We start from the raw sequence: 57,671 nt of genomic DNA, 5'->3' as shown, positions 1-57,671 counted from the left end.
TCCCTGTTGCCTGGGGATGGAGCACCCTCCCCAGGCCCATGGTTCCGGAGCCCTTCCCCTGCCGGCGACGCCACTGGAAGAGGGAGGCGGCTGTCTCTGCCAGAACTGTCCGGCTCGGTTCAGCGGAGAGGAGCTCCTGGTTGAGCCGAGCCAGAAGCTGGAACCTTCGCCGCCCCCTTGGCTGCTGACAGTCCGGCTCCCCCCTCCCGCCAAGCCCCCCCAGGCCTGGAGAGCGCGCCAGCCCGATCCCAACATCCCCACCACGCCCCTCTACACCATCCTCTGCATCCTGCTGGCCTGAGACCGCTCCCCGGGAGCATCCTGGGAGAACTCTGCAGCCGACCAGGGGTCTGGACCGCCTTCACCCTTGATCAAGAGCCCTTCCCCTGCCTGCCTGGACCCAGCAACGCCTCCGTCGCGACTGCCAACGCCCTCATGACAACCACCATGAGGAGACCAACCTCCATCCCTGCAGGAGAAGATCCTGCAGTCATCTTTCAGGAGAACAACCATGCACCATCCTACTCGCCTGGCCCTCTGCGGCCTGCTGATTCTCTTCATTGTCCTGCCCCCTGCCACCGGCCTGGCAGGCTTCAGCCTCTTTTCCCGCCATAAAGCCGTCAGCCCCAGCCAGGACCAGGTCCGGATCCCGCTGGAACGCATCAACGACGACAAGGCCCACTACTACAAGTATCAGCAGGCTGGGACCGCTATCCGGTTTTTTGTCGTCCGGAGCCGGGACGGGGTGATCCGGGCAGCCTTTGATGCCTGCGACGTCTGCTTTCCCGCGGCCAAGGGCTACACCAAGGAGGGTGACTTCATGACCTGCGTCAACTGCGGCCAGAAGTTCCATACCAGCCGGATCAACGTCGAGCGGGGCGGCTGCAATCCGGCCCCGCTGAGGCGGCGACTGGAGGGAGCTGAACTGGTCATCGACTCCCGGGATATCGCTGCCGGTAACCGTTTTTTCAGGAGCAGGCGATGAACCTCCTGACCATACCCCTGCGCAATATCCGGAGAAGGCCCCTCAAGACCGGGCTGCTGCTGCTGGTCTTTTCCCTGGGGGTGATGTCCATCGTGACCCTCTCCCAGGTCTCCCGGGTGGTGGGCCATAACCTGGAACAGCAGCTCAACTCCTTTGGGGCCAACATCATGGTGAGCCCGCACAGGGAGAAGCTCAGCGTCAGCTACGGCGGTTTCCACCTGGGCGAGATGCTCCTTGAGCCGGAATACCTCCAGGAAGCGGCCACCAAAGTGGCCATCGAGAGCATCGGCCTCCGGGAACGCATCAGCACCGTGGCCCCCAAGCTGGTGACCATGGTCCGGCTCAAGGAGCAGGCCGTGGCCCTGGTGGGGGTCCGCTGGGACCAGGAACTGCGGTTGAAGAGCTACTGGGGTACGACCTCGGGGCGATTCCCCCGGGAGAGAGACGAACTGCTGGTGGGAGCCAGGGCGGCTACCGCCCTGGGTCTGAGCCAGGGCGACAGGCTTGCCGTCCTGGGCCGGGAGCTGGTCATTGGCGGCATCCTCAGCGAAACCGGCAGCGATGACGACTCGGTGCTGCTCATGGATCTGGGCCTGCTCCAGGAACTCATGGAGCGTCCAGGAGCTGCCAGCTTCGTCGAGGTGGCCGCCCTCTGCTCGGGCTGCCCCATCGAAGATATCGTGGCCCAGCTCCGGGAGAGTCTGCCCGCTGCCGAGGTCACGGCCCTCCAGCAGGTGGTCAACCAGCGGATGGCCTCGGTCCGCTTTGTCCAGCGGCTGGCATTGAGCATCAGTGTGATCATCCTGGTCACGGCCTCGGCCATGATCGGCCTCTCCATGCTCTCGGCGGTCAACGAACGACGCTGCGACATCGGCATCCTCCGTTCCCTGGGCTACGCCAGGTCCCGGATCTTCCTGATCTTCTGCCTGGAGGCCGCCCTCCTGGGGGCCATGGCCGGTTGCGGTGGCTACCTGACCGGCCTCCTGGCCGCAGACAGGGCCCTGGGCCTGCTCAGCCTGGCCGAGGGGCTCACACCCCAATTCGACCCGGGCCAGCTGGTCCTGAGCAGCCTGGCCTTTACCGCCATTGCCGTCATCGCCGCCCTCTACCCCGCCTGGCAGGGGGCCCGGATCGAACCGGCAGCCGCCCTGACCCAGTTCTAGGAGAAGACCATGCTTTCAGCCCAGAATATCAGTAAACACTACAGCTGCAACGGGACCAGGGTTTCGGTCCTCCAACAGATCGACTTCCGCCTGGCAGAGGGCGAGTTTGTCGCCATCATCGGCCGCTCCGGATCCGGCAAGACCACTCTGCTCAACATCCTCTCCACCCTGATCCGACCGGACAGCGGTCAGATCCACTATCACGATAAGGAGCTGACCAGCCTGGCAGAAAAGGAGCGCAACCGGCTCAGAAAAACCGACTTTGCGGTGATCTTCCAGTTCCACCACCTGCTGCCCTACCTGACGGTTCTGGAAAACACCCTCCTCCCCCTGATGGGCGGACTCAGCCCGATCAGCAGGGCTGAGCGGGAACGGGCCAGGCAGTGTCTGCAGCGGGTGGGTCTGACCGGCCTGGCAGACCGGCTGCCAGGCCGGCTCTCCGGCGGAGAACAGCAGCGGGTGGCCATTGCCAGGGCCCTGGTCACCGACTCCAGGATCCTCTTTGCCGACGAGCCCACCGGCAGCCTGGACACCGCCACCGGCAGCCGGATCATGGCGCTTCTGGCTGAGCTCCACCAGGAGGGGCTCTCCATCGTCATGGTCACCCATGAGCCGGCCTACGCGGCCCTGGCCCAGCGGACGGTTGAGCTGGAGGATGGGGTCAGACTGAACTGAGCGGTGCCCCTGGCTGGGCCCGGGCCTTCTCCAGGGCCAGGCGCAGGGGGCAGGAGGGAGTGAGGGCTTCACCGGCACGGTACCTGGCCAAAAGCTCCACCGAGCGCCGGGCCAGCAGCCGCCGCACCTCGCGGCGACGCCCCTTGACCCGGGGGATGACCATCTGATCGTAGCCCGTGGTCTGATGGCGGAGCCAGGCTATCACCGCCGCCCGGACCCGCTCCTCCAGGGGGATACGGCTGGTTCGGGCCACGGTGCCCGATCCCACCGGGGTGGCCAGACTGGTCACCGCCTGCGCCAGCAGCCGGGCCTGCTGCTCATAGGCAGGGGCAAAGGCCAGGAACTCCAGGCAGGCCTGGTAAAACTCCCGGACATAGGCCTGGTGCTGCCGCTCCCTCCGGGCCTGATCCGTGGCCTTGCGTCGCCGGTGCTCCGGGGTGGCCCGCTTCGCCTCCAGGGCCTCCCTGGCGGTGCGGATATGGGCAGCCGGCGCCCAGATGCCCCGGGAGATCGTACGTCTGCCCTTCTGCACCTGGACCTGCCAGCAGGGGCCCAGCTGCTTGACCCGGCGGGTCAGGGGACCATCGCCGGCAGGCAGGAACTCCCAGCCCTCGGGCGGGACGAGCAGCTCACCATCCTCGCCAAAGAGGGTGCCGATCTTGGGTCCCGGGCTCACGATTCGAGAACTCAGGGCAGCCACGGCATCACTCCAAACCAGAGCAGGGGCAGGAATATCCCCGGGATCAGGTTACCCACCCGGATGGTGGTGATCTTGAGCAGATTCAGGCCAATGGCCAGGATGAGCAGGCCGCCCACCGAGGTCATCTGCTCGATGGTCTCCGGGATGAGCAGGTTCTTCATCAGGACCGCGGTCATGGTGATCAGCCCCTGGTAGCAAAACACCGCCAGGCTGGAGAAGATCACCCCCAGCCCCATGGCCGAGGCAAAGATCACCGAGGTCACCCCATCCAGGACAGACTTGGCAAACAGGGTCTGGTGGTTGCCGGTGAGGCCGCTCTCCAGGGAACCGACAATGGCCATGGAGCCCACACAGAAGACCAGGCTGGCGGTGACAAAGCCCCGGGCAAAGGAGCTGGTATCGCTGGATCTGGCCGCAACCCGGCGCTCCAGAAAGGCGCCCAGCCGCTCCAGGTGATCTTCAATCCGGAGAAACTCTCCGCAGAGTCCGCCCAAAATCACCGACAGGATCACGACCATCAGGCTGTCCGAGACCAGGGCGCTCTTGATGCCGATCAGGGCCACGGCCAGGCCCACGCTGGACATCACGATTTCTTTATAACGGTCGGCGATCCCCTTGCTGAAGAGCAGCCCCAGGAGGCTGCCGGCGATGATGGCCAGGGCGTTTACAATGGTTCCAAGCATGTTTTTTGGTTGTTGGTGCTGATTGACGGTTCACGGTGGAGATCCAAGGCTGAGCCCTCCATACAGGGAGCTCAGCCAACCAGGGCAGCGCTCTATATACTACAAAAATGAACTTTGACCAGACTCTTCTCCCGGAAAGGTTCGCCCTCCGGAGAGATTCCAGGTATAGAAACGGGATACCGTCAGGGCCCGGGCAGGAGCATCTCGCCGTCCAGGGCCACCATCCCCTTCACCCACAGAGATTGCAACGAGTAGAGACCATGGCAGCACACTCCGACACCCAGTGGTTAAAGATCACCATCCAGACCCCCACCGTTCTCAGCGAGGCAGCCGCAGACCTGATGGCTGCCCTCAGTGGTTCCGGGGTGGAACAGAGCCCGGAACAGGCAGAGGCCTGCCTGATCAGCGGTTTTTTCCCCCTGAGCGGCGATAGCTCCGCCAGCGAAGAGCAGCAGGCCATCTGCAGGAAGGTCGCCACGGCCATGGAGGAACTCTTTGGACTCTATGAGCAGGAGATGGAACCCATGGAGACCGCCCTGCTGGCCGATGAAGACTGGGCCACCAGCTGGCAGCAGTACTTTGCCGCCTTTGAGATCATCCCCGGGCTGGTGATCAAACCCTCCTGGGAGGAGTACCAGCCCAGCGGGGACACCCGGGTGATCGAGATGGATCCGGGCATGGCCTTTGGCACCGGTCAGCATGCCTCCACCCACATGGCCCTCCAACTGCTGGCCCGGGACATGGCAGACGGCAGGTCTGCGGTCCTGGACGTGGGTACCGGCACCGGTATCCTGGCCATGGCCGGGGCCCTGTTCGGCGCAGAGCGGGTGGTGGCCATCGACAACGATCCCGAGGCAGTGAGCGTGGCCCGGGAAAATGTGGCCAACAACCAGCTGGAGCAGCAGGTCCAGGTCAGCCAGACCCCCCTGGAAGAGATCCAGGGCAGCTACCAGCTGATCTGCGCCAACATCATCCACGATGTCCTGGTGGAGATGGCCCCAGAGTTCAGCCGGCTCGCCTGCCCGGGCACGGCCCTGGTCCTGGCCGGCATCCTCAAGGGGGAACAGGAGGCAAACATCGCCGCAGTCTACCGCAGCCACGGCTTTTCCCTGACAGAGACCCTCCATCAGGAGGAGTGGGCCGGCATGCTGCTCCACCGGGAGTAAGGCCCGGCCAATGAGCCGACCACTGGCCAGCCGCCGACAGCGCCGCCTGACTCTGCTCTCTGCCGGCTCCATCCTCTTGGGCCTGCTGGCGGCCGGGGCGACCGTGCCCTTCCTGTTCGAGTCCACCACCATGCTCTACAAGTTCGGCTGGGACAGGGGCCTGCTTCGTCTGGGCAAGGTGGTCGCCCTCTGGGCCACCTTGCTGCTGCCGGCCCAGCTGATGATGGTGGCCCGCTGGCAATGGCTGGATCGACTCCTGGGCGGCCGGTTCCTGCGCCAGGGCCACCGGCTGGGAGCGGGCCTGATCCTGCTCCTGGTGCTGGCCCATCCCCTGCTGATCCTGCTGCCTGAAGGCCTCGACAACCTGCCCCTGGGCTGGAAGTTCTGGCCCGAGCTGGTGGGCGCAGCCCTGCTTGCCCTCTTGATCCTCCAGAGCCTGGCCGCCCTGCTCCCCCACTCCGGGCCCCACGCCGTCACCATCCCCTATCACATCCGGCAGCGGACCCATCGCCTGGTCGGCCTCTTCCTCCCCCTGCTGCTGCTCATCCATATCCGCTTTGTCAGCGACACCTTCAGACAGCCGCTGCCCGCAACCCTGCTTCTGATCGTGGGCCTCGCTTTCCTGCTGCTCACGGCCCTGAGCCTCGCCCGGCCGCTGCGCGCCTCCCGGGGCTGGCAGGTCAGCGCTGTCCAGCGGCTCAACCCGACCATCCACAGCCTGCTCCTGGAGCCTGTCGGCGCCACAGCCTTTGACTATCTTCCCGGTCAGTATGCCTTTCTCCGGGTAAGGGCACCGGGGATCAGCCGGGAACCACATCCCTTCAGCCTCAGCTCCACTCCCACCCGGACAGAGGCGCTGCGTTTCACCATTCGCAGTTGCGGTGACTGGACCGATGCCATCCAGCGACTGCCGGCTGGGGCCCGGGTCGAGATCAGCGGACCCTACGGCGAGTTCAGCCACCTCCAGGCCCCCGGGGCTGCAGCCCTCTTCCTCATTGCCGGCGGCATCGGCATCACCCCGATGATCAGCATGCTCACCTTCATGGCCGACCAGGGGGAGCAACGACCCGTTCAGCTGCTCTGGTCCTGCCGCAGCCGGGAGGAGCTGGTCTTTGCTGCAGAACTGGCCCAATTGGCCGGCCAGCTCAAGGAGCTCCGGCTCCACTACCATCTGAGTGGCGGTCCCGGGGCAAGAGGCCGCCTGGGCAGGGCAGAGCTGGCCCCCATGGTGAGCTCCCTGCCCTGCCCGGGCGCAGCCTTTCTCTGCGGCCCGGGCGCCATGGTCCGGGAGCTGAGAGGAATTCTCCTGGAACTGGGCTATGCCCGCCGGGATATCCATGACGAGCTCTTTTCCCTCTGAAGGCTGCCTTGATGGCGCCTTTCTCAAACAGGGGCAGCTTGTTTTTCCCCAAGCAGTAGCTATATTCTGCTCTAGCCGCACCCCCGCAACGTGGCACCGTCCAGGTCTGTGGGGACTGAACATTCACCCTGTCGTCAGAGGGCTACCATGCAGATATTCCGCCACCTCATCATCCTCTTTTCCCTGGTCCTGGCGCCCGCCGCTCCGCTCTGTGCGGCAACGGATCACTGGGAGACAGATCCGGATCATTCCGGCTTTTATTTCACCGTCCGTCACATCTACTCCGGAATCAGGGGCCACTTCCAGGACTTTCAGGGCAGGGTCCGCTTTGATCCCGCTGCCCCGGAAAAGTCCAGCTTCCGCTTTGAAATCCCGGTCAAATCCATCAGCACGGCCAATCCCAAACGGGACAAGCACCTGCTCTCTCCTGATTTTTTTGACGAAAAAACATATCCCCGGATCACCTTCCAGAGCAGCGGCGTCCATCCGGGGGAAGGCGACCTCTACCTGGTCAAAGGGATCCTGACCATCAAGAAGATCAGCCGGGAGATCGTCCTGCCCCTTGATTACCTGGGGAGCAAGGCGCATCCGGCCATGAAGGGAGCCCGGGTTGCCGGCTTTCGCGGCAAGCTCAGCCTCAACCGCCTGGAGTACACCGTGGGCAGCGGTACCTTTGCCCAGATGGGGCTGGTGGGAGAAAGTGTGGCAGTGGATATCGAGCTGGAACTGCTCCAGCGTTAAACACCCAGGCCACGAGAGACCAGCCCCTACACCAGGGGACCGCACGCCCCGGGCCGGGTCTGCGCAACCGGCAGGAGTGGGGAGGAGTGGCTACTCTGCTGCCAGCAGGGACGGCCAATCCAGCTCGGGAAAGGTGGTGTGGAGCATGTGGTCGTCGGCCACCAGCGAGATCTCGGGAGCTGCAAAGCTCTGCCGGACCAGGGGCAGCACCAACTCCGGCGGGGTCACCACGTCATCCTGGCCGATGATCACCAGGGTAGGGACCTGGATGGGGCTTGGCGGGGGCTGATAGGCCTCAAAGTTCAGGGCCGGAGCCAGCAGGATCAGGCGGGAGCAGGCGCCCGGATTGCGCTGGGCATGGATGGTGGCCATCAGGCCGCCGAAGCTGGAGCCCACCAGCAGGGCCTGGTCATCCGGACCGCAGAGCCGGGCCAGCTGCTCCAGCCGCTCCTCCAGACTGCCGCTGAAATCCGGGATACGCATCTCCGGAAAGTGGCGGCTAAACCAGCGTCCCTTGGTGCCCTGGCTGGATGAGTCAAGACCGTGTAAAAAAAAACATGGCCGCATTATCTGCGTCATAGCTGTTCTCTCCTCTGCTGGACGACCCTGAAGACAGGCCCAGCTTCCCCTGCACCGCCGGCCTCGCCCAGCGCGCTGCTGCCCGGTGACAAGAATGTTGGACAAAAAACGTAAAATAGAGTATATAACCCCTGCTGATGGGTCGGAGGATCGACCCATCTTTTTTTTTGGAAGATTCTACCACGGGCTGCAACCGTCCCCGGACCCGGTTGCCGCCCCTTCATCATCCCCCTGGATAAACGGTTGTAACGTGAGCAGTCAATTTCAAAACGAGATCGAAAAACGCAGGACCTTTGGCATCATCAGTCACCCTGATGCAGGTAAAACCACCCTCACGGAAAAGCTGCTGCTTTTCGGCGGGGCCATCAAGATGGCCGGGGCGGTCAAGTCCAGAAAGACCTCCAACCATGCGCTCAGCGACTGGATGGCCATTGAAAAGGACCGTGGTATCTCGGTCACCACCTCGGTGATGAAATTCAACTATCGCGACTTTGAGATCAACCTGCTCGACACCCCCGGTCACCAGGATTTTTCCGAAGATACCTACCGGGTGCTCACCGCCGTGGACTCCGCCCTGATGGTGATCGACAGTGCCAAGGGGGTCGAGACCCAGACCACCAAGCTGATGGAAGTCTGCCGGATGCGCAACACCCCGATCATCACCTTTATCAACAAGCTGGACCGGGACGGCATGGATCCGCTGGAGATCCTCTCGGATATCGAGGAAAAACTGCAGATTGAATGCGCGCCCCTGTCCTGGCCCATCGGCATGGGCAAGGGCTTCAAGGGAGTATACAACCTCTTTCGCAAGGAACTCAACCTCTTTGTCCCCAGCCAGGATACCCGGCCCGAGGATAATATCACGGTCAGCGACGTCAACGACCCGAGGCTGGACGAGCTCCTGGGCGTGGATGCGGACAAGCTCAGGGAAGATATCGAACTCCTGGAGGGTGCTGCCAACCCCTTTGAGTATGAGGAGTACCTCAAGGCCAGCCAGACGCCGGTCTTCTTCGGCAGCGCCATCAACAACTTCGGGGTGCGCGAACTGCTGGATGCCTTTGTGGAACTCTCGCCCTCCCCAGGTCCCCGCGCCACCGTCAGTCGGATGGTTGCGCCGGAAGAGACCGCCTTTTCCGGCTTCACCTTTAAGATCCAGGCCAACATGGATCCGGCCCATCGGGACCGGATCGCCTTTTTCCGGATATGTTCCGGCAAGTATACCCGGGGGATGAAGGTCCGCCACCATCGGCTGGGTAAGGAGATCAGCCTCTCCAATGCCACGGTCTTCATGGCCCAGAACCGGGAAAATGTCGAAGAAGCCTATCCCGGCGACATCATCGGCATCCATAACCACGGCACCATCAAGATCGGCGACACCTTCACCGACAAGGAGGAGTTGAAGTTTACCGGGATTCCCAACTTTGCCCCTGAACACTTCCGCCGGGTCATCCTCAGAAACCCGCTGAAGATCAAACAGCTGCAGAAGGGTCTGGTACAGATGGCCGAGGAGGGTGCGGTCCAGATGTTTCGGCCCCTGATCGGCAACGACTACATCCTGGGGGCCGTGGGCGTGCTCCAATTCGAGGTCACCATGACCCGGCTCAAGGCGGAGTACGGGGTGGACGCCGAATACCACCCCATGAACTTCACCCTGGCCCGCTGGGTGGCCAGCGACAACAAACAGCAGCTGCGGGAGTTTGAGAAGAAGAACCAGGCCAACCTGGCCTTTGACGCCGAGGGCCACCTCTCCTACCTGGCCGACGGGATGTGGCGACTCTCCCATACCCAGGAACTCTTTCCTGAGGTTGTCTTTCACAAGACCAGGGAATCGGTATAATAAACGGCAGGCACCGACGCTGAAGACAAGGGGCAGACACCATGACACCCAGCTATACGGAAATCACCACCCAGGCACTCCGCAGCTGCTACGAGCAGGACCCCCAACTCCTGATCGTGGACCTGCGCGATCAGGAAAAATACCAGCAGGGTCATATCCAGGGGGCGGTCTCCTTTCCCTTCCCCCCCACCCTCTGGAGCAGGCTCTTTAAGAGCCGTTCCCTGGCCAGGCTCCTGGGCAGGGATCACAGTCGGGCCATCGCCTTTTACTGAGACGGCCCTTCGTGAGTACGAAGCAGCTTCACCGCCCGGGTGGCGGTCCGACTCGGTTATACCCGCATCCATCGTTATGCCCCGGGAGTGGGGGAGTGGCAGGCCCACGGCCTGCCGGTGAGCCGCAGTTGAACCTGCCCGGCCTGCCCCCGGTTCCCGACTCAACGCCTTCTCCTCTCTTCCGGGCCCAGCCATGCTGCTGATTCATCCGCCGGTGGCCAAGCCCGGTGAACCGCCAGCCGGCATTCCCCGGCTGGCGGCCTGCCTCCGGGCCCATGGCCTGCCCTGCACCCTGCTGGATGCCAGCCTGGAGGGGCTGCTCTATCTGCTGGAGGGCAAGCGCAAGCCGACAGACACCTGGTCCATCCGGGCCGAGCGTAACCTTAAGCGCAACCTGGCCGCCATCCGCACCCCGGAGCTCTACACCAACCAGGACCGCTACCAAGGGCTGGTGCGCGAGCTCAACCGGGTGGTGGAACAGTCTGCCCGGGCCCATGGCGAGACGGAGCTCCAGCTCAGCCTGGGCAACTATCAGGAGCTCGGCTGCTCGCCCCTGAAGAGTGGAGAGCTCCTGGCTGCCGCCCGCAACCATCGGGGCAACCTCTACTTCCCCTACTTTCAACAACGGCTCCGCCAGCTCTGCGACCGGCACCACTTCTCCCGGGTGGGTTTCTCCCTCAACTACCTCAGCCAGGCCAATACCACCTTTGCCATGATCGGCTTTCTCCGCAGCCACTACCCGGAGCTGAGCATCATCCTGGGCGGCGGCCTGATCACCTCCTGGATGAGCCATCCCAACTGGGAGGATCCCTTTAGCCGGCTGGTGGACCACTGCATCGCCGGCCCGGGCGAGCAGCCGCTGTTGGCGCTGTTCGGCCGGCAACTCAGCTGCTCAGCTCCGCCCGACTACAGCGACCTGCCCCTGGAGCACTACCTCTCGCCGGGCCTGACCCTGCCCTATGCCGCCTCCTCTGGATGCTACTGGAACAGATGTTCCTTCTGTCCCGAAGAGGCCGAGGGCAACCCCTATTGCCCCACCGACCTGACCACCATCCGGCGCGACCTGGCCCACTGCTGCCAAACCCTCAGACCAAGCCTGCTCCACTTCCTGGACAACGCCCTCTCCCCTGCCCTGATGCGCAGCCTGATTACTCGGCCACCCGGGGTGCCCTGGTACGGCTTTGCCCGGGTCGACCACAACCTGGCTGACCCGGCCTTCTGCCGGCAGCTGAAGGCCGCCGGCTGCGTGATGCTCAAGCTGGGCCTGGAGTCGGGCAACCAGCAGGTCCTGGATGCCATGGGCAAGGGCATCTCCCTGGAGCTGATCTCCGCCACCCTGAGGGCCCTGGAGCAGGCCGGGATCGCCAGCTATGTCTACCTGCTCTTCGGGACCCCCTCCGAGACCCTGAGCCAGGCCAGGGACACCCTTGAGTTTACCGCCAAGCATCACAGCGCCATCACCTTCCTCAACCTGGCCATCTTCAACATGCCCCTGCTGGGCAGGGATGCCGATCGGGTAGAGTCCAGCCAGTGGTCCGAGGACGACCTCTCCCTCTACCGGGACTTTACCCATCCCCTGGGCTGGTCGCGGAAAAAGATCCGCACCTTCCTGGACAGGGAGTTCAAACGTCATCCCCTGATTGCCCCCATCCTCCACCGGGACCCTCCCCTGTTCACCTCCAACCACGCCCCCTTCTTCAGCCAGGGTTTCTCCCTGCCTTGAGGCCGGCGCACCCGGAGTCCCTCCTCCCTGGCCAACCCGAAGACACCACACCGTGGTCCCTGTCAAGCGACAACAACTCCTCTTTTTTCCGAGATTTCACAGGAAAGATGCTTATCTTTAGAGAAAGTATCTTTCTCCATTTCATCATCTACAGGAGGAGACGACTATGGCAATTATTACGATTTCCAAGGGTTCGTATAGTCATGGCCAGGAAGTTGCTGAGGCCCTGGCCGACAGATTGGGATATGAATGTGTTTCCAGGGATATCCTGGTGGAGGCCTCCGAGGAGTTCAACATCCCGGAGATCAAGCTGGCCAAAGCCCTCTACGACGCGCCCTCGGTGCTGGAACGGTTTACCCACGGCCGGGAACGCTATATCAGTTACTTTCAATCCGCCTTCCTCAACCATATCAGCAGGGACAACGTGGTCTACCACGGCCTGGCCGGCCATTTCTTTATCCAGGACATCCCCCAGGTGCTCAAGGTCCGGATCATCGCGGACATAGAAGATCGGCTGAAGGAAGAGGCCAGGCACCAGGACTGCACCAGGGAGGAGGCCCGCTACCGGCTGAAGCGGGATGATGAGGAACGGCGACGCTGGAGCCTGCAGAATTACGGGATGGACATCTGGGACAGCTCGCTCTACGATCTGGTGATCAAGATCGGCCGCCTGAGCATAGACGATGCCGTGGACTTCCTGGCCCAGACCGTTGAGAAGCAGGCCTTTCAATCCAGCCCGGAATCCATCCAGGCCCTCAAAGAGCGTGCCCTGCTGGCCAATGTCTTTGCCCGCCTGGCCCTAGGCTCACCCCGGGCCACGGTCCGACTGGTGGAGCCTGCGGTCATTGCCCTGGGCAACCTGGAAGGAGTCTTGAAAACAGACGAGGCGGAACGCAATAAACTCGTGGCAGAACTCCAGGGGGAGTACGATCTCAAAGAGGTCGTTTTCGACAAACCCACCAAGATGGTCCGGGAGTATGTCAATGTCTTTCACAACCTTGATCTCTCCTAGCTGGCGGGGATAGAACCGGGGCAGCCTGGAGATCCGCAGAGGGAACCCAGACTGGAGAACGCCCATAATCGTTCCCGGGGCCGTATCGGCCCGGATCGATTATGGGCTGATCTTTTTCTTGAGATCAACAATGGGAGTCCCGTCCAGGATATCCAGCCCTGCCACCTCAAGCTCGTTGCCGCGGACCGCAAGGACCTTAAGCTCTGAGATGGCTATGGGGTTGGGCCGCACCGGACTGCGGGTGGCAAAGACGCCGCACAGCCCCCGGCTGCGATCGCCCCTGGGATAGACCCGGAGAATATCGCGTTGGGCCCTGTCCAGCCAGAACAGGACCACGATGGTCTGGCCGGCGACGATCCCCTCCAGGCCAGCTGCAAACTCCGGGTAGATCTCCAGGGTACCCACCCGCTCTGATTCAGAGTAATTCTTGGGCGCCTCTTCCCGGCTGAGGATATCCCCATGAAGCCGACCGATAATCTGCAGCTGTGGTTGTTCCATCTTTCCCCTCCCCCGGGCTCCCCGCTCACCTGCGTTCCCCGTTAGCCCTTGTTGGCCCTTGTTGGCCCTTGTTAGCCATTGCCCGGCTCGATACTTATCGTGGTTTTCGTGGGTTGCGATCCTTGGAGATCACCAACAGATAATCCGTGGCTGCCAGCTGATACCCTCCGTCCGGGTTGGAGATGAAATCTCCGCCCCGCCCCTTTTGTATGCCAAAGACAATGGTATTGTGCTCGCTCTTCATGGAGATAAAGGCGTCCAGAAAGTTGGCATTGACCAGTTGCTCGGGCACGGGCATGGAGTAGAGTTCATTGCCGTAGCGACTGCTGAGCAACTCTGAGATGATCCGGCTGATGCCGTGGTCAGAGGCGGCGCTGGCGATCAGATGACTGTTGAGTTCACTGCCTACGATAATCTCATTGGCATTGGCCCGTCGACAGTGCTGCTCATTGGTCTTGTCCACCAACTCCACCACACTGTACACCTGGGGGTTGAGACTCTCCACCGTCAGGGTGGTCAGGACCACCTTGGCGTCCCGGGCCGTGGCCTCCATGGCATCGTCTCCCAGGATAATCACCGTGGCCGCCTCCTGCAGATTCGCCCTGGTCAGGCTCTCCTCATGGACCACCCCCCGGACAAAGACCAGGTTGGCATCATCCACCGGTTTCTCCTCGATATCCGCGATCAGGACAATGGGGCTCTCGGCGGTCTGCGGGTCGGAGCGCAGCTCCTTGAGGATGGCCCTGGCCCGATAGTTCCACTCACAGATAATTATATGATCACGTACCCTTGAAGCTTCCATCCCTCTGTTTTCCCTGATGCGCATTGTTATTAACATGGAGGCCAGACTGGCGCTGAGGATGCCAAGCAGACCGATCCCAAAAAACATGATAATGACCGCCAGCACTCTGCCCTCGGCGGTGGAGGGCGAGATATCCCCATAGCCCACGGTGGTCAGGGTGACGATACTCCACCAGAGTCCACTGGCAAAGGAGACCCCCGGCTCAAAGGAGGCGATCAGGTAGCCGCTCCCCAGGACAATGACCAAAATCACCCCAAGGAGTTTGATCACATTTTCCCGCTGAAGAAAACGATAGAGACGATACAGCCTGTTAGCCATGCATGACCCCTGTTAAGGAAAAAAAACAAACAGCTTTGCCCAAGCCAGAAGGAGTGCTCCCCCAGCCTGGCTTACCATGGCTCGCCGCTACCGTAAAGGGCCTCTTTCACCGCAAGGGCAAGGTGCTCCATGGTATAGGGTTTCTTGACAAAACGATCTGCGCCCAGGTCCAGGGCAGCCCTGACATCCCTGCTTTCGGAAAAACCGCTGGCAATGATGGCCTTCTGACCGGGATAGAGCCGACAGATCTCCCTGTAGGTCTGGTAGCCGTTCATCCCCGGGGGCATCAGCATATCGAGAATCACCAGATCCACGGGCTGCTGGCGGATATGGGCGACCGCCTCCTCACCGGAGGCCACCGAGACAACCCGGTAGCCCTGATGCTCAAGGATCTTGGCAGCCAGGTCCCTGACCATCGCGTCATCATCCACCACCAGCAGCTGCTCACCGTGACCCAGCAAGAGCTCCTGTTGTTGTCGGCCCTGCTCCGGGCTCACGGCTCTCTTGCTGCTGAGCGGAAAAAAAAGTTGAAAACAGCTTCCCTGGTCCCCGCTCTCCACCAGGATGGTGCCCCCATGGTCCTCCACCGTGTTCCAGACCACGGTCAGGCCCAGGCCGGTGCCGCTCCTGCCCAGGACCTTCTTGGAATAGAAGGGTTCAAAGATGCGCTCCATGGCATCGCCACCGATCCCCGGCCCGGTATCTTCGACCCTCAGGAGGAGATACTCCCCCTGAGCCAGCTCCGGACAGGAGCTGCTGCTGGTGCCAATATAGCGATTAGAGGTGGTGATGGTGATGGTCCCGGAGCCCTCTATGGCCTCGGCCCCGTTGTTGACCAGGTTCATCAGACACTTCTTGATGTGCACCGGGGAACAGAGCAGGATCGACTCTTTGGCGCCAAGGTCATGTTGACAGCAGACCTGGGGAAAGTCCCTGCTCAGTTGCTGAAACTCCGGAGAGGCAAGGTACTCCCGCACCAAGGTATTCAGGGAGTGGGGTTCACGGACACTGGCCGCCCCCCGGGCCAGGGTCAGGAGATCGGCCACCACGGCCCCGGCCCGTTCTCCTGCCTCCTGGATGGCCTCCAGGGGGGAGCGCAGTTCGCTGTCGGCCGCCAGCTTCCAGAGCAGCAGTTGCGGATAGCCCACGATCCCGGCCAGGATATTGTTAAGGTCATGGGCCACACCGCCGGCCATCAGGCCGATGGACTCCAGTCGCTGGGTCTGTTGAATCCTGGCCTCCATTTTTTTCTGTTCCGTGACATCGAGAATCGAGGTCACCCGCAACTCATCATGGGCCGAGGCGATGCCCAGAGACTGCAGCCGCAGGGGAAAGAGGCTCCCGTCCCGATGCCTGCCGCTCCCCTCCAGCAGCCCCCCCTCTTCCTGAAGACTCTGTCGACCGGCTGCCCGAAATTCGCGGGGAAAGAGGCGCTCTGCCAGGGGCTGGTCCCGGAGGTCTGTAACGGTGTAGCCAAACTGCTTCTCAAAGGTGGCATTACAGTCGATGATCCGATCATGCCGATGGAGGACGATCCCCTCAACCGCCACCTCAGAGAGTCGTTTATACCGTTGCTCGCTCTTTTTCAGGGCAGCCTCGGTCTTTCGGTGTTCGTTGATCTCTCCGGAGAGCCGCTGATTGGCCTGTTCCAGCTCCCCGGTCCGCTCGGAGACCAGTTGCTCCAGGTTTTCCTGATAGCGGAGTAGCTGTTCCTCTGCCTGCTGCCGGTTGGCCGACTCCGCTGCCAGCCGGCTGCTCATCAGGTTAAAGGCCCGGGACAGCTCCTCAAATTCTCGGGACGAAGAGCGCGGGACGGTGTAGGCGTAGTTGCCCGAGGCGATCTCCTGGGTCCCTCGGAGCAGATTTTTCAGGGGTTGGGTCAGTCTCCGGGAACCGTAGAGGGCGATCAGGCCAGAGAGCAGGATCATGATCCCGGAGATCAGGATCGACTCCCGGATGCGCTGGGCCGCCTCCTCGTGGATAGTGGCCAGGGATATCCGGGTGATCACCAGGTGAGTCACCTTACCCAGGGCGGTGATGGGGCAGACGAACTCCACGGTCTCGCTCCCCTGATCGCCGAGGTAGCGGGAGGCCGGCAGGTTCCCACGGATGGTGGTGCGATAAAATTCCGTGCCCAGGGGAAAGAATCGCCTGCCGGATTCGGTACTCAGCCAGACCCTGCCGTCCACATCGACGATGGTAATGGAGAGCAGATCACTCTCCCTGATCAGTTGGCGGGCAATATCGCGGATGGTGACATAGTCATAGGCAAAAACATAGGGCGCTGCCAGCTGGGTGAAGGTGGCGGTCAGATCGACCCCGTGCTTCTGAATCTCCTGGCCCACGGCCCGGGTAATCCGGCTATAGGAAGAGAGGGTAAAGGCCCCGCTGATCAGGAGCACGAAGAGCAGAAAGCAGAGCAGAATCTTGGCGCGGATACCTATTCCAGACAACAGCAAAGCCCTCCGGCAAGAGGTGTGCTAGCTGAGGAAAAACTGCTCATTCCCCCCCCATTTTCATGTCCATGAGGCGGATCACCTCCCGGACATTGTCATAGTCACTGTCCTGGCCCGGGACAAAGCCCTTGGTGGTCAGCCCGGCAAAGAGGTCTGGGGACTGCTCGGTCTGGCCGGGCTGGCTCAGGGAGAGCATGGCCTCTTGGATGAGGCGAAACTGCTCATCGGGCAGGTCCCTGCGGGCAATCCAGGGGCCCCGGTAGATGGGTTCGGACTGCCAGAGGGTCCTGATCTCACTCAAATCGATATCCACCTTATCCGCTGCGGTCAGGGAGGTGGCACCGCCATCGACATGCCCCTGATAGACGGCCAACAGGGAATTGGCATGACGCTTCAGGTAGTGCACCGAGGAGAAGTCTGCCTGACTGAGGCCTGATTTTTTGAGTTGCGCCATGGGAAAGAGGTAACCGGAGGTGGACTTGGGATCGGTAAAGGCAAAACGTTGACCCTTCAACTCCTTGAGGTGATGAATGCCGGAATCTTTACGGGTCACAATCACACTGTGGTAAAAGGGTTGCCGATTCTTACTCAGGGTGCGGCAGATCAGACGAACCCCTCCCCTGGCCTGGGCCGTCACATAGGCAAAGGGCCCCACATAGCCGATATCGGCCTCACCGCTGGTGATCTTATCGATCACATCGTCATAACTGTTGCTGCCCACCCAATCAAAAATCAGGCCGGTCTTCTCTTCCAGGGCCTTGAAGAGCCGCCCATAGGCCTGTTCATTCCCCAGGTTGGAACGATGGGGGATGATGGCCACCTTGAGGTGTGGTCCCGGCACCGCTGCCCCCAGAGCAGCCGGAGGCAGACTCGCGGAAAAGAGGAGCAGCCCTACCAGCAGCAACGCCAACAGGCCTCCTCTCCACCACCGTGGGGACGGATAAGAGCCGGATCGGGAAAAAAATGATTGCATCTTGCCTCCTGATATAGTCTTCCTTGCACATGGATCTCTCCTTTGGCTGCCCTCTCAGCCATAACCTTCCGACGAGAGCTGTTCGCATTGTAGCGACAGGAACTGGGGCTTGTCAAAGAAAGATCAACCATCGGAACAGTTCGCGCACCATAGAGCCCGGGGAGGGGCCTGAGCGCGGTCGCCCTTTAGGGGAGCTTAGCCGCTGCAAGCGGCGAACCCCGGATCACAGCCACGACCTCAAGCCTTCCACGCTCCCGGCCGAAGCGGACAGGGACCGCAGGCTGGGCTGCCATTGCTGAGAAGAAGATATGAAGAACAAACTGGACAACCTGGTCTACTCCACTGCCGGCGGCCGAATCTGCCCCGGCTGCAACCAGCCCGTGGCCCGGTGTTGCTGCCAAGCGAACCGGGAACAGGCCCAGGCCAAGAGCCGCCAGAGCGATGGAGTGGTCCGGCTGAGCCGCCAGACCAAGGGGCGCAAGGGCAGCGGGGTCACCCTGATCAGCGGCATCCCCCTGGCCGCTGCCGAGTTGAAACCGCTGGCCAAGAAGCTGAAAAAACAGTGCGGCTCAGGAGGCACCATCAAGGATGGGGTCATTGAAATCCAGGGAGACCACCGTCAGCTCCTCCTGGAAGCCCTGGGCAAGCTGGGCTACCGGGTCAAACTGGCCGGTGGCTGAGCGCCCATCGGAGCTGCCGCTGCCAACCATCACTATCCCCTCTTGTCGAGATCACCTTAACCTTCCCGTCTCCATGTCCAACCACGCTGTCATTGTCCTTGATTTCGAGACCACCGGTCTTTCCCCCCGTCATGGCGACCGGGCCATTGAGATCGGGGCGGTCCGACTGGAAAACGGCGAGATCGTCGACCGCTTCCAGAGCCTGATGAACCCGGGATTTGCCATCAGTTCCTTTATCTCCTCCTACACCGGGATCAGCAATGCCCAGCTGGCAAGCGCTCCGCCCTGCGCAGAGGTGATGGCCCGCTTTGGCCGATTCATCGCAGACCTGCCCCTGGTGGCCCATAACGCCAACTTTGACCGCAAGTTTCTGGTAGCGGAACTGGAGCGGCTCGGCACCACCCCGACCAACCCCATGGCCTGCTCCATGCTGACAGCCCGCCGGATCTTTCCCCAGGCGCCCAACCATAAGCTGGGCACCCTGGTCCACTACTGCGACATCGCCACCGACGGCACCTTCCACCGGGCCCTGGCCGATGCCGAGATGACCGGCCACCTCTGGCTGCGGATACTGGACGAGATCAGGAGCCGCTACAAGATTGCCGAGCTCAACTTTTCCCTGATGCAGCAGCTGGCCACCGTTGCCAAGGCCAAGATCCCCGCCTTCCTGGACAAGGTTGCCCGCAGGCAGCAGCCCGGCCCGGACCAGCTGGGGCCCCCGGCCTAGTCGTCCGACCCGGCCGAGGCCGCCTCTGGCGGCTGCGGCTGCGGCTGCTTGAGGTGGGCCTGGACCAGCTTGATCTCCCCATAGCTGTAGTCGCCCCCCAGCTGCTCCCTGACCCGGCCAAAGCCCTGCTCTCCAACCGCCTCAAGGGCGGCCTGAATCGCCTCAAGGCGCTCCGCGCCGACCAGTCGCCCTACGTCCAGGCGACCCTGCTCGACAAAGAAGGCCAGGTGGCCCTCGATGGTTGATGGGACCAGGGAACGCTGCTCGGCGATCTCTGCCACGCTCAAGCCCTGCTCAAACAACTCCAGGGAGATCTCCCTGGTCCGGCCCTTGGCCGGCTTCCCGGTCTGCTCACCCTTCTTTGCCGGCTTCACCCCCCCGCCTCCGGCCCCTGCCTCTACCAGAGACTGCTCCAGGGACTGCTGCACCGGCACCGGCAGGACCACCTCATCGACCCCATGCTCCCGGCGATACTCCCGCACCATCTCGATCAGCTCCCGGCCATAGCGCTGGGCCAGCCGCTCACCGATGCCCTTGACCTCCTTGAGCCCGGCAAGGCTGATGGGCAGGTGGACAGCGAGCTGGACCAGGGTCTTGAGGTGGAGCACCTGGTAGGGGGCTCGCCCCTCTTCCCGGGCCTTGTCGGTGCGCCACTGCTGCAGGTCGGCAAAGAGCTGGGGATGGGCCACATCGTCCACGGTGTAGAGCGGGGCCTTCTCTTTCCTGGTCTTCTTCCGGGCAGCGGCCTGGATTTCAGCCCGGGAGATGCTGCGCAGATATTGCTCCGGCGAGAAGCCCTGGCCACAGCTGCTCACCGCGGCCAGCTTCACCACACCCTCTCCCTCCAGGCGCTGCAGGGCCTGCTCCAGCCGTTTGCTGAGCTCCCGGTTGTCACTCTCCACCCGAACGCGCCCCAGGGGGGTCAGCAGCCGACTGGCCAGCTTGTCCTGGAAGTAGGCCGAGGCCTTGCTGAGCCGTTCCAGGATCAGCGGATCCCTGGCGGGCGGGAGGCTCTCCTGAAACAATCCCTGGAGCTGGCGAAGAAAGTTGGCCCCCACGGTGCAGAGCTCTTCCCGGACAGGGGCGGCAAAACCGTCGGGATCCTCCAGCCCACTGATCTGGAGTTGCTGCCCATGGCGGGAGAGGAGCCCCAGCCACTGCCCCAGGGCCAGGCCCAGCTGCTGAAAGTCAAAACAGGCCAGCAGCAGCCGCTGCTGGTAGCCCACCTTCTCCGCCTCAAGATAGCTGCGTCCCAGCCCCGCGGCCTGGGCCTGCTCCAGGAAATGACGGACCGCGGAGTCGGTCTCCATGGTGGTGGCTGCCAGCGGTGAGCTGAGGGTGATCCCCTCCAGGCTGCGGCAGCGACTCAGGGCCACATAGATCTGACCATGGGTAAAGGCGGCCCTGGCATCGATGATGGCCCGGTCAAAGGTCAGCCCCTGACTCTTGTGGATGGTGATGGCCCAGGCCAGTTTCAGGGGATACTGGGCAAAGGAGCCGATCTTCTTTTCCCGGATCTCACCGGCCTCCTGGTCCAGGGTGTACTGGATGTTCTCCCAGGTGGCGGGCTTGACCGCGATGGGCTGCTCATCGTCCGGACAGCGGACCATAATGGAGTCATTATCGATGCGGATAACGGTGCCGATCTTGCCGTTGAAGAATCGCTTCTCTGCTGAAGGGTCGTTACGGATAAACATGACCTGGGCATCGCGCTTCAACTCCAAGAGCGGCGCCGTGGGCTGGGCCTGCTCGGGAAACTCCCCCTCGATCTCGGCGGCAAAGCGGTGACTGGAGTGGGGCAGGCCCCGCAGCTGCTCTGCGTTCAGGGCATCGGCCTGACGATTATGGGTGCAGAGGGTGATGGCCCCCTGGCTGTCAGGGGCCGCCTGTTCGCCCAGGTAGCGACGATTGAGCCGTTCCAGCCCCTGGGCATCGATGCTGTTGTCGCGAATACCGTTGAGCAGCTCGATAAAGACCGGATCAGACTGGCGATAGATATGCTGCAGCTCGATGGTCACCAGCCGGGTCTGGGCCAGGGCCTTGCTGGCAAAGAAGTAGGGACTCGGATACCACTGGGCCAAGAGGGGCCGCTCACTCTCCTTGACCACCGGAGAGAGCTGGTGCAGATCACCGATCAGGAGCAGCTGCACCCCGCCAAATGGGGCATTGCTGCGCCGATAGCGCTGGAGAACCGCGTCCACGGCATCGAGCATATCGGCCCGGACCATGCTGATCTCATCGATGATCAGCAGATCCAGGCTCTTGATGATGTTCTGTTTTTCCTTACTGAACCGCTTGCGCCGGTTGTCGGCATGGGCCTCGCTGCCGGGAACAAAGGGTCCAAAGGGCAACTGAAAGAAGGAGTGGAGGGTGACCCCGCCGGCATTGATGGCCGCCACCCCGGTTGGGGCGGTGACGATCAAGCGCTTGGCCGGATTCCTGGTCAGCTGCTGGAGGAAGGTGGTCTTGCCGGTACCGGCCTTGCCGGTCAAAAAGATCGAGCAGTCGGTCTCTGCGATGAATTCGGCTGCCAACTGCAGCTCCGGATTGGTCTGTTCCATGCGATGCGCCCCTCTATCGTGGCCTGTTTCGTGGCCGACTTCGTGGCCTGTTCGAGCTGTTCTTCACTGACCCTTGTTCACTCAAGGCCCTGCAATCGCCGGGAGCCCCGCCCTGGTCGATCTGCCCCATCCTACCGGATCAGATCCCTGGGGGCAATGACTCATCTCCGGCCCCAAAAACTCACTTAGCCACAGACAGCGCTGAGCGCCAAGGCTCGGGCACGATCTCCGCCACGGTCGCAGCCCGGGGAGGGGCGAAGCAGGCAGAAGCGCAACAACCACACATTTAACGCCATAACCACTTTTTTGAGCGGAAAAAAAAACACTTTGATGCTAGGTTCACAGGGGGCGCCGTGCCGAACCAGCCTTGAGGGTGAAACTCAGCACCAGAGAACAGGCGTCCCAAGAGAGACCAACACCATCAACCATCGTTGTATCAGGTAGTTGCAGAGACACCTGCCAGTGACCCACCATCCATGCAGAGGAAAGACAGATCATGGGATCAGTAGTAACACAATTCTATCGTCAGGTAAGCGAGACGTTTGCCTATTGCTTTAACGTGGAATCAACAGCCCCCTTAAGCGCAGAGCAGAGCCAGCAGCTTCGCCTCATCCTGGCCGATGGTTTCCTGGCCGACACCGTCTCTTCCCAGCCTGTCCTCAAGGGCCCACGGGTGGTTGAGGTCGGCCCCAGGCTCAACTTTGCCACAGCCTGGTCCTCCAACCTGGTCTCCATCTGTCGGGCGGTTCATCTCAGCGGCATCACCCGGGTGGAACGCTCCCGGCGCTACCTGGTCCCCGATGATCAGGATCTCCAGGCCTTCATCGACGCCCACCACGACCGGATGACCGAATGTTCATACCCTGAGCCGCTCTCCACCTTTGAGACCGGGATCAGCCCGGAACCGGTCTATGAGATCGACCTCAAGTCCAAGGGCGCCGACGGCCTGTTGGAGATCCCGGGGATCTCCATGGACGAGTGGGACCGCAACTTCTACTACGACTACTTTGTCACCAAGCATGATCGCAACCCCACCATCGTTGAGATCATGGACCTCAACAATGCCAACTCCGAGCATTCCCGCCATGGTTTTTTCCGGGGCGAGCAGATCATCGACAGCACGCGCGAGGACAAGACCCTCTTTGGGATGGTAATGGACACCCTGGAGGCCAACCCCAAGGGCAGCATCATCGCTTTCAAGGATAACTCCAGCGTGATCCAGGGCCACGAGATCCGGACCCTCCATCCCGAAAGCCCGGGCGCGCCCTCCCCGCTGAAGGAGCAGAACGTCCGCTACCATCCCCTGCTCACCGCCGAGACCCACAACTTTCCCACCGGCGTGGCCCCCTTCCCGGGTGCCGAGACCGGCACCGGCGGCCGGATCCGTGACGTCCAGGGTACCGGCAAGGGCGGCTTTGTCATGGCCGGCACCGCCGGTTACTGCGTGGCCAATCTCCGGATCCCGGGCTACGAACTCTCCTGGGAAGCCGACTACCCCTGTCCCGACAACCTGGCATCGGCCCTGGAGATCGAGATCGAGGCCAGTAACGGGGCCTCGGACTATGGCAACAAGTTTGGCGAGCCCCTGATCCAGGGCTTCACCCGCTCCTTTGACCTCCGCCTGGATGACGGCTCCCGCTGGGGCTTTCTCAAGCCCATCATGTTCACCGGCGGCATCGGCCAGATCGATGACCGCCACACCGAAAAAGACGCGGAAAAGAAGGGGATGTGCATCGTCCAGGTGGGCGGCCCGGCCTACCGGGTCGGCTTCGGCGGCGGCGCCGCCTCCTCCATGATGCAGGGCGAGAATGTCTCGGACCTGGACTTTGATGCGGTCCAACGCGGTGATGCCGAGATGGAGCAGAAGATGAACCGGGTCATCCGGGCCTGCAACGAGATGGGCGACCGTACCCTGATCGACGTGATCCATGACCAGGGTGCCGGCGGCCCGGCCAACGTGCTCAAGGAGTTGGTGGAACACTCCGGCGGCTGGGTGGAGATCCGCAACATCAGGGTGGGCGACCCCACCATGTCGGTGCTGGAGATCTATGTGGCCGAGTACCAGGAGCGCAACGGCTTCCTGATCAGCCCGGAAAACATCGAGCAGTTCAAACAGATCTGTGCCCGGGAAAAGGTGGGCTGCGAGGTCCTGGGCGAGGTCACCGGCGACCTCCGCTTCGTGGTCCGTGACCGGGAGGACAACTCCACCCCGGTGGACATCGAGCTCAACGAGCTCCTGGGCAACATCCCCCAGAAACAGTTCCATGACAGCCGCAGCCAGCCCGCGCTCACCCCCCTTAAACTGCCGACTGAGCTGGGCGTCCGGGAGGCCCTCCACCAGGTGCTGCGCCTGGTCTCGGTGGGCTCCAAGCGCTTCCTGACCAACAAGGTGGACCGGGCGGTGACCGGCCTGATCGCCCGCCAGCAGTGCTGCGGCCCCCTGCAGCTGCCCCTGAGCAACGTGGCGGTGGTGGCCCAGAGCCACTTCGGCCTGAGCGGGATTGCCTCGGCCATCGGCGAGCAGCCCCTGAAGATGCTGATCGATCCGGCGGCCGGGGCCCGGATGGCGGTGGGCGAGGTCCTGACCAACCTGGTCTGGGCCCGGATCGATGACCCCGAGCAGATCAAATGTTCAGCCAACTGGATGTGGGCCCCCAAGCTGGAAGGTGAAGGCGCGGCCCTCTTCGATGCGGTCAAGGCCATGGCCGATGCCATGATCGCCGTGGGCATGGCCGTGGACGGGGGCAAGGACAGCCTCTCCATGGCCACCATGGTGGAGGGCGAGATCGTCAAGTCCCCCAGGGAGCTGGTGATCTCTGCCTATGCGGCCATGTCCGATATCCGCCGGGTGGTGACCCCGGACATCAAGGCCCCGGGCAGCAGCCTGGTCCTGGTGGACCTGGCCGGCGGCCGGACCCGGCTGGGCGGCAGCGCCCTGGCCCAGACCCTGAGCGCCCTCGGCAACCAGTCCCCGGACCTGGAAGATCCCCAGCTGCTCAAACGGGCCTTTGCCGCGATCCAGACCGGGATCGACCAGGGCCTGATCCTGGCCGGTCACGACCGCAGCGACGGCGGCCTGATCACCACCCTGCTGGAGATGGCCTTTGGCGGCAACTGCGGCCTGGAGATCGAGCTCAAGAGCAGCGCCACCCCACTGGAGGCCCTGTTCAACGAGGAGCTGGGCCTGGTGCTGGAGTGTGCAGCCGAGCGGTATGAGGAGCTGAGCACCCTGCTGGCCCGGCATCAGGTGGACCACCTGCTCCTGGGGAGCACCACCACGGCCAAGGAGATCACCATCCGCCATAACAGCCAGCCCGTGCTCCAGGAAGAGATGCAGCTCCTGCGCAGCTGGTGGGAAGAGACCAGCTACCAGCTGGAACGACTCCAGACCGAGCCTGCCTGCGCCGACGAGGAGAAGGCGGTCTGCTACGACCGCCAGGGGCCACAGTACCAGCTGCCCTTCAGCCCCACGCCGAGCCCTGCGGCAATCCTGGCCGCTGCCGACAAGCCCAGGGTGGCGATCTTAAGAGACGAGGGCTCCAACTCGGATCGGGAGATGAGCTCCGCCTTCTATGCCGCCGGTTTTGAACCCTGGGATATCTGCATGCAGGACCTCCTGGAGGGGCGGGTCAGCCTGGACGGGTTCCGCGGCCTGGCCGCGGTGGGCGGCTTCTCCTATGCCGATGTGCCGGAGAGCGCCAAGGGCTGGGCAGCGACCATCCTCTTTAACCCGAAGATGCGGGCCCAGTTCCAGCGTTTCTATGCGCGTGAAGACACCTTTACCCTGGGGGTCTGCAACGGCTGCCAGCTCTTTGGCCTCCTGGGCTGGGTGCCCTGGCAGGGCCTTGCCCCGGAAGAGCAGCCCCGCTTTGTCCACAACCGCTCCGGCCGCTTCGAGTCCCGCTGGTCCACGGTCCGGGTCAAGCCCGGCCCGGCCATCATGCTCCAGGGCATGGAGGAGCTGGTCTTCGGTATCCATGTGGATCACGGCGAAGGCTGCCTCCACTTTCCCGACCCGGCCGTCCAGACCCGGGTGGAGACAGAGGGGCTGGTGCCCCTGGTCTACGTGGATGACGAGGGCGTCCCCAGCGAGCGCTACCCCTTCAACCCCAACGGCTCGCCCGGGGGTATTGCCGGACTCTGCTCCCCGGATGGCCGCCACCTGGCCCTGATGCCCCATCCGGAACGGGCCTTCCTCCCCTGGCAGGCCCACTGGCTGCCGGCGGAGATGGAGGAGCTTGAGGTCTCACCCTGGCTGCAGATGTTCCAGAACGCCTACCAGTGGTGTCAACAGAGGTAGGCTCAACCACGAACAGGGAGCCTGCAAGGGCTCCCCGCTCCTCTGCCGGCCCCCTCTTTCCGTTTCCGCGCCAATCCCGAACAATCGCCACCCGGCTCCGAAAAAAATCATCACCCCTTTCCTGCCAACACCGCGACCGTAACCAGTCCAGCTCCACTCCCTGCCGCCAGGGGGCTCACTCCTTCTCCTTCTGAGGGGCCGCGGCCAGAGCAGCGGCTGCGTCTGCATTGGAACCCAGCAGCAGGGCCCAGCCCCTGGTGGACTCGCGGGCCGTCAGGCCGATCTTCAGGCTCATGGTCAGGGGCACGGAGAGCAACATCCCGATCGGCCCCAGGGCCCAGCCCCAGAAGGCCAGGGAGAGGAAGATCACCAGGGTGGAGAGCCCCACCCCCTTGCCCATGATCCGCGGCTCCAGGAAGTTGCCGATGGTGAGGTTGACCAGCAGGTAGACCAGGGCCGTGGTCGTGGCCGGCCCGAAGCCCAGTTGGACCACGGCCAACAGCACCGGGGGTACTGCCGCGATGATGGAGCCGATGGTGGGGACAAAGTTGAGCAGAACCGCCACCAGCCCCCACAACACCGCAAAGTCCACCCCGATCAGCTGGAGGCTTACAACCACCACCAGGCCGGTGGCCAGACTGGTCAGGGTCTTTAAAAAGAGGTAGCGATTCACCCCCTGCATGATGGCCCCGTACCGCTCCAGCCCCTTCCGGCTGCCCCCGGCCATGGCCTGCAGCTTCTGGGGAAAGCCGGCGGCCTCCAGCATGATGAAGAGGAAGGTCAGGAGGATGATAAAGGTATCTTTCAGCATGGAGAGCAGGTTGTTGAGCATCCCGGCCACGATGGCCATCAGCTTGCCCGGATTGACCTGCTCCATGATCAGCTCATCGGTGATATTGAAGCCCAGCCCTTCCAGACGGATGATCCCCTCGCTTACCAGGAGCTGAAAACTATCCTGGTACTGGGGCAGGGCCCGGGAAAAATCCGCCAGCGAGGAACCCACCAGGGTGGTCAGCCCCAGTTGGAGCACGATCACCCCGAGGAGGAGGAGGGTGACCGAAAGACCGCTGGGCACCTTCTTCTTTCGCAGCCAGTAGAGGGGCGGCGCACAGATGATGGCCAGAAATCCGGCCAGGAGAAAGGGGATCAACAGGGACTTGGCCGCGATGATGCCGGCCACGACCACCACAAAGGCGGCGAGCTGAACAAGCATGAGATCTCTCCGTGTTCGATAGCGATGCAGGGCCTCCATTTGAGCTGCCCCAAGGAGCAGGCTGCTCAGGTGCCGGCAGGAACCGCCTCCCGTGGACGGCTTGGACGACTCGGACGGTAACAGACCTGGACGATCCCGCAGAGCAGAATCAGTCCACAGCCACCCAGCTGGAGTGGACTCAAGCGCTCCTGAAAGAGGACCCAGCCAAAGACCACCACCGCCACCGGCTCCACATAGGCCAGGGTGCCGAAGGTCGCTGCCGGCAGGTGGTGGAGGCCGATCACTGCACAGAGGATGGCCAAAAATCCGGGCAACAGCCCGGTGGCCAGAAGCCAGAGCCAGTTCACCCCCGAGATGCTGGGCGGATCCAGGGCCACCAGGGGCAGCACGACCAGGCCACCGACCAGCAGCTGATAAAAGGTCCGGCTATAGAGGTGAATCTCGGGCCTGACCAGGCGGTTGAGCAGGATAAAGGAGGTATAGGCGGCCATGGAGAGCAGGCCATAGCCGATCCCGAGGAGATGACCGCTGCCCGTCGACAGCTCCAGCTGAAACTCCATCATCATGGCAAAGCCCAAGAGGGCGCCGCCGATCAAGATCACCCTTACCCGGTCAAGACGCTCACCAAGGAAGAAGTGGGCCACCACAGAGGCGCTGACCGGAGCCAGGTAGACCAGCATGATGGCGTTGGCCATGGTGGTCAGGGTCATGGCCTGGACATAGAAGATGATGAAGCCGGAGAGCATGGCGCCGTTGACCAGCACCGGCCAGCTGGGCCACTGGCGCAGGCAGCCGGTTCGCCCGATCCCTACCAGGAAAAAGAGCATAAAACCGGCCCCGAAAAAGAGGCGACCACAGGTCATGGTCTCTGCCGAGAGGCCGGTGAACTTGGAGAAGACCCCCATGGTCCCCATCAGCAGGGCAGAGAGTACCGTGGCCAGGATTCCTGAGATTGGCATGACAATTCCTCAGTGAAGCTGGCTGTCGGCGGCTGCTGCCGCTATCTGCCGGGGCTGCAGCAGGGGCCAGAGTTGGGAGAGCACCATCCCGGCCAGCATCAGCAGGCAGCCGATCAGGGCCCGGCCCGAAAGCAGCTCATGGAGCAGCAGCCAGCCGCCCAGGGCGGCAAAGGGCGACTCCAGGCTGAGCAGGATGGCGGCATGGGCTGGATGGGCCTTGCGCTGGACCACCACCTGGAGGGTATAGCCGGCCCCCACCGAGATGACCCCGCCGTAAAAGATCGGCAGCGCGGCCTGGAGGATGCCCGCCCCGCTGATGTTCTCCAGGCCGATGGCCACCAGCAGGCTGAGGCCCCCACAGACAAAAAACTGGATCATGGCCAGCCGGATGGCCGAGGTGCGCGGGGAGAGATAACCCAGCACCAGGACATGACAGGCCCAGAACAGGGCCCCGATGGTCTCCAGCAGATCACCAAAGCTGATGCTCAAGGTGCCCTGGATGGAGAGCAGATAGAGCCCGGCCACGGCGAGCAGGCCCCCGGCCCAGGTGCCGCCGTTGGTCCGCTGGCCAAAGAGGAGACCGATGATGGGGACAAAGATCACATAGAGACCGGTGATAAAGCCGGCCTTGCCGGCGGTGGTGTACTGCAGCCCCACCTGCTGGAGGGTGGCCCCGGCAAAGAGAAAGAGCCCGGCCAGGCAACCCGCCTTGAGGGCGCTCATCTGTGCTCGCTGCTGGAGTTGGGGCTGCCTGGTGCTCCGCAGGGCCAGCGGAATCAGACAGCAGCCGCCCAGAAGGAAACGAAGGCCGTTAAAGGTATAGGGACCGACATGATCCATCCCGGCCCGTTGGGCCACGAAGCCGAAGCCCCAGATGGCGGCCACCAGCAGGAGGAGCAGGTCGGCCCTGAGGGTTTGGGCGGATTTGGCGGGCCTCATATCGTCCCCCTTGCTGAGACACTGGTCTGCTGCTGCTTGTTCATACTCCTCTCCGAGAGTCCTGGTGCGTACGGTGGAATTGAAGATCCATTCTATTTCTGGTATCCTCTGCAAGACAGGGGAAGCTAGCTCGTTCGCCGACAAAATGCAGCAAAAATAAGGCGCATTGTCCAAAAGGGGCGCTTTCGCTCAAACAGAGCTCTGTGCAGGCCTCCTTTTCAGCCGGATTTTCCTGGCAACAGGCCCCGGCCGCACCCCCCATGGCAACCTTGAAAGATTGCCTTTTCTGCCAACCTCTGCGGTATGGGAGAAAAGTTATCCTCGGCATATCAACCATATGCCCGGGGTGAATTTTCCCCCATGCCTTAATCTTGATCGAAAAATCTCATTTTTCAACGTACCCTCATCTCGCCCTCAACACCTTTGGAGTAGAATCATGTATCGAATCATCCCAGCGCTCCTGACCGTGCTCCTCCTGCTGCTCTCCGGCTGCGGCAGCAAAGACCAGAACGCTTTCTCCGCCAAGGTCTACCCCCCGACCGACCGGATCGCCACCGCCTTTCAGTACAGCCAGGTCCCCCCGCCCTGCCGGGTCTTTGCCCATGCCCTGGTGAAACTCCCTGCCAAGCTCTCGGGCCTGGAGATCCAGCAGCTGGTCTTCAAGGAGGCCGGGGCCAGAGGCGCAGACCTGGTCCTCATCGGCCAGACCCGGCGGATGGAGGATGACGAGGGCCTACGTTTCAACTACTACGGACCAGGACAGGAGTACCTCTGCAGCGAGGCCTGGTGTGGTTGGAAATTCGGCTATGATGAGTGGGAAGATCAGGGGGAGTGGGTCAACATCGGCCTGCTCCAGTGGGGAAACGACCAGGTCAGCTTCGAATACCCCCTGATGATGCAGCTGGCGCTGTTACGCTGCCGCTAGCGAGCAGCTCCAAACGGCACTCATCCCGGATGAGTGCCGCGACTGCAAAAAAAAAGAGCCACCCCCCCTTTCCGGGGAGTGGCTCCTGCCTTCTGCGGCTCCAGCGGAGTCGCTTAGTAGAGCTTGGTCTTCTTCAGGACATTGACCGCCAGCTTATAGGACGCCCCAATGACCACGACCCAGGTAATAAGAAGAAAGGTATTCATACGCTTCACCTCATGCTTGGATTGTTCGTTTAAAAACTCCCGGAATCTCAGCCAGCGCCCCTCTCAGTAGGCGGCGCTGTCGCCGGTGTCCTCGATCTTCATCTTACCCCGATCCATGGCCCTCCAGACATAGCTTACATAGGCCAGGACCACGGGAATGGCCAGGGCCACATAGGTCATCACCCCCAGGGTATAGGCACTGGAAGAGGCGTTATAGATGGTCAGGCTGGACTGGAGATCCACCTTGGACGGGTAGAAGGCGGTGTTGTTGTAGGCCGGCAGCAGCAGCACGCAGAGGCCCACCAGCACCGTACCCAGACCGCCGAACCAGATCCCGGCGGTACTGCTGGTCTTGGCGGTCCGCAGGGCCCCGACTAGGACCAGGAGCAGGCCGCCCAGGAGCAGACCCAGCAGCCAGGGGTTGGCCAGGAGATTCAACAGATACTTATACTTCACATACTCGATGGTGCCCTGGTCGTCCACGATACCGAAACCCCGCATCAGCAGCAGGGAGACCACCACATAGAGACAGAAGGGCAGGGAGCAGCAGAAGTTGGTCCAGCAGGCCTTACGCAGGCGACGCTCCATCTCCGGCACGGCGGAAAGATCGATGTTGTTGACCAGGTACATGGAACCCAGGGTCCGGGCATTGAAGACCAGAAAGAGGCCCAGGGCGATGTTGAAGACACTGGACAGGGAGGGACTCAGGGCCGCCTCCAGACCACGGAAGGGGTGGGTCCAGGTCACGAAGTTATAGCCGCTGAGCTGGAAGTTTGAACCGGTAAAGAAGGTCCCCACGGCCGCGCCGATCAGGAGGATCCCCACCGAACCGTTGATCAGGAGAAAGAACTCGTAGACCCGGCTGCCCAGGATGTTGAAGGGCTTCTTGCGGAACTCGTAGCTGACCGCCTGGATGATGAAGGTGAACAGGATCAGCATCCAGACCCAGTAGGCCCCGCCAAAGGAGGTGGAGTAGAACTTGGGAAAGGAGGCAAACAGGGCCCCGCCAAAGAGGACCAGGGTGGTAAAGGTGAGCTCCCACTTGCGTCCCAGGGAGTTGATCACCAGGTCCTTCTCGGTCTCGCTCTTGGCCACCTGCCAGAGCAGGGACTGGCCCCCCTGGACAAAGGTGAGCATCAGGAACAGGGCACCGACCACGGAACAGAGCAGCCACCAGAGGTGCTGCAGGGTTGGATAATCAAGGTTAGCAATCATCTTAGTCCTCCTTTGGGCCGATACTGACCTGTTTTGCCATGATGCTGATCTCTGCCAGCAGCAGTACGGTGAACAGCGCTAAAAAGATGAAAAAGGTGGTCTGCACCGTGCCTACGGTCAGGTTGGTCCGGGCCACCGATACCGGGAGCAGATCCTGGATCGCCCAGGGCTGACGCCCCACCTCTGCGACCACCCAGCCGGCCTGGGTCGCAACCATGCCCAGGAGATAGAGCAGGGTGCCGCCGCCCAAAAGGAGTTTACGCTCCTCCAGGTTGCCCTTGATGCTGAAGTAGAGGTAGGCCAGAAAGATCAGGGGAAAGAGACTGCCCAGGGCCACCATGATGTGGAAGGCATTAAAGGAGAGCGCCACCGGGGGCACCGCATCTTCGGGCTTTTCCAGAAAGCCGTAGCCCAGAAACTCACGGTGTTCGTCAAAGGCGGCCAGATGGAGGGCCGCAGCCTCTTCATCGCCCTCTTTGAGGGCTTTTTTGTAGCCATCCAGGTTGGAGATGGCCAGCTTGCCCCGTTCCATCTTCTGGGCAGCACCGACGATCTGCTGCTCCTCATTGCCGTAGACCAGATCCTTCATCCCGGGCACAAAAGAGCCAAAGGAACGGTTGGCCATCAGGGAGAGCAGCCCGGGCAGACGCAGCTCCAGACTGAATGGTTCCTCCTCGTTGTCCACCCGCTTGTCCTGATTGACCACTCCAATGGCCACCAGGCCGGCACCGCTCTCACCCTCCCAGAGACCTTCAAAGGCGGCCAGCTTCATGGGCTGGACCTCGGCGATCCGGTAGGCGGACTCGTCACCGTTGAAGACCACAAAGACCGAGGCCACCAGGCCCAGGGTTGCGGCCACCACGATGGAACGTTTGGCCATGATCACGTGCCGGCCACGCAGGAGGTACCAGGAAGAGATGGAGAGGATGAACAGGGCCGCCACCAGCATGGAGGAACTGGTGGTGTGGGTGAACTTGGCCACCGCATAGGGAGAGAAGGCCACCTCGCTGAAGCTCTGCATCTCGAAGCGGGCGGTATCCGGATTAAAGGCCTGGCCCACGGGATACTGCATCCAGGCATTGGCGATCAGGATCCAGACCGCAGACAGGTTGGAGCCCACGGCCACCATCCAGGTGGAAAAGAGGTGAAAGCGCTTGGAAACCCGGTTCCAGCCGAAGAACATCACCGCAAAGAAGGTCGCCTCCAGGAAGAAGGCCACAATCCCCTCGATGGCCAGAGGCGCCCCAAAGATGTCGCCTACCATCCAGGAGTAGTTGGACCAGTTGGTGCCGAACTCAAACTCCATGATGATGCCGGTGGCCACGCCGATGGCAAAGTTGATCCCGAACAGCTTCATCCAGAACTTGGTCAGATTCTTCCACTCCTCACTGCCGGTGCGGACATAGATGGTGTGGTAGAAGGCCACGATCCACGAAATCCCCAGGGTCAACGGCACAAAAAGCCAGTGATACATGGCGGTCAGGGCAAATTGGCCCCTGGCCCAGTTGACCATGGTCAGGTCAAAATTTTCGATCATAATGGGTCTCCTTTAGTCTCCTTGAGATGAGTGGTATTCGAAGAGGCCGACCGGGTCATCTGCTCCAGGACATAGTCGGCCCGTTGTTCATCACTGCTGAAATTTGTGGCCAGAAAATCGGGAAAGAAAAACAGCTTCAAGACCCCGAACATGATAAAGAGTTTCAGCAAAATGATCTTCCACAGGGTGCGCCCCAGGGTCATCCGCCGAAAACCATCACAGTAAAAGCGCCAGATGCGTATCGGCAGCAGGGGCCGTTGTGCCTGCTCCATGTTCGTTCTCCTCAGGATGGTGGTTGAGAGGTATCCGGGGTCAGCTCGTCAACAGAGGGCAGCGGCTTGGAACAGGGGGCGATACAGGATTCCTCCCGGACCAACTGTTCAAAGCTGACCCGGGCCAGGGTGGCACGGAGCTGATCACGGGCCTCCAGCCAGACCCGATGGACCGCGCAGCTGTAGCTGACCTTGCAGCTGGCCGGCCTGGCAATACAGTCATTGAGATAGATCTCTCCGATCATTGTTTCTACCACTTCCAGCAGGCTGATCTCAATAGGATTTTTCAAGAGGACAAAGCCCCCCTTCGCCCCCTGGCGAATTTCCAGAAAACCTGCCTTGGCCAGATCCTGGGCAATCTTGGCCAAAAAATGGCCCGGGATCTCGGCACGCTCGGCGATCTCCTGGCGGCTGGTCAGCACCCCCTTGCCCTGTTTAGCCAGATAGACCATACAACGGATGGCATATTCGGCTGCTCGTGTTAATCGCATGCTTCCTCACAAAAGGATATATAAGATATTTAATGTCTCGTATATGCGATTACGACCCTGCTGTCAACGACAACCTGGAGAGGTCTACGAAAAAAGAGGCAGAAAATCCATTCCTTGAACGTGCATTGTCCCTGGGGAGTGCTTACAGATGTCCTACTCGAGCAGACAACCATAAACCTAAGCGATACAACGCCCAAAGCGCGAAGAATCGACAGCCAGAGCCCCCCGGCCTGGAGAATTGAGGCACGATGAAGAACTCCATAAGCGTAGACTGGGAAGGCGGCCTGGCCTTCTCCACCGCCATCAACGGCCACCCCCTTACCATCGATGCCAACGAAGAGTTTGGCGGCAACAACGCCGCCCCCAACCCCAAATCCCTGATGATGATGGCCCTGGCCGGCTGCACCGGCATCGACGTGGTCTCCATCCTCAAGAAGATGAAGATCGGCTACGAGCACCTGGCCATCCAGGTGGACGCCGACCTCAGTGAAGAACACCCCAAGGTCTACACCGCCATGCACCTGACCTACATCTTTCGGGGCAGGGACCTGGATAGCAACAGGCTGCAGCGGGCCATCGACCTTTCCCTGGACAAGTACTGCGGGGTCAGCGCCATGTACAGGCAGGCCATGAGCATCAGCCATAGCCTGAAGATCATCGACACGAAAAAAAACGGAGCCCAGAGACCATGAAACAGGAAGAGCGCGAGCAGCGCTACGCCAGGGTGACCCGGGCCTACTACCAACGCTTCGGCGAACTGCCACCCATGCTCCGGGACGCCGGACCGGCCCTGGAGCTCTGCCTGGAGCTGATGGAGCAGGCCCTTGCAGGAAAACGCGGCAGGGTGACCGAAGCCGATCTCAACTACCCTCCCGGAGCCGACCTTTAGACCATATTCAGGCCACCCCTTCAGACCACCTGCAGGCCGCAGCGAGGTGCTTCACCCTCCCCCTCGATACGGTCACGGTTATCCTGCCTGCCCTCCTGGCCGCTCTCCGGAGCAGCCTCTGCCAAGATGGAGGAAGGCCAAAGGCACCCTTGTCTTCAGGAAAAAAGCACTGTATAGTTGAATGGTTCCCTGGGAGTAGCCATCCGGGATTGCCAACCAGCACCGTCACCCCTCGGCCCTCTGGGGCCAGGTTCAACCTTATGATAGAGGGTACCACCATGCCTCAGAAGATCGCCCCGTCCCAAACCCTGTTTGACCGCTTTCTCCAGTCCCAGTCTTCCGGATCCATGGTCCTGCTCCTGGCCACCATCACGGCCGTGGCCTGGGCCAACTCGCCCTGGGCACAGCTCTATGAGACCCTCAGCCACCTGGATATCGGCACCCACTTTGCCGGCAAACAGTATCACCTGACCCTGGATCACTGGGTCAAGGACGGCCTGATGGCCATCTTCTTCTTTGTGGTGGGCCTGGAGATCAAACGGGAGATCCTCATCGGCGAACTCTGCAGCTACCGCAAGGCGGTGCTGCCGGTGATGGCGGCCCTGGGCGGAGCCGTGGTACCGGCCCTGACCTACTACCTCTTCAACAGCGACGGGCCTGCCGCGGCGGGCTGGGGCATTCCCATGGCCACGGACATCGCCTTTGCCCTGGGGGTCCTGGCCCTGTTCGGCAAGCGGGTCCCCATCAGCCTGAAGATCTTTCTCACCGCCCTGGCCATCGTCGATGACTTGATGGCGGTAGTGGTCATCGCCCTCTTCTATACCGAACAGATCTCCATCCTGGCCCTGCTCATCGGCGGCGCCCTCCTCTTCCTCCTGGCCCTCACCATCCGCAGAGGGGTGCGACGACCGGGACTCCACCTGCTGCTGATCCTCCTGATCTGGCTCTGTGTCTTCCTCTCCGGGATCCATGCCACCATTGCCGGAGTCCTGATCGCCATGGCCTATCCGGTCAAGGCCAGTATCAGCCCCAGCCAATTCTATGAGGTGATCAAAAGGCGGATCTCCAAGCTGGAGCGTAGCCGGCTCACCCAGGAGAGCATGGTCAGCGACAAGCAGCAGCTCCAGGACATCACCCAGATCTATCTGGCTGCCGAGGACATGATCCCGGCCGGCATCTACCTGGAACAGAATCTCCACAACATCCAGGCCTTCTTGATCCTCCCCCTCTTTGCCCTCTTTTCCGCAGGGATCACCATCGATGCCACCACCTTCCAGGGCTTTCCCAGCTCCGCCAGCCTAGGCATCATTCTCGGTCTGGTGGTGGGCAAACAGCTCGGTATCTTTGGCTTCAGCCTGCTGGTGGTCAAGAGCGGCCTGGCCGAGTTGGCCGAGGATATCAGTTGGGCCCAGCTCTGGGGAACCTCCCTGCTCAGCGGCATCGGCTTTACCATGTCCATCTTTATCAGCGAACTGGCCTTCTCCGACCCCGCCCTGGTGGCCGACGCCAAGATCGGCATCTTTATTGCCTCGATCCTGGCGGCCATCGGCGGCTATCTGGTGCTCCAGAGATCCCTGCCCAAGGAAGCTGTACAGCCTGAACCCCGGATGCTCTCAGCACAGAGAGCCGCTGAGGGAGCATAAAAAAAAGCCCCCTTTCCCGGGAGGGAAGGGGGGCTTTTTCTGTTCATCCCGCCGTTGGCCAGGACAGCCTTCAGAGGATCTGTTTCAGAAAGGCGATGGTGCGTTCATGGCTGGGTGCGCTGAAGAAGGGTCCGGGCGCGGCCTCCTCCAGGACCACCCCGTGGTCCATGAAGACCACCCGATCCGCCACCTCCCGGGCAAAGCCCATCTCATGGGTCACCACCACCATGGTCATCCCCTCCCGGGCCAGGTCCTTCATCACATCGAGGACCTCGCCGACCATCTCCGGATCCAGGGCTGAGGTGGGCTCATCAAAGAGCATCACCTTGGGGTCCATGGCCAGGGAACGGGCAATGGCCACCCGCTGCTGCTGGCCGCCGGAGAGCTGCTCCGGATAGACGCCGAATTTCTCACCGATCCCCACCCGCTGGAGCAACTCCATGGACTTGGCCTCGGCCTCCTTGCGGCTCCGTTTTCGCACCGAGATCTGGGCCATGACCAGATTCTCCAGCACCGTCTTGTGGGGAAAGAGGTTAAAGGACTGGAAGACCATCCCGGTCTCGGCCCGCAGCCGGTTGATCTCGGCCCGGGGATCAAGCAGATCCTCGCCGTCAATCAGGATCTCGCCGCTATCGGCGTACTCCAAGCGATTGAGGCAACGGAGGAAGGTACTCTTGCCCGAGCCCGAGGGGCCGATGATGACCACCACCTCGCCTGCGGCCACCTCCAGGGAGGCGTCTTTGAGGGCATGGAGCTCTTGGGGCACATAAAAGTATTTATTGACGTTTCGAGCCTGGATCATCAGATCGCCCTCCGTTCAAGATGCTGGACCAAGAGTGAGAGTCCAAAGGTGAGGATCAGGTAGAGCAGGGCACAGACGATCCAGAATTCAAAGGGTTGCAGCGAGGTGGTGACCACCTCCCGGGTAATCTTGGTCAGCTCCCGGATGGAGATCACCCCCAGCAGGGAGGAGTCCTTGATCAGGCTGATAAACTGACCGGCCAGGGCGGGCAGAATCCTGCGGATCGCCTGGGGCAGGATGATCTTGCGCATGGCCTCGCCATAGCTCATCCCCAGGGAACGGGCCGCCTCCATCTGGCCCAGATGGACCGACTGAATGCCGGCCCGGACGATCTCGGCGGTATAGGCACCGGTGAACAGGGCCAGGGAGAGCACCCCGAACCAGATGGTGGGCACCGGCCCCAGGCCCCAACCTGCGATACTCTTGTTGATCAGGGCGCCGATCACAAAGTACCAGATCATCATCTGGACCAGCAGGGGGGATCCCCTGACCAGTTCGATATAGGTGATGGCGAGCCAACGCAGGGCCGGATTATTGGAGATCCTGGCCATGCCGGTAGCCACCCCGATGATCAGGGCAAAGACCGAGGCGATCAGCGAGACCTTGAGGGTGATCCACAGCCCGTAGATGAGCAGGCCGCTCTTCCACTGCTGGCTGGAACCCAGGACATCGTCCACATAGACAAACTGGTCCAGGTCCACCCGGAGGCCGTCAGCGGGGACCAGGTAGCGTTGCTCTCCATCCGCACCCCGGATGACCACCGCACTCTCTTCTCCGGCAGGCTCGATGGAGGCAACGATCCCCTCTGCCTCGGCAAGGACCTCCACGTCATCCAGGTAGAAAAAGTACTGGGGGACCGTGTACCAGCGCCAGATATAGTCGACGGACTTGGTCGCATAGTAGGTTCCGCCGATGGAGAGGACCACAAACACCACGAAAAACAGTGCCCACAGCCGTTTGTAGATCGGTGGTTTAGGGGCATCAAGGCCCGGATATAACGACATACTTCATACTCCTCTTTCCCGGGAAACTCAGCGGCGAGCAATACGCCGGACCCGCGTAAAGAAATGCCCCGTATCCGGAGACAGGGATACAGGGCTTCAGCGCAGTTGGACTTACTGGATATTCTGGAACCAGTCGGTATTCTCGATCCACTTGGAGTAGATCCGGTCATAACGCCCGTCAGCCTTGATCTGTCGCAGGAAGTGGTTCAGGAAGTTGAGGAAATCAGGATCACCCTTGCGGATGCCGATGCCCAGGGCTTCATAGGTAAAGGGTTTGTCCAGGAGCACGGCCTTGCCCTTGCCGTGCTGGGCCATGAAGACCACGTTAAAGGCCAGGTCATAGACAAAGGCGTCAGCCTGACCGTTGACCACATCCATGGCACCGTCGGCCTCCTTGTCAAAGGACTTGTAGGTGGCCCTGGGGATCATCCGCTTCACCGCCATCTCGCCGGTGGTGCCCAGGCGGGAGGCCACGGTATACTTGGGATCGTTCAGGTCCTTGTAGGAGTGGATCTTGCCTTCCAGCTCCTTGGAGAGAATAATCGCCTGGCCCACCACGATATAGGGATCGGCAAAGTTAATCTGCAGGTTCCGCTTCTGGGTGATGGTCATCCCGCTGAGGATCACATCGAACTTTTCGGTGAGCAGGGCCGGAATGATGCCGTCAAAGTCGGTATTGACGATCTCCAGCTTAACGCCCATGGCCCGGGCCAGTTCCTTGGCAATGTCAATGTCAAAGCCGATCACCCTGCCCTTCTTGTCCACCATCTCAAAGGGCTGGTAGCCGGAGTCCAACCCCACCTTCAGGCTCTTTCGCTGCTGGATGGTCTCCAGGGTGGATTTCTTGGCCAGATCGATATCGCCTGCAAAGAGCTGGGGAGCCAGCATGGCCACGGCCAGCAGGGAGATCAACAACATCTTCTTCACAACCATCACTACAACCTCCACAAATAATCAACGTAAAAGGCCTCTCTCCCGCCAGGGGAAACAGGCTCCAAACCCATGGTACCGCCAGCCGGGCTTGAACAGGCACACAGCAAGCGCAGGGACGGGCTGAAGCAGCCCACCCGCCACGGTACCCTGAGGGGTACTCTAATATTTTCCTTCGGTCAAATTTTCCTTAATGACCATCCGTTTCCGGCAGAGCGGACAGAGGGGGATCTCCTCCTCCGGCAGATAGATGATCTGGGACCGTTTGCACTGGACACAGTGGACCTCAACAGCCTCTCGCTTATACCGATCTTTTAAGACGCCCATGGCTCAAAACCTCAGGGACAGGCAGGTCAGGCCGCCGTCCATCTTTCGGGTTTCCGTCATCTCCAGCTCAACGATCTCCATCTCCAGGGCGGCGAGTTTTTCCCGGGTCTTGGGAAAACCCGCCGGCATGATCAGGGTCCCGTTGACCAGGAGGGTGTTGCCTGCATACTCCTCATCCCTGTCCAGGACGATCCGTTCATAGTCGACCAGGGCCGGATGCTCGGCAAAATCCTCGCTCACCAGCAGGGTCTGCTCGGCCACCAGGTTGACGCTGGACTTGAAGTGCAGCCCGGCCGCCACCTCAACGGTCTGCCAGCTCTTGCCGTATCGCTCAAGAATCGCTCCCAGTTGCGCCGCGCCCTCGGGGTTGGTCCGTTCGGACAGACCGATAAAAAAATGGTCTCCTGCCATCAGGACATCGCCCCCGTCGACGGTGCCGGGCGTCTCTATCTGTTCGATGCTTCGATACCTGGCCAGGACCGGGGCAATGGTTGCCGTCTCTCCCCTGCGACTCTCGGCACCCGGGTTGGTGATGATCGCCACCTCCGGGGTCACCACCGCGGTATCTTCGACAAAATGAGCGTCGGGAAAGGCCTCTTCTGCAGGCAGATTTTCCACCTTCACCCCCAGCCTTTCCAGGGTTTCCAGGTAGAGGGCATGCTGCCTGAGCATCAATGCATGATCCGGAGCCCCCAGCGAGGAGGTGGTCAATCCTTGGCTGAATCGGCTGCAGGGGGTACGGGTGATGGCCTTGGTAAACATAGGGGATTCCTTCAGGGATAAACAGAGTGACTGGGAGCTGTCGGCGCTCTTAGCCGGTTGGCCTGAATCAAGGACGAGTCTCTGAAGGGCAACTCTACAGATCGCTTCAGGGCCCCACAGTGTCGCTCAAGATGGTATTTCCTGTTGCCCAGCAGAGGGTCTTTACCAAAGTTGCCGAGGCCCTGTCAAACAGAATGTCCGGCCCTGGGAGGGGAAAGCAGAAGAAGCCGCCGCAAAGGCGGTCGAATCACGCCTCCAGGACACGGTCAAGCTGCGCCATCAGCTGTTTGAATGAATAGGGTTTTTGGAGAAAGGCATCCACTCCCAGCGCAATGGTCTCCTCGACCCGCTGGTCGTGTCTGAAGCCTGAGGCAAGGATCACCCTGACCTCGGGTGCCAGCTGTTTCAGCTCGACAAAGACCTCTTTGCCTGATTTTCCGGGCATGGCCATGTCCAGCAGTACCGCCCGGATGGTCTCCCTCTGCTCCCGATAGAGGGCCAGCCCCTCGTCTCCTCCCCCGGCAAGGAGCACCTCATAGCCCATGACCTCCAGCATCTCCCGGGCGATCTCTCTGACGAGTTCTTCGTCATCGATGACCAGGATGCGACCGGATCGCTGCCCCAGCTCAGCTGCTGCCTCTGTTGCAGTGGCCAGCTCCTCCTGACCTTCTATCCTGGGCAGGAATATGTTGATGGTGCTCCCCTTGCCCGGTTCCGAATAGACATCGATGAGTCCCTGATGCTGCCTGATGATGGTGTAGGCCATGGCCAGCCCCAGGCCGCTGCCGAGATCCTCTTTGGTGGTGAAAAAGGGATCAAAGATACGATTAAGGGTTTCCGGGCTCATCCCCACCCCGGTGTCTCGAATCCTGAGCAGGAGATAGTGTCCCTTGAGGGCGCGCATCCGGGGCCCCGAGGTAAAGTGATCGGCATTGAAATCTTCCATGGAGATGGTCAACACCCCCCCCTGTTGAGTCGACCCTTTTCGCATGATGGTCATGGCGTGGGCGGCATTGATACAGACATTGAGGAGCACCTGTTCAAGCTGCCCCTGATCCGCCTTCACCCGGGCACCGCCCACCTGGTTGTTCACCTTGATCTCAATACTCTTATCCAGGGTATTGCGACAGATCTTCAAGACATTGGCCACCACGCTGCTCAAGCTGAAGATCGAGAGGGTCAACGGTTGTTTCCTGGAGAGCAGCTGCAACTGTTTGACCAGTCCGGCGGCACGCTCGGCCGCCGTCTCCATGGTTCTGGTATAGGAGAGCAGTTTCGGCCGGGTAATCTCCTTGCCGGCGGCCAGCTGGGCCGAGACCAGAGAGAGGATGCCGGAAATCCCAACCAGGAGGTTGTTGAAGTCATGGGCCAGGCCGCCGGAGAGGCTGCCGATACTCTCCATCTTCTGGGCATGAAAGAGTTGTTTTTCCTTGGCAACCAGCTCAGAGACATCATCTATCCTGATCACGACCCCCTCTTCTCCCTGGGTCGACATCGGATAGAAGGAGAGATCAAAAAAACGCTTATCCTCTGCTAAAAGCGGCTGCCGGTGGAGTTCCAAGGGCTCTCCCCTGGTCAGCACCTCTGCCAGTTGGGCCCGGAAGGGCTGCAGCATGGGCATGAATTCCCAGACGCTGCCCCCCTTCACCTCCTCGGCAGAGCGACCGCTGAAGACCTGGGCCCCTCTATTCCACTGTATAACCCGACCCTGCCCATCGACGGAGAAGAGGATAGAGGGCAGGGTGTTCAAGAGCTTATCCAGGTAGTTGCGGGTATGCTTCAGCTCTGCCTCGGCCCTGCGCAGTTCGGTGACGTCAACGATAACCCCCCTGATGCCGCAGGGCTGCCCCTGATGGATGATCGGACTGGAATAGGCGATAACCGGAAACCTGGTGCCGTCGGGACGAACCGCACTGTAGGCGTTGCCCCGGGGGGCTGCCCCCCCGTAGATGTCCTTGACATTCTTCTCCAGGAAGGCATGCTCTTCGGCAGGGACCAGGTCCCGGATCGAAAGCCCCTGTTCCAGCTCCTCCCCGGTATAGCCAAAGGAGCGGATCCCATGACGGTTGAGGAAGGTGATGGTCCCGTTGCTGTCGGCCTCATAGATCATCTGGGGCAGGAGGTCGGCAAGCTCACGAAACCGCTCCTCACTGCGACGCAGGGCCTCTTCGGCCCGCCGTCGTTCCACCACCTCCCGGTTCACCTCTTCAAAGAGCCTGGCATTCTCCAGGGAGATGGCAACCTGCGCCCCCAAAAGCGAGAGTACCTTCTGCTGCTGGGGGGTAAAGACATGGCCCAGGCTCCGATTTTCCATGTAGAGTACCGCGATCAAATCCTGTTGCCGGATAATGGGCATACAGAGGATGGATTGGGGGGCATATCGTTCTATATAGGGATCATGCTCCAGCCGACGATCTGCGCCGACATCCTCAATCACCAGGGTCTCGTGACTGCGGGCAACGTAGCGTATCAGGGACTGGGGGGAAGACGTTTCCTCCAGGGGGATGGAATGGAGCATGATTGAGGGCTCCTCACCGGCACTGCTCTCTGCCTCCAACAGGAGTTGGCCCCGCTGGTTGAGAAAGAGCGCCCCCCGCTCTGCGCCGGCGTCCATCACCACAAAGGCCATCAGCTTCTCCAACAGATTTTCCAGGATGATCTCTCCGGAAATGGCCTGGAGGGCCTTGACCAGGACCTCGACCTCCAGCTCCCCCAGGTGACAGGCCTGGACCTCCAGAACGTCCTGGTTGAGCACCACCCCCTCGCCTCGGCGGTGGCCTGCCTCCAGCCGGGCGAGCTTGGCCCTGGCTCCCCACTGCTGATAACTCCGATGGGCCTTGGAAAAATAGAGCGCTGCGATCTCCCGGTTGCCTCTCCTCAACCACAGCTCTGCCGCTCGCTCCAGGGCAATGGCCTGGTTCTGGACAAAGCCGCCGCCGTGGGCCAGGTCGGCAGCCCGGTCATAGAGCTCCATGGCCTCAAGATCCCGAGCAGAGAATGAGGCCAGCTCTGCCTCGATCAACAGATAGCGATGCTCAAAGTTCTCCGGACAGTTGTCCAGCCAGACCTTCATCTGCTCCTGGTTGGCACGGATGCGGTCAAGATCCTGCTCCGGGGCAGTGCTCTCCCCATTAACCAGCGCCCTGACCAGCAGCAGGGATTCCACAAAGACAAACTCGGCCGCGTAGACGGTGCCAAAGAGATAGGAGACCAGCTGCCCGGCCGCGGCGATGGCGCGGCCGGCCTGTGGATAGTCCCTGAGGACATAGAGGGCCAGGGCCTTAAAGATATGGTAGCGGCAGAGTCCACTATGGTTGCCACTCTCCCCGCAGCCGGCCAGATAAGCAGCTTCGCTCTCCCCTTGATCCGCTGGTCCGTCTGCTGTCAGTCGGGCCAAAACCATCCGGGTACCGGCAATCACCTCAGCGGCCCAGCGGTTGTTGGTCTTCTCCACAAAACCAAGATAGTCATCACTCTGCGCCCTGACCTGCTCCAGATGTATCCCCTGGAAGAGGAGATTGGTCAGTTTGTAGGTGAGGATATAGCCGGCAAATTGAAATTCACCGCAGTCGAGGCCGATACTATAGCAGCTGTCACTCACCCGGTCGGCCTCACGGGCAGGCCGTACCCAGTGGATCAGGGTACTGCTCAGGACAAAGTTGCTCCGGCAAATCTGGGTGGGATCGTTAAACTTCCTGCCGATATCAAGGGCAAGTCTGCCGAACTGATATCCGGTTGCATAGTCGCCAAGCAGGGAGCCGAGCAGCAGGCCATAGGCAGAGAAGGTATAGCAGGCCTCGGCCACCAGACCGTGGACCAGGGAGATGTTGACCGCCTTGAGGACCAGGAGCCGAAAAAGGTCCTGATCCGTCCGGTATGCCGCTGAGCAGAGGTTGGTGAGGAGCAGGATCTGCATCCGTTTGCGCTCATCCATCATCTCCGGCTCTGCTATGAGATCAGCCACCCGCCGCTCACCCCGATGACGGGAGCTCGCCTCCAGTTCTGCACCAATGGTCTCCTCGAGTCCGGTTTCAGGAAGGGTGGTCCCCAGGAGGTTCAAGGCCCTGCGACCCGCTGCAATGGCGGCGGCAAAATCTGCAGACATGGTCTTCTGGACGATAAAGAGGTTATAGACCTCGGCCTTTTCCAGATCGCTCCGCACCCGCTCCAGCAGGAGGGAGACCAGCTCCTCCGCGTGTTCCAGATTGCCGAGCAGATACTCAACCTCGGCCTGTTCGAGAAAGACGTCCCGGCTCAGGGTATAGTGGCGCTGCCAATCCTCTTCGCCCAGAAGGTGACGGCAGGCCCGGAGGTACTCTCCGGCAGCCCTGTGGGCTGCGGTATCTTTGGCCGTCCGGGCGGCCCGCAGGTTCAAACGAACCAGCTGCTGCTGTTCCTCGGGATCGCTGATCAGCTCCAGGGAGTGGTTGAACTGGTCGACCAACTTGAAAAGCTGCTCAGCGCTGCAGCGCTCTCCATGGCGCTGGAGGAGCATTCTCCCGATGAGGAGGTGAAGAGCCTGTCGCTGCTCAGCGCTGGCCAGGGCATAGGCTGCCTGCTGGATCTTATCATGGGCAAAACGAAAGCAGGCCGCAGTCAGGCCTTCAGCCCTGCCCTCCAGCCAGAACAGCTTATAGCTCTTGTCCAGGGGGAGCAGATAGCCCTTGGCCACCGCATCCCGCAGGTTGCTGACATTCTCGGCAGGCGTCCCCTTGGCGAGGGCTGCAAGCGTCCCGAAATCGAACTGATTACCGATACATGAGGCCAGTTGCAGCAGAGATCGGGCTGCCTCGCTCAGCTGATTGAACTGGTTCACCAGGAGATCTACCACGTTGTCGGTGACCTCCATGCCGCCGAGCCTGGAGATATCCCAGCACCAGCCCCCCTTATCCCGATCAAGCCAGAGATACTCTTCCTCATAGAGCATCTGCACCATCTGCTTGATAAAAAAAGGATTGCCCTGGGTTCGCTCCTGAATCAACTCGGCCAGGGGAGCCGCCTTGGCAGGGGAACAGTGGAGGACATCGCTGATAAAGCGACAGCAATCTGCCGGCTGCAGCGGCTGCAGCTTAAGGAGGGAGAGCTGCTCCCGGTGGAGGCTGCGACGGATCTCATCGAGCTGGACCATGAAGGGGTGACTCTTGCTGACCTCGGTATCGCGATAGGCCCCTAAACAGAGGAAATGACCGGGATCATCCCTGACCAGGGAGAAGACCAGCCTCAGGGTGGCGCTGTCTGCCCACTGCCAGTCATCGATGAACAGGACCAGGGGATGTTCGGCCGTGGCAAAGAGGCGGAGAAATTGCTGAAAGGTGCGGGTCAGTCGATTCATCGCCTCGGTGGGGGCCAGGCTGGGGAGCGGGGGCGGATCTTCGATGATGCCACCCAGCTCGGGAACAAGCTCCACCAGCACCCTGGTGTTGGGGGAGAGGGCCTCCATGATCCGCTCCCTCCACGATTTCAGTTCCTCCCCAGGCAGGGTGAGCAGGTGTCTGATCAGGACCCGAAAGGCTTCAACCAGGGGCGCGTAGGGGATGTTGCCCTTGTACTGGTTGAATTTACCGGCAATAAAGAAGGCATCCTGTTCCAGCAAGGACTTCTGGATTTCCTGGATAAGAAAGGTCTTGCCAATTCCCGGGGCCCCCGCGATCAACAGGATCCTGGTCTCCCCCCGGGCCGCCCGCTCAAACTCATGGTTCAGGGTTTTAAGCTCAGCACCTCGATCATAGAGTTTCTCCGGAAGATTCAATTTTTCCGGAAGATCCATGACCCCAAGGGAAAAGGAGGCGATGCTCGAGCTGCTGAGCCAATCGTGTCGACATCGCCTCAGATCCGTGAGCAGCCCCCTGGTACTCTGATAGCGATTCTCTGGATCCTTGGCCAGCAGCTTCATGATCAGGGCAGAGAGCACCCGGGGGTGATCCGGTCTCAGACCTTGGGGAGATTCCGGCTGGCGGGCGACCAGGGCATGGAGGAGCTCGATCCGATCTTCGGCCGTAAAGGGAGGGCGGCCGGTGAGCAGCTCATAGAGTACCGTGCCCAGAGAATAAAAATCAGTACGGTAATCCAGCGAACGGTTCATCCGGCCGGTCTGCTCCGGTGAAATATAGGCCAGGCACCCTTCCAGGCGATGGGGCTCGACGCTCGGCTGGCGCTCCCGCTTGACCAGCGCCGCCAGCCCAAAGCCGACCAGCTTGATCTCATGGCTCTCCGGATGAAGGAGGATGGTCGCCGGCTGGATATTCTTGTGAATGATACTGTGACGATGGATCTCGCCAATCACGGTGACCAGGGCCACGGCGATCTCCAGAAAGGTCGACAGATCGGGCGTTCCGCTCCGCAGATACTCTCTGAGGAAGACCCCGCCAAAGTCTTCCATGGGAAAGAGAAGATAGGGCCCGGACTCCTCACGCCCGTACACCTCCGGCATACAGGGCAGTGCCAGCTGTCTGACCACACGGTATTCGTACTCAAGGGTGTTCAATTCTGCTGCAGAGAGGAGGGTTCTGTTCACACATTTAACCACCACCGGCAGCTTATCCGAACGCCGGATCCCCCGATAAAAAACAACCGTATCTCCCTCTGAAATCTTCTGATCGAGCAAATAGTCGGCGAACTTCAGCATACCGTTCCCTGTTGAGACAATGTTACCCCCTGGGCCATAGAGACAAAAAAAAAGCCACTGCCGGCCGGCCAACAACAGGACCTGCCTGTTGCAAACGAGTCATGGCGGAAGACAGGAGCAGGGTCCTGTCCCCATTATCCATCAAGTCGAGGACAAAACAAAAGGAAAAAGAGGCTGCCCGCTTCCCGGGGTCAGCCCACAGCGGACGGTGGGCGCCTGCGGATCGATCCGGGAGCCTTGCCAGGGTGCCGGCAGCTACGGTTCAGCGAGTATACCCTGAGCCCTAAGAAGAGGAGGGCTTACCAGGTTCTGAAGCGACCGGTATCGAGATGGACAAAGTCCGAGCTGGGATAATAACCGACGCCGCCGCACTGCCTGGCAACGGCGCACTGTTGAATATATCGGGTGGGGACACCGGCCAGACGAATATCGATGGCCCGGCCCTCCATGTGGAGACTACGCTTGGCCACACCGGAACTCTGCTGACGCAACTGCTGGTTGGTGGTTGGAGAACGAAAACCGGAGATCACCTCAAAGACGCCCTGGTGACCGACATCCTGCTGCAGCTCCCAGAGCAGATCCAGGAGGCGGCGGTCAATGGGATGCTCCTCGCCGGTGCGAAAGTCGCGCAGGTAATGGTCGACCTGCTCCAAGGCCCGGGGATCGTAGGACCGGCCCCGGGCATAGGTGACCTCAAGATGCTGACGGGTGTGGGTATGATAAAAGGAGAGTGAACGCGGATCCCCCTCTCCGGCCGCGGCAGCAAGGGGAGCAGCCACGGCCAGGGCAGTGGCAAGGATCGTGGTTTGACGGATAAAACTTCGTCTGCTGAGAGGGGATAGGCTCTGTGGTGTCATTCTCCGAAACATTCTGTGCTGTGAGTCATGGGATCAGTGAGGTGTGGCCACCCCACGGCTGGACACTATCCGGCTAATAAAATGCAAGCCTGGAAAAAAGTCAAGGAGATAAACTACAAAAAATATGCAATTGCAGCATCTTACTCCCACACCCCGGCCAGTACGGCAGCGCAATGGGGGCATTGCCCCTTGGCTGGAGCTTGGCCCTTCAACATAAAACCATACCGTGCCAGCACGGTGCCCCCGCAAGAGGGGCAGATGGTATCCTCTCCCTCTCCCGGGATATTGCCCTGATAGACATGGTGGAGCCCGCTCTCCACTCCGATCCGGTGGGCCCTTGCCAGCTGCTCCGCAGAGGTAGGGGGCCGGTCGGTCATCCTATAGGCGGGCCTGAAGGCCGAGACATGCCAGGGGATGGCCGGATCGAGATCATAGAGAAAACGGGCAATCCCCTTGAGCTCGGCATCGGAATCGTTCAGCCCCGGGATGATCAGGGTGGTCACTTCCACCCAGACCCCCAGCTGATGGAAGAGACGGACGTTGTCCAACACCGGCTGCAGCCTGGCCCGACAGACCTTTTTATAAAAATCGTCCGTAAAGGCCTTGATATCGATATTGATCGCATCAAGCCAGGAGGCGATCTCACGGGCCGCCTCCGGGCTCATATAGCCGTTGCTGACATAGACGTTGGCAAGCCCTGCCCGCCGGGCCAGCTCAGCACAGTCCCGGCTGAACTCGTAGAAGATGGTGGGTTCGACATAGGTGTAGCTGATGGAGGCACAAGCCTCTGCCCGGGCCCGGGCAACGATCTCTTCCGGGGTTCTCGGCTGGCCGCTGATCGTACCGTCGCCGAGCTGAGGCGCCTGGGCAATATCAAAGTTCTGGCAGTGGAGACAACGGAAGTTACAGCCCATGGTGGCCAGGGAGTAGGATCGGCTGCCGGGCAGGAAGTGAAACAGCGGTTTTTTCTCTATGGGATCGACATGCTCGGCCACCACCTTACCGTACACCAGGCTGACCAGGGTGCCGTCACGGTTCTCCCGCACCCCACAGATGCCGCGACGCCCGGGCGGAATCGTGCAACGATGATTGCAGAGCCCGCAGACAACCACCTGGGGTGTTCCTTTTTTTTGGCTATACAACATGGCTTCATGCATAACTGCTACCTCCAGCTAGAGTAATCACGGTTTCCAGGTTGACCTCTCGCCCCGGAAACCGCTATAGTCGAGTTCAGCTTAACCGACGACCCAGCGGGCCAGGCCATGCAGCAGCACCTTGGGGGACTCAAGGGAACTGCACCGCCATAACCGGCAGCAAGCTGCGGCCGGCAGCCACTCTTTTTTCCGGACATGGGACCAATGGACGAACAACTGCTCAGCCTCTTTGCCAGCATCAGCCGCCAGGCTGCCCGAATGGAGATCATGGCCCTGCGGGCCCAACGGGACCAGCGGCCGGACCTGCTAGGTCTGTATCAGGCCCTGGAAAAATCATACCAGGCCCAGGCCAGACGCACTCTCCTCCAGCTCCGCGGCAGGGTCAGCAACAGCGAGGCCAACCTGGCTGGCCTGATCGAGCGGGAACTGCCACCACTGGTCGGCAGCTATGAGCGCCTTGGCCGGCAGGCGGCTCAGGAAGAGAGGCGGGCCATCACCACAGCCTGTGACCAGGCCGCCCGCATCGGCCGGATGAACCAAAACCTGGCCAGACAGCGGCAACAGAGCCGCCGGGACAATCCCCTCCACGTCTGCAACTTCTGCGGCTTTATTGCCTCGGATCAGCCACCGGAACATTGTCCGATCTGCACTGCGCCCTCCCACAGGTTCGAACGGGCTGCCCCATGAAAAAAATCATCTCCGGGGGCCAAACCGGGGCTGACCGGGCCGCCCTGGATGCCGCCATCTCCCTGGGAATCGAGCATGGCGGCTGGCTGCCCAGGGGCAGAACAACCGAAGAGGGCCCCCTTCCCCAAAGGTACAGGCTCAAGGAACTGCCCAGCCGCCAATACCGGCTGAGAACCCGCCAGAATGTCCTGGACAGCGACGCCACCCTGATCTGTTCCTTTGGTCCCCTTTCCGGAGGCTCGGCCCTCACCCAGGCCCTGGCCATCAAACACCATCGCCCCTGCCTCCACATCGACTTTGAGCTCTGGACCCTCAGCCGGGCCGCGGTTGCAGTGGAGCAGTGGTGCCGGGACCATGCTGTCAAGACCCTCAACGTGGCCGGTCCCCGGGCCAGTGGTGAGCCGCGGATATATGAACGCGTCTTTGCCCTGCTCGTCAAGATCCAGTGGCCCTGAGGGGCCGCCCAGCTGCCAACTCTATCCTGCCATCCAGAAGAGGAAGCCTCCATGCCTACCATCGATCATCAGACCAGCCGCAGACAGTTCCTCCACAGGGTCATCCTGGGTTCGGCCGCCTGGCTGACGCCGCCGCTGCTCTTGACAGGCTGTGCCGTTGATCCGGTCACCGGCCGAAGCCAACTCATGGTCATGAGTGAACAGGAGGAGATCGATCTCGACCGCAGGCAATCACCCTACCAGTTTTCGGCAGACTATGGCCCGGTCCAGGACCGGCAACTCAACGACTATATCCACCAGATCGGCCTGGAGCTGGCGGCCCGCTCCCACCGCCCACAGATGCCCTTTTCCTTTCGAGCGGTCAATGCTGCCTATATCAATGCCTATGCCTTTCCCGGCGGTTCCATCGCGATAACCCGGGGCATCCTGGTAGCCCTGGAAAACGAAGCCGAACTGGCGGCCCTGCTCGGCCATGAGATCGGCCATGTCTGCGCCCGTCACACCGCTGAACAGTCGGGCAAGGGCCTGCTGACCTCACTGCTGCTCAGCGGGGCATCCCTGGCTACCAGTGCTGCCGGGTACGGCGGGGCAGCCGGACTGGTCGAAAATTTCGGCCAGCTTGGAGCCGGTGCCCTGCTCGCCCACTACAGCCGCGACAACGAACGGGAGGCCGATGCCCTGGGCATGGCGTACATGACCGGCGCCGGCTACAACCCTGCCGGGATGACCGGCCTGATGAAGGTCCTGCTCAACAGCAAAAAGCGACAACCCAGCATGGTGGAGGTCATGTTCAGTACCCACCCCATGGGTGAGGAACGGTACAGAACCGCCCTCCAGACGGCCAAATCCAACTACGCCAAGATGGCTGATTTTCCCCTGCACCGGGAACGCTTCATGGACAGAACCGCTGCCCTGCGCAGCAAAAAAGAGGCGATCACGGCCATCCACCGGGGATCCATTGCCCTGGCCAAGGGGCGCTACAGCGAGGCCGAGGAAGAACTGAACCAGGCCCTGGCCCTGGCACCCGACGACTACGCTGCCCTGGTGATCATGGCCAGATGTCAGTTTGGCCAGGACCGGATCAGCCGGGCGGCTCACTTTGGCCGCCAGGCGACCCGGCTCTATCCCCAGGAGGCCCAGGCCCATGTGGTCATCGGGGTCTGTGCCATCCTCCAGAAAAAGTATCAGCAGGCCTACCAGCACCTCCTGGAATTTGATCGTCTCCTGCCCGGTAATCCTGAAACCACCTTTTTCCTGGGCATGGCCCTGGAGGGGATGGAGCGTCGCCCGGAGGCGGCCCGTCACTACCAGGCCTACCTGGGCAAGGTCAGACAGGGCAAGCAGGCCCGGTATGCCTATACGCGGCTGAAGCAGTGGGGCTACATCAGGTAGACACCCCTGACGACGCGCCCCTGGCCACTCCTACCCCTGGCTGGCCTCTCCACTGCTCAGCCGCCATTCTCCGCTGTTTCCAGGGGGCTGCCGTCGCCCCGGATGGCCTTCCGTACGGTGGTGGCCAGCTCCTGCAGATCAACCGGTTTCATCATCAACTCACAGGCCCCGGCCTGGACCGCCACCTCCTGATTCAGCTTGTCCGAATAACCGGTACAGAGGATCACCGGCAGCTCCGGCCTGAGCTTCAGGATCTCCCGGGTCAACTCCAGACCGGTCATCCTGGGCATGGTGTGGTCGGTGATCACCAGATCGATGGGATGATCCTGCTCCTTGATCATGGAGAGGACCTCCAGGGGATTGGAGGAGGTCACCACCGAATAGCCAAAATGCTCCAGCATCATCCGGCAGGTTTCCCGGATCTCTTTTTCATCGTCAATGACCAGGATATGTTCATTGCCCGTGGGCAGAGGGACTTCGCCGATCAACAGCTCACCTTCGGCGGCCCCATCGGCCAGGGGCAGGTAGATATAAAAGGTGGTCCCCTTGCCCAGCACCGACTTGACCTGGATGTCCCCACCCAGGTCCTGGACAATCCCCAGGACCACACTCAGCCCCATGCCCGTGCCCTCGCCAGGATCCTTGGTGGTGAAAAATGGGGTAAAGATACGTTCCACCGTCGCATCCTCCATCCCTGAACCGGTATCCTGGACAGTGAGACAGAGACAGGCATCACCCATGCCGGGATGGAGGGCCCCGCATTTTTCAGAGGGCAGCTGCTCAAGGACAATGGTCAGCAACCCACCACTGTCCCGCATGGAATAGAAGGCGTTGGCACAGAGATTCATGATGATCTGCTGCAACTGCACCGGGGCCGCGACCACCTTCGACTCCGGATCCAGGATACGCTGGTCGATCTCTATGGTGGAGGGCAACGAGGCCCTGATCAGGTGCAGGCTCTCCTTGATCAGAGGGGCCACGGTCACCGGGTGTTTCTCCAGGGTGGACTGACGACTGAAGGTCAGGATCTGCTGGACCAGATCGGCAGCCCGTCTGCCCCCCTGGCGGATATGGACCAGATTCTCATGGAGCTCTGAATCCTTATCGCTCTGCAGCAGGGCCATATCGGTAAAGCCGATGATCGCCCCCAAAATATTGTTGAAATCATGGGCAATACCGCCGGCCAGGGTGCCGATGGCCTCCATCTTCTCGGCCTGGCGCAACCTGGATTCAATGGCCACTTCACTGGTGATATCCCGTTGCACCGTGACATAGTGGGTGATGGTGCCGTCCACATTGCGGACCGGAGAAACCGAAGAGGCCGAGATAAAGACCGAGCCGTTTTTCCGCTGGTTGGTAATCCGGCCCTGCCAGACCTCGCCTTTACGGACCCTCTCCCTGAGTTCCCGCCAGAGCTGGCGTCCATTTTCCAAAGACCAGAGCGAGCGTACCGACTGGCCGATCACCTCCTCCCGGCTGTAGCCGGTGATCTCACAGAAGGCGGCGTTCACGTACTCGATGCGGCCGTGGGTATCACTGATATGGACCAGTTCCTTGACCTGATCAACGGCGGTGGCCAGGCGGCGCTGGACCTCCTCCACCTTTCTCTCCTTGGTCACGTCCTGGACGATGACGATATGGTGGAGCTCTTTGCCCAGGGGCAGCGGGGTCAGGTTAATGACCACATCCCGGCTGGAGTGCTCGGTCTCGATCTGCCTGCTCAGGGGCACAGCCTGACCCAGGGGACCACCGCTCACCCCGGCTGCACCGAAGTCGAAGCCTTCGTCCCTGGGGATAAAGGTATAGATCGAACAGCCGCCGAGCTCCTCCTGGGAGCCCCCATCGACCAGGCCCACGGCAGCATGGTTGGCATAGGCAATCCGCCCCTCGGTATCGACCAGCAAAACCCCCATGGGGGCATGGTCGAGGAGTTTGACCAGCTGCTCTTCAACCTGTCTGCGCTCCTGCTCCTCACGTCTTCCGGTCAAGAGCATGCTCAGCCCCATACCCAAGAGCCCCACCGCGGAGACCGTTATCAGGGTAACCATCAGCCACTGCTTACGAAAACCAGCCATGGTACCCAGCACCTGATTTTCCGGGGAGACAATCAGCAGGGACCAGAAGTTGCCGCCCGGAAGATCCACGGGCAGGTGGACGCCGTAACGCTCTCCCGGTAGAGGGGGCTCCTCGCCGGGAAAGGCCTCAGACAGGGCAAAGGCGCCCTGCTTATGGGTGTACATCCCGGCATAGAGCTGGATCAGCTTCTCGTTTTGATAGGACTGGACACTCCTGCCCAACAGATCCGGATCAGGGGCGTAGAGCGTCTGCCCCTGACGGCTGAACAGCAGGACAATCCCACTGCGTTCCAGCTTGAGCGATTCAAGATAGCGCCTGGCGATCTCCTCACAGGGGATCAGAAAGGAGATATTGCCCAGGAAAAGCGAATCTGCAAAGATCGGCTGGGTAAGAACAACAGCGGCGCTCCCATCTGCAGCCAGCAGGCGCTCACTCACCTGGAGTTGTTGACTGGGCAGAAAGCCCTCCAGCGCCCCCTCTTCCACCATCCAACCCTTACCCTCCGGAACCTGGGCAGGAATGGACAGGGACAAACGCCCCTGGGGATCGGTTCGAAAGACCCCGTTAAGCTGCGACTGATGGATGGCAAAAAAATCCTCAAGCAAGAGCTGACCGCCGCTGTTCATGGTCTTGATGGATTCCTGTCGGGCCAGGTATTCCAGGGCCCGCTGATAGGTGGCAAAGTAGCCCTGGATATCGACCACGGCCTGGTCCAGCAAGAGGAGCTGCTGCTCATGAAAGGCATTGATGGTCTTGTTCCTGACCGAGAGGTAGGGAAGATAAAACAACCCGGCCAGTGCCAGGGTCACCCCAAGGGAGAGGAACACATATGGGAAAGAGAGTCGGCGCATCGATCAAAGGGTATAAAGAGAAATTTCAGCGGATACAGCGGATACTGTCTAACTATAGCAAAACAATATCTGTTTCCAAAATTTATTCAGCCGACTATGATAGACAATCCGGGGGCAGCAGCCACCCGCTGGAATGGCCGAGTGGGCACCACACCGGCGGCAACGCATACATCAGGAAGGTTCAACGTGTTCCTCTATCAGGCCAACAGACTGGAAACCCTGGGCAAACAGCTGTCCACCACCCTGGGCACCGCCTCACCCTCGCCCCTTGCGGCCGAGATCATCGTGGTCCAGCACCACGGCATGGCCCAGTGGCTCCAACTGCAGATCGCCGCCAACAACGGGATCGCCGCCAACCTGGAATTCCCCCTGCCGGCCCGTTTCATCACCACCATGGCGGCCCGGGTCATGGGCAGCCTGCCTGACCAGGAGCTGTTTGAGCGCCAGGTACTGCTCTGGCGCATCTTCCGTGTTCTTCCCGCCCATACCGGACTGCCCGGATTTGAACAGCTGGCCAGCTACCTCCAGGGCAAGGGCCAGCTGCTCAAACGCTACCAGCTGGCCGCCACCATCGCCGATCTCTTTGACCGGTACCTGATCTATCGGCCGGACCTGATCAGCCGCTGGGATCAGGGCGAGGAGCAGCACTGGCAGGCCATGCTCTGGCGCAGCCTGGCAGGCTCAACTCCTCACCGGGGCCGGATCCTGACCGATTTCCTGAGCCGCCTGGATAGCGGCGAGCCCCTGGCGGCAGAGCTGCCCGGCCGCTGCTTTCTCTTCGGCCTCAGCACCCTCGCGCCGATCTATCTGGAGATCCTCACCAGGCTCAGCCGCTACCTGGAAATCCATTGCTTCCACCTCAGCCCCTGCAGGGAGTACTGGGGAGATCTTTGTTCGGAGAAGGAACAGGCCCGCCGCCATGGCCGCAAAGACCGCCGGCCGGAAAGCGATCTCTACACCACCCCAGGCAACCCGCTGCTCTCCTCCTGGGGCAAGGTGGGCCAGGAGTTTCTCCAGCAGCTGCTCCGCTATGACCTGGAAGAGTTCGACAACTACCACCAGCCCGGCTCCCCCCATCTCCTGGGGCGGCTCCAAGAGCAGATCCTTGACCTCGCCGACCCCACCGCCCCGGAAGAGCGGGAGCCGGACCCCTTTCATCCGGATGCCTCACTCCAGTTCCACTGCTGTCACTCGCCCCTGCGTGAAGTCCAGGTCCTCCACGACCGCTTGCTCGCCATCTTCCAGAAGCACCCGGATCTCACGGCCGGCGACATCCTGGTCATGGCCCCGGATATTCATCAATACAGCGAGATCATCCATGGGGTCTTCAGCGGTGCGCCCCCTGAACAGGCCATCCCCTACTTTCTGGCAGACCGACCGCCCGGCCAGGAGACGCCAACCCTGCACTCCTTTCTCGAGCTGCTCAGCCTCCTGGGCGGCCGCTGCACCAGCACTGAGGTCCTGGCCCTCCTGGAAAACCAGGCCCTGCTCCAGCGCTTCGAGCTGGATGTGTCGGATCTGCCCCGCCTGCAGCAGTGGATTCGGCAGACCACCATTCGCTGGGGTCTGGACCGGGACCATCGCCTGGAGTGCGGGGTCACCGACTTTGCCGCCAACTCCTGGCAGGCGGGCCTGGACCAGCTCCTCCTGGGCTACTTCATGGGAGAGAGCGACCACTGTTTCCAGGATATCTCCCCCTACCCCTCTCTGTTGAACGATGAAGACCGGCTCCTGGGCGGCTTCAGCTCCTTTATCCAGCAACTCCAGGAGTGGCACCGGAGCCTCCAGGGAAGCCGCAGCACAGGCCAATGGACCGCCCTGCTCAGAACACTCCTCCACTCCTTTTTTCTCCAGTCCGCCGATGAGGAGGGTTTCAGCCTGCTCAACGGTGCCCTCCTGGATCTGGAGGAGCAGACCGGCCGGGCCGAGATGACCGACCACCTGGACCTCCAACTGCTCACCCTCCATCTCCGCAGCCAGCTTGAACAACAGCCCTCGGGCCAGGTCTTTCTCAGCGGTCGCCTCACCTTCTGCAACATGGTGCCCATGCGGGCGGTCCCCTTCCAGGTCATCTGCCTGCTGGGCATGAACGAGTCTGCCTTTCCCCGCCGCCAGCCTCCGATCCCCTTTGACCTGACCCTGCAGGAACCTCGAGCAGGTGATCGGGAACGGAGCAAGGATGACCGCTACCTCTTCCTGGAAATCCTGCTCTCGGCACGCAGGCTCCTCTACCTCTCCTGGGTGGGCCGCAACCAGCGGAGCAACGAGCCGATCCCGCCGACTGTGGTGATCAGCGAGCTCCAGGACTACCTGGACCGATCCCATCCCCTCCAGGAGCCCGGCCCGGCCCGGCAGCTCAGCTGCGAGCACCCCCTCCAGCCCTTCAGCCGCCGGGCCTTCAGCGGTCGGGGCCCGATTGCCAGTTATGCCGGCCAATGGCGGCCGGCCGAGCAACAGACCGTGGCGCCCCCCCTGCTCTCCAGTCCACTGGTTCGGACAGGCGCCGCCGCACCGACAGTCATCGAGCTCTCCAGCTTGGTCCAATTCTGGCGACATCCGGTGCGATTTTTCCTGGAGCAGCAGCTGGGACTCAAACTCCGTCAACAGGACCATGGTCTGGGAGATGCAGAGCCCTTTGCCCTGGATCAGCTGGACCAGTTCCTGGTGCGTCAGGAGCTGCTGGATACCACCCTCAGGGAAACCACTGCCGAGCAGCGCTGGCAGCAGCTCAAGAACCGGGGCAGCCTGCCCCAGGGAGGTTTCGGCATTGCCCTCAAAGAGGAGATTGATCAGGCCAACGCAGCGCTGAGCCAGGCCATCAGTCCACTGAAGGATCAGCGGCTGGAGCCCCTGGAGATCGACACCACCATAGCTTGCTGGCAGCTCAAGGGCTGGCTGCACGACCTCTACCCCCAGGGTCGATGCACCTGGAGAAGCAGTCGGGTCAAGGGGGGAAGCCTGATGGAGCTCTGGATCCATCACCTGGCCCTGAACCTGGTGAGACCGCCCGGGCTCGGCCACAGCTCCACCCACCTGGGCCGGACAGAGACCATGACCCTCCTGCCGGTCCGGGAACCGGCCCCCTATCTCCTCGAACTGATGGAGCTCTTCCAGGAGGGCCGCTGTCGACCTCTTCCCTTTTTCCCTGAATCGAGTCTGGCCTGGAACCGGGCCAAACCGGGCAAGGAAGCCCAGGCGGCCGCCAAGGTCTGGCAGGGCGGCTACAACCGCCCTGGAGAACGGGAAGAG

At 61.4% G+C, this 57,671-nt stretch carries 46 protein-coding genes (2 of these 46 cut by a window edge); 22 read left to right on the top strand and 24 right to left on the bottom strand.

Annotation, left to right across the window (positions count from 1 at the left end; all coding sequences use genetic code 11):
- From G494_RS0108495 to G494_RS0108475, 4 genes are all read left to right on the top strand, one after another.
- Positions 1-301 carry the 3' portion of a hypothetical protein gene (locus G494_RS0108495; protein WP_028584188.1) on the top strand. It extends 161 nt beyond the left edge of the window, so only the last 301 of its 462 coding nucleotides appear in the window; the start codon falls outside the window, past its left edge; it ends in the stop codon at positions 299-301.
- Positions 302-511: 210 nt separating this feature from the next.
- Entirely contained in the window at positions 512-985 is a 474-nt protein-coding gene (locus G494_RS0108485; protein WP_028584187.1) for a DUF2318 domain-containing protein, read from the top strand.
- Entirely contained in the window at positions 982-2,148 is a 1,167-nt protein-coding gene (locus G494_RS0108480; protein WP_028584186.1) for an ABC transporter permease, read from the top strand. The genes G494_RS0108485 and G494_RS0108480 overlap by 4 nt, the downstream gene beginning before the upstream one ends.
- Before the next feature lie 9 nt (positions 2,149-2,157).
- Positions 2,158-2,823 carry an ABC transporter ATP-binding protein gene (locus G494_RS0108475; RefSeq protein WP_028584185.1) on the top strand — a complete coding sequence of 222 codons (666 nt, stop codon included), beginning with the start codon at positions 2,158-2,160 and terminating at the stop codon, positions 2,821-2,823.
- Here the strand turns inward: G494_RS0108475 and G494_RS0108470 are convergent.
- Positions 2,810-3,514, bottom strand: a complete 705-nt coding sequence (locus tag G494_RS0108470) for a DUF2293 domain-containing protein (protein WP_153305811.1) — start codon at positions 3,512-3,514, stop codon at positions 2,810-2,812. The genes G494_RS0108475 and G494_RS0108470 overlap by 14 nt on opposite strands.
- On the bottom strand, positions 3,511-4,206 hold the full coding sequence (locus tag G494_RS0108465; protein WP_028584183.1) for a DUF554 domain-containing protein: 696 nt from the start codon (positions 4,204-4,206) through the stop codon (positions 3,511-3,513). Before G494_RS0108465 ends, G494_RS0108470 begins: the two co-directional genes overlap by 4 nt.
- 260 nt (positions 4,207-4,466) lie before the next feature.
- On the opposite strand from G494_RS0108465, the gene prmA reads away from it, so the two are divergent.
- From prmA to G494_RS0108450, 3 genes are all read left to right on the top strand, one after another.
- A complete protein-coding gene (gene prmA, locus G494_RS0108460; RefSeq protein ID WP_035245936.1) occupies positions 4,467-5,372 on the top strand; it encodes a 50S ribosomal protein L11 methyltransferase in 906 nt (301 codons plus the stop codon).
- Positions 5,373-5,382: 10 nt separating this feature from the next.
- On the top strand, positions 5,383-6,732 hold the full coding sequence (locus G494_RS0108455; RefSeq protein WP_028584181.1) for an FAD-binding oxidoreductase: 1,350 nt from the start codon (positions 5,383-5,385) through the stop codon (positions 6,730-6,732).
- Positions 6,733-6,879: 147 nt separating this feature from the next.
- A complete protein-coding gene (locus G494_RS0108450; RefSeq protein ID WP_028584180.1) occupies positions 6,880-7,473 on the top strand; it encodes a YceI family protein in 594 nt (197 codons plus the stop codon).
- A 90-nt stretch (positions 7,474-7,563) separates the two neighbouring features.
- On the opposite strand, the gene G494_RS0108445 is transcribed toward G494_RS0108450, so the two are convergent.
- Positions 7,564-8,052, bottom strand: a complete 489-nt coding sequence (locus tag G494_RS0108445) for an alpha/beta hydrolase (RefSeq protein WP_028584179.1) — start codon at positions 8,050-8,052, stop codon at positions 7,564-7,566.
- 250 nt (positions 8,053-8,302) lie between these two features.
- Between G494_RS0108445 and G494_RS0108440 the strand changes: the two genes are divergently transcribed.
- The 4 genes from G494_RS0108440 to G494_RS0108425 all read left to right on the top strand — a co-directional run bounded on the left by G494_RS0108440 (position 8,303) and on the right by G494_RS0108425 (position 12,896).
- Complete coding sequence (locus G494_RS0108440) at positions 8,303-9,889, top strand: peptide chain release factor 3 (RefSeq protein ID WP_028584178.1); 1,587 nt, start codon at positions 8,303-8,305, stop codon at positions 9,887-9,889.
- Between the two features lie 41 nt (positions 9,890-9,930).
- The gene (locus G494_RS0108435) at positions 9,931-10,161 is read left to right on the top strand and encodes a rhodanese-like domain-containing protein (RefSeq protein ID WP_028584177.1); all 231 of its coding nucleotides are present in this window, start codon (positions 9,931-9,933) and stop codon (positions 10,159-10,161) included.
- A gap of 193 nt (positions 10,162-10,354) precedes the next feature.
- Positions 10,355-11,884, top strand: coding sequence for a B12-binding domain-containing radical SAM protein (locus G494_RS0108430; protein WP_028584176.1), 1,530 nt, complete (start codon positions 10,355-10,357; stop codon positions 11,882-11,884).
- Between the two features lie 166 nt (positions 11,885-12,050).
- Positions 12,051-12,896 carry a cytidylate kinase-like family protein gene (locus G494_RS0108425; protein ID WP_028584175.1) on the top strand — a complete coding sequence of 282 codons (846 nt, stop codon included), beginning with the start codon at positions 12,051-12,053 and terminating at the stop codon, positions 12,894-12,896.
- Between the two features lie 99 nt (positions 12,897-12,995).
- Here G494_RS0108425 and tsaA read toward each other — a convergent pair whose 3' ends face one another.
- From tsaA to G494_RS0108405, 4 genes are all read right to left on the bottom strand, one after another.
- A complete protein-coding gene (gene tsaA / locus G494_RS0108420) occupies positions 12,996-13,394 on the bottom strand; it encodes a tRNA (N6-threonylcarbamoyladenosine(37)-N6)-methyltransferase TrmO (protein WP_028584174.1) in 399 nt (132 codons plus the stop codon).
- A 94-nt stretch (positions 13,395-13,488) separates the two neighbouring features.
- Positions 13,489-14,514: a potassium channel family protein gene (locus tag G494_RS22595; RefSeq protein ID WP_035245935.1), complete on the bottom strand. Its 1,026-nt coding sequence runs from the start codon at positions 14,512-14,514 to the stop codon at positions 13,489-13,491.
- A 71-nt stretch (positions 14,515-14,585) separates the two neighbouring features.
- The gene (locus G494_RS0108410) at positions 14,586-16,967 is read right to left on the bottom strand and encodes a hybrid sensor histidine kinase/response regulator (RefSeq protein ID WP_028584173.1); all 2,382 of its coding nucleotides are present in this window, start codon (positions 16,965-16,967) and stop codon (positions 14,586-14,588) included.
- Positions 16,968-17,013: 46 nt separating this feature from the next.
- A complete protein-coding gene (locus G494_RS0108405) occupies positions 17,014-17,880 on the bottom strand; it encodes a phosphate/phosphite/phosphonate ABC transporter substrate-binding protein (protein ID WP_161629959.1) in 867 nt (288 codons plus the stop codon).
- 371 nt (positions 17,881-18,251) lie between these two features.
- Between G494_RS0108405 and G494_RS0108400 the strand changes: the two genes are divergently transcribed.
- Together G494_RS0108400 and G494_RS0108395 are read left to right on the top strand one after the other, a co-directional pair.
- Entirely contained in the window at positions 18,252-18,623 is a 372-nt protein-coding gene (locus G494_RS0108400) for a translation initiation factor Sui1 (RefSeq protein WP_028584171.1), read from the top strand.
- Positions 18,624-18,696: 73 nt separating this feature from the next.
- Complete coding sequence (locus G494_RS0108395; protein ID WP_028584170.1) at positions 18,697-19,350, top strand: 3'-5' exonuclease; 654 nt, start codon at positions 18,697-18,699, stop codon at positions 19,348-19,350.
- Here G494_RS0108395 and G494_RS22590 read toward each other — a convergent pair.
- Positions 19,347-21,911, bottom strand: a complete 2,565-nt coding sequence (locus tag G494_RS22590) for a helix-turn-helix domain-containing protein (RefSeq protein ID WP_051305536.1) — start codon at positions 21,909-21,911, stop codon at positions 19,347-19,349. The genes G494_RS0108395 and G494_RS22590 overlap by 4 nt on opposite strands.
- Positions 21,912-22,407: 496 nt before the next feature.
- Here G494_RS22590 and purL point away from each other — a divergent pair, with 496 nt between their 5' ends.
- Positions 22,408-26,211, top strand: coding sequence for a phosphoribosylformylglycinamidine synthase (purL, locus tag G494_RS0108385; protein WP_028584169.1), 3,804 nt, complete (start codon positions 22,408-22,410; stop codon positions 26,209-26,211).
- Between the two features lie 175 nt (positions 26,212-26,386).
- Here the strand turns inward: purL and G494_RS22585 are convergent, their stop codons facing one another.
- The 3 genes from G494_RS22585 to G494_RS0108370 all read right to left on the bottom strand — a co-directional run bounded on the left by G494_RS22585 (position 26,387) and on the right by G494_RS0108370 (position 29,322).
- Positions 26,387-27,424 (bottom strand): AI-2E family transporter, encoded by a 1,038-nt coding sequence (locus G494_RS22585; RefSeq protein WP_232362514.1) that lies wholly within the window; start codon positions 27,422-27,424, stop codon positions 26,387-26,389.
- A 65-nt stretch (positions 27,425-27,489) separates the two neighbouring features.
- Complete coding sequence (locus G494_RS22580) at positions 27,490-28,383, bottom strand: DMT family transporter (protein WP_051305534.1); 894 nt, start codon at positions 28,381-28,383, stop codon at positions 27,490-27,492.
- Positions 28,384-28,392: 9 nt separating this feature from the next.
- A complete protein-coding gene (locus G494_RS0108370) occupies positions 28,393-29,322 on the bottom strand; it encodes a DMT family transporter (RefSeq protein WP_028584168.1) in 930 nt (309 codons plus the stop codon).
- A gap of 436 nt (positions 29,323-29,758) precedes the next feature.
- Between G494_RS0108370 and G494_RS0108365 the strand changes: the two genes are divergently transcribed.
- The gene (locus G494_RS0108365) at positions 29,759-30,247 is read left to right on the top strand and encodes a hypothetical protein (RefSeq protein WP_028584167.1); all 489 of its coding nucleotides are present in this window, start codon (positions 29,759-29,761) and stop codon (positions 30,245-30,247) included.
- 269 nt (positions 30,248-30,516) lie between these two features.
- On the opposite strand, the gene G494_RS0108355 is transcribed toward G494_RS0108365, so the two are convergent.
- From G494_RS0108355 to G494_RS22570, 4 genes are read right to left on the bottom strand one after another with little or no spacing between them, the layout of a single operon-like run.
- On the bottom strand, positions 30,517-31,668 hold the full coding sequence (locus G494_RS0108355; RefSeq protein ID WP_028584166.1) for a cytochrome d ubiquinol oxidase subunit II: 1,152 nt from the start codon (positions 31,666-31,668) through the stop codon (positions 30,517-30,519).
- Position 31,669: 1 nt separating this feature from the next.
- Positions 31,670-33,205: a cytochrome ubiquinol oxidase subunit I gene (locus tag G494_RS0108350; RefSeq protein WP_028584165.1), complete on the bottom strand. Its 1,536-nt coding sequence runs from the start codon at positions 33,203-33,205 to the stop codon at positions 31,670-31,672.
- Complete coding sequence (locus G494_RS22575; protein ID WP_084456580.1) at positions 33,202-33,477, bottom strand: DUF4492 domain-containing protein; 276 nt, start codon at positions 33,475-33,477, stop codon at positions 33,202-33,204. The genes G494_RS0108350 and G494_RS22575 overlap by 4 nt, the downstream gene beginning before the upstream one ends.
- 11 nt (positions 33,478-33,488) lie before the next feature.
- On the bottom strand, positions 33,489-33,968 hold the full coding sequence (locus G494_RS22570; protein WP_084456579.1) for an RrF2 family transcriptional regulator: 480 nt from the start codon (positions 33,966-33,968) through the stop codon (positions 33,489-33,491).
- 248 nt (positions 33,969-34,216) lie between these two features.
- Here G494_RS22570 and G494_RS0108335 point away from each other — a divergent pair, with 248 nt between their 5' ends.
- The 3 genes from G494_RS0108335 to nhaA all read left to right on the top strand — a co-directional run bounded on the left by G494_RS0108335 (position 34,217) and on the right by nhaA (position 36,500).
- A complete protein-coding gene (locus tag G494_RS0108335; protein WP_028584164.1) occupies positions 34,217-34,660 on the top strand; it encodes an OsmC family protein in 444 nt (147 codons plus the stop codon).
- Positions 34,657-34,857 carry a hypothetical protein gene (locus G494_RS0108330; protein ID WP_028584163.1) on the top strand — a complete coding sequence of 67 codons (201 nt, stop codon included), beginning with the start codon at positions 34,657-34,659 and terminating at the stop codon, positions 34,855-34,857. The genes G494_RS0108335 and G494_RS0108330 overlap by 4 nt, the downstream gene beginning before the upstream one ends.
- A gap of 260 nt (positions 34,858-35,117) precedes the next feature.
- Positions 35,118-36,500: a Na+/H+ antiporter NhaA gene (nhaA, locus tag G494_RS22565; protein ID WP_051305533.1), complete on the top strand. Its 1,383-nt coding sequence runs from the start codon at positions 35,118-35,120 to the stop codon at positions 36,498-36,500.
- Between the two features lie 70 nt (positions 36,501-36,570).
- On the opposite strand, the gene G494_RS0108320 is transcribed toward nhaA, so the two are convergent.
- The 8 genes from G494_RS0108320 to amrS form a co-directional block, all read right to left on the bottom strand.
- Positions 36,571-37,302: an amino acid ABC transporter ATP-binding protein gene (locus G494_RS0108320; RefSeq protein ID WP_028584162.1), complete on the bottom strand. Its 732-nt coding sequence runs from the start codon at positions 37,300-37,302 to the stop codon at positions 36,571-36,573.
- The gene (locus G494_RS0108315) at positions 37,302-38,306 is read right to left on the bottom strand and encodes an amino acid ABC transporter permease (protein WP_028584161.1); all 1,005 of its coding nucleotides are present in this window, start codon (positions 38,304-38,306) and stop codon (positions 37,302-37,304) included. Before G494_RS0108315 ends, G494_RS0108320 begins: the two co-directional genes overlap by 1 nt.
- Before the next feature lie 111 nt (positions 38,307-38,417).
- Positions 38,418-39,239 (bottom strand): transporter substrate-binding domain-containing protein, encoded by an 822-nt coding sequence (locus G494_RS0108310; RefSeq protein WP_035245934.1) that lies wholly within the window; start codon positions 39,237-39,239, stop codon positions 38,418-38,420.
- A 159-nt stretch (positions 39,240-39,398) separates the two neighbouring features.
- Positions 39,399-39,563: a hypothetical protein gene (locus G494_RS27245; RefSeq protein WP_167331679.1), complete on the bottom strand. Its 165-nt coding sequence runs from the start codon at positions 39,561-39,563 to the stop codon at positions 39,399-39,401.
- Between the two features lie 3 nt (positions 39,564-39,566).
- A complete protein-coding gene (locus tag G494_RS0108300; protein ID WP_035245926.1) occupies positions 39,567-40,325 on the bottom strand; it encodes a dimethylarginine dimethylaminohydrolase family protein in 759 nt (252 codons plus the stop codon).
- A 247-nt stretch (positions 40,326-40,572) separates the two neighbouring features.
- On the bottom strand, positions 40,573-46,950 hold the full coding sequence (locus G494_RS0108295; protein WP_028584158.1) for an AAA family ATPase: 6,378 nt from the start codon (positions 46,948-46,950) through the stop codon (positions 40,573-40,575).
- A gap of 299 nt (positions 46,951-47,249) precedes the next feature.
- Positions 47,250-47,807: a YcbK family protein gene (locus G494_RS0108290; RefSeq protein ID WP_028584157.1), complete on the bottom strand. Its 558-nt coding sequence runs from the start codon at positions 47,805-47,807 to the stop codon at positions 47,250-47,252.
- Between the two features lie 140 nt (positions 47,808-47,947).
- Positions 47,948-48,964, bottom strand: coding sequence for an AmmeMemoRadiSam system radical SAM enzyme (amrS, locus tag G494_RS0108285; protein WP_028584156.1), 1,017 nt, complete (start codon positions 48,962-48,964; stop codon positions 47,948-47,950).
- A gap of 201 nt (positions 48,965-49,165) precedes the next feature.
- On the opposite strand from amrS, the gene G494_RS0108280 reads away from it, so the two are divergent.
- From G494_RS0108280 to G494_RS0108270, 3 genes are read left to right on the top strand one after another with little or no spacing between them, the layout of a single operon-like run.
- A complete protein-coding gene (locus G494_RS0108280) occupies positions 49,166-49,648 on the top strand; it encodes a rubredoxin-like domain-containing protein (protein ID WP_028584155.1) in 483 nt (160 codons plus the stop codon).
- Positions 49,645-50,103, top strand: coding sequence for a putative molybdenum carrier protein (locus tag G494_RS22560; RefSeq protein ID WP_035245923.1), 459 nt, complete (start codon positions 49,645-49,647; stop codon positions 50,101-50,103). Before G494_RS0108280 ends, G494_RS22560 begins: the two co-directional genes overlap by 4 nt.
- 51 nt (positions 50,104-50,154) lie before the next feature.
- Positions 50,155-51,495: a M48 family metalloprotease gene (locus tag G494_RS0108270; protein WP_035245921.1), complete on the top strand. Its 1,341-nt coding sequence runs from the start codon at positions 50,155-50,157 to the stop codon at positions 51,493-51,495.
- A gap of 56 nt (positions 51,496-51,551) precedes the next feature.
- On the opposite strand, the gene G494_RS25315 is transcribed toward G494_RS0108270, so the two are convergent.
- A complete protein-coding gene (locus tag G494_RS25315) occupies positions 51,552-54,422 on the bottom strand; it encodes a PAS domain S-box protein (RefSeq protein ID WP_084456577.1) in 2,871 nt (956 codons plus the stop codon).
- Between the two features lie 186 nt (positions 54,423-54,608).
- Here G494_RS25315 and recC point away from each other — a divergent pair, with 186 nt between their 5' ends.
- Positions 54,609-57,671: the 5' portion of an exodeoxyribonuclease V subunit gamma gene (gene recC, locus G494_RS22550; RefSeq protein ID WP_035245919.1), read on the top strand. The gene runs 165 nt beyond the window's last position; only the first 3,063 of its 3,228 coding nucleotides appear in the window; it begins with the start codon at positions 54,609-54,611; the stop codon falls past the right edge of the window.

The organism is Desulfogranum mediterraneum DSM 13871 (genome assembly GCF_000429965.1).
Classification (GTDB): domain Bacteria; phylum Desulfobacterota; class Desulfobulbia; order Desulfobulbales; family Desulfobulbaceae; genus Desulfogranum; species Desulfogranum mediterraneum.
This window is presented reverse-complemented; position numbering and strand designations above follow the sequence as displayed.

What these genes read in the sequence shown, in the direction of transcription:
- G494_RS0108475 (WP_028584185.1), top strand. Translation starts at nt 2,158, where the DNA reads ATGCTTTCAGCCCAGAATATCAGTAAACACTACAGCTGCAACGGGACC.
- G494_RS0108465 (WP_028584183.1), bottom strand. Translation starts at nt 4,206, where the DNA reads ATGCTTGGAACCATTGTAAACGCCCTGGCCATCATCGCCGGCAGCCTC.
- G494_RS0108435 (WP_028584177.1), top strand. Translation starts at nt 9,931, where the DNA reads ATGACACCCAGCTATACGGAAATCACCACCCAGGCACTCCGCAGCTGC.
- G494_RS22595 (WP_035245935.1), bottom strand. Translation starts at nt 14,514, where the DNA reads ATGGCTAACAGGCTGTATCGTCTCTATCGTTTTCTTCAGCGGGAAAAT.
- G494_RS0108270 (WP_035245921.1), top strand. Translation starts at nt 50,155, where the DNA reads ATGCCTACCATCGATCATCAGACCAGCCGCAGACAGTTCCTCCACAGG.
- G494_RS0108335 (WP_028584164.1), top strand. Translation starts at nt 34,217, where the DNA reads ATGAAGAACTCCATAAGCGTAGACTGGGAAGGCGGCCTGGCCTTCTCC.
- G494_RS0108485 (WP_028584187.1), top strand. Translation starts at nt 512, where the DNA reads ATGCACCATCCTACTCGCCTGGCCCTCTGCGGCCTGCTGATTCTCTTC.
- G494_RS22580 (WP_051305534.1), bottom strand. Translation starts at nt 28,383, where the DNA reads ATGCCAATCTCAGGAATCCTGGCCACGGTACTCTCTGCCCTGCTGATG.
- G494_RS22560 (WP_035245923.1), top strand. Translation starts at nt 49,645, where the DNA reads ATGAAAAAAATCATCTCCGGGGGCCAAACCGGGGCTGACCGGGCCGCC.
- G494_RS0108395 (WP_028584170.1), top strand. Translation starts at nt 18,697, where the DNA reads ATGTCCAACCACGCTGTCATTGTCCTTGATTTCGAGACCACCGGTCTT.
- G494_RS0108450 (WP_028584180.1), top strand. Translation starts at nt 6,880, where the DNA reads ATGCAGATATTCCGCCACCTCATCATCCTCTTTTCCCTGGTCCTGGCG.
- G494_RS0108430 (WP_028584176.1), top strand. Translation starts at nt 10,355, where the DNA reads ATGCTGCTGATTCATCCGCCGGTGGCCAAGCCCGGTGAACCGCCAGCC.
- G494_RS22570 (WP_084456579.1), bottom strand. Translation starts at nt 33,968, where the DNA reads ATGCGATTAACACGAGCAGCCGAATATGCCATCCGTTGTATGGTCTAT.
- G494_RS0108290 (WP_028584157.1), bottom strand. Translation starts at nt 47,807, where the DNA reads ATGACACCACAGAGCCTATCCCCTCTCAGCAGACGAAGTTTTATCCGT.
- G494_RS0108370 (WP_028584168.1), bottom strand. Translation starts at nt 29,322, where the DNA reads ATGAGGCCCGCCAAATCCGCCCAAACCCTCAGGGCCGACCTGCTCCTC.
- G494_RS0108300 (WP_035245926.1), bottom strand. Translation starts at nt 40,325, where the DNA reads ATGTTTACCAAGGCCATCACCCGTACCCCCTGCAGCCGATTCAGCCAA.
- G494_RS0108315 (WP_028584161.1), bottom strand. Translation starts at nt 38,306, where the DNA reads ATGTCGTTATATCCGGGCCTTGATGCCCCTAAACCACCGATCTACAAA.
- G494_RS27245 (WP_167331679.1), bottom strand. Translation starts at nt 39,563, where the DNA reads ATGGGCGTCTTAAAAGATCGGTATAAGCGAGAGGCTGTTGAGGTCCAC.
- G494_RS25315 (WP_084456577.1), bottom strand. Translation starts at nt 54,422, where the DNA reads ATGCGCCGACTCTCTTTCCCATATGTGTTCCTCTCCCTTGGGGTGACC.
- G494_RS0108425 (WP_028584175.1), top strand. Translation starts at nt 12,051, where the DNA reads ATGGCAATTATTACGATTTCCAAGGGTTCGTATAGTCATGGCCAGGAA.
- G494_RS0108280 (WP_028584155.1), top strand. Translation starts at nt 49,166, where the DNA reads ATGGACGAACAACTGCTCAGCCTCTTTGCCAGCATCAGCCGCCAGGCT.
- G494_RS0108310 (WP_035245934.1), bottom strand. Translation starts at nt 39,239, where the DNA reads ATGGTTGTGAAGAAGATGTTGTTGATCTCCCTGCTGGCCGTGGCCATG.
- purL (WP_028584169.1), top strand. Translation starts at nt 22,408, where the DNA reads ATGGGATCAGTAGTAACACAATTCTATCGTCAGGTAAGCGAGACGTTT.
- G494_RS22585 (WP_232362514.1), bottom strand. Translation starts at nt 27,424, where the DNA reads ATGCTTGTTCAGCTCGCCGCCTTTGTGGTGGTCGTGGCCGGCATCATC.
- prmA (WP_035245936.1), top strand. Translation starts at nt 4,467, where the DNA reads ATGGCAGCACACTCCGACACCCAGTGGTTAAAGATCACCATCCAGACC.
- nhaA (WP_051305533.1), top strand. Translation starts at nt 35,118, where the DNA reads ATGATAGAGGGTACCACCATGCCTCAGAAGATCGCCCCGTCCCAAACC.
- G494_RS0108350 (WP_028584165.1), bottom strand. Translation starts at nt 33,205, where the DNA reads ATGATCGAAAATTTTGACCTGACCATGGTCAACTGGGCCAGGGGCCAA.
- G494_RS0108320 (WP_028584162.1), bottom strand. Translation starts at nt 37,302, where the DNA reads ATGATCCAGGCTCGAAACGTCAATAAATACTTTTATGTGCCCCAAGAG.
- G494_RS0108400 (WP_028584171.1), top strand. Translation starts at nt 18,252, where the DNA reads ATGAAGAACAAACTGGACAACCTGGTCTACTCCACTGCCGGCGGCCGA.
- G494_RS0108480 (WP_028584186.1), top strand. Translation starts at nt 982, where the DNA reads ATGAACCTCCTGACCATACCCCTGCGCAATATCCGGAGAAGGCCCCTC.
- G494_RS0108455 (WP_028584181.1), top strand. Translation starts at nt 5,383, where the DNA reads ATGAGCCGACCACTGGCCAGCCGCCGACAGCGCCGCCTGACTCTGCTC.
- tsaA (WP_028584174.1), bottom strand. Translation starts at nt 13,394, where the DNA reads ATGGAACAACCACAGCTGCAGATTATCGGTCGGCTTCATGGGGATATC.
- G494_RS0108295 (WP_028584158.1), bottom strand. Translation starts at nt 46,950, where the DNA reads ATGCTGAAGTTCGCCGACTATTTGCTCGATCAGAAGATTTCAGAGGGA.
- G494_RS22575 (WP_084456580.1), bottom strand. Translation starts at nt 33,477, where the DNA reads ATGGAGCAGGCACAACGGCCCCTGCTGCCGATACGCATCTGGCGCTTT.
- G494_RS0108355 (WP_028584166.1), bottom strand. Translation starts at nt 31,668, where the DNA reads ATGATTGCTAACCTTGATTATCCAACCCTGCAGCACCTCTGGTGGCTG.
- G494_RS0108330 (WP_028584163.1), top strand. Translation starts at nt 34,657, where the DNA reads ATGAAACAGGAAGAGCGCGAGCAGCGCTACGCCAGGGTGACCCGGGCC.
- amrS (WP_028584156.1), bottom strand. Translation starts at nt 48,964, where the DNA reads ATGCATGAAGCCATGTTGTATAGCCAAAAAAAAGGAACACCCCAGGTG.
- G494_RS0108445 (WP_028584179.1), bottom strand. Translation starts at nt 8,052, where the DNA reads ATGACGCAGATAATGCGGCCATGTTTTTTTTTACACGGTCTTGACTCA.
- G494_RS22590 (WP_051305536.1), bottom strand. Translation starts at nt 21,911, where the DNA reads ATGGAACAGACCAATCCGGAGCTGCAGTTGGCAGCCGAATTCATCGCA.
- G494_RS0108365 (WP_028584167.1), top strand. Translation starts at nt 29,759, where the DNA reads ATGTATCGAATCATCCCAGCGCTCCTGACCGTGCTCCTCCTGCTGCTC.